The sequence below is a fragment of the Rhizobacter sp. P5_A1 genome, from assembly GCF_056400745.1.
In genome coordinates, this window is record NZ_JBFUKR010000030.1 from 1 (window position 1) to 55527 (window position 55527).

A 55527-nucleotide genomic window follows, 5' to 3' on the forward strand; every position below is an offset into this window, starting at 1 on the left:
GGGCCGGCGCCGCGGCAGCCGGCGCGGCGGCCGGCGCGCGGGCGGCGACCGGTGGCGACGACCGGCGGCGCGACCCGACGAACCAGCCGATGCCGTACGCGATGCCGATCAGCAGCGCGACGACGAGCCAGCCGTCCAGGCCGAACCGCGACAGCATCAGCGCCCGGCGCGCCCGGCGGCGCAGCGAAGAAGATCAACGTGCCTGCTCATTGCGCGGGCACGTTAGCACACGCCGGGCGCGGGTCGCCGGGCCGGATCAGTCGGCGAGCGTCAGCATCAGCGACAAGCCGGCCGTCGCGGCGGCCGGCGCAACCCAGCTGCCGGCCGCCTCGGCGGGCTGCGCGACGCTGATCGGCTCGTCCGCGCGGCCGACCCGCGGCTGGCGTGCATCGAGCAGGCGCAGGTGCGGCAGGCGCGCGAGCAGCCGGGTCGACACGTCGGCGAGGGGCCGCTTCGCGATCAGCGTCTCGATCACGCTGCCGGCTCCGGTGCGCAGGTCGGCCTCGAGCACGGCGAACAAGTTCGCGGCCCACTGCTCGCGCCATTGGCGGCGTGCGCTGTGCGAGACCCAGCGGCCGATGTGGCGCGTCAGCGTCGGCGGGCACGCGACGAGCACCCAATGCGTCGGCCCCGCGCCGTCGAGCATCGGCTGCAGGATGTGGCGCGCGTGGGGCACGTCGTTGACGAACACGGCGATCGTTTCCATGTGAGATTCTCCTGGGTTGACGGCGCGGTCAATGGGCGCTCGGCGCGCGCGCGCCGGTGCTGGCACGGTGCGTGGCCCACCAGCCGGCGGCGAGCACGCCGACGATCAGCAGCGCGTGCGTGACGACGCGCATCGCGATGCTCGGATCGAACACCGCATCGAGCAGCGGCTCGGCGACGATCATGTGGGCCGCGGTGTACGCGAGCACGCCAGCGCCGAGGTAGGTGATGACCGGCCAGCGCTCGACCAGTTTGAGCACCAGCCTGCTGCCCCAGACGACGATCGGCACGCTGATCAGCAGGCCGATCACGACCAGATCGATGCTGCCCTTCGCGGCGCCGGCGACGCCGAGCACGTTGTCGACGCCCATCAGGGCATCCGCGATCACGATGGTCCGCATCGCGCCCCAGAAGGTCGTCGCGTTCGGTGCGTGCGAAGGGTCGTGATCGTGATCGCCACCGGGCACGAGGAGCTTGTAGGCGATCCAGACCAGGCCCAGGCCGCCGACCAGCATCAGACCCGGAATTTTCAGCAGCCAGACGACGCCGACGGTCATCAGCGTGCGCACGACGATCGCACCGACCGTGCCCCAGACGATCGCGCGGGTCTGCAGGCGAGGAGGGAGTTTGCGCGCGGCGAGCGCGATCACGATCGCGTTGTCGCCGGCGAGCACCAGGTCGATCAGGACGATCGCCAGCAGCGCGGAAAGCCACGCGGCAGAGAAGAGTTCCATACGGTCTCCATGAACAGCAATGCACGACAAACGATGCAATGCCGCACAGACGCGCGACCGGAGAAGCGAACTCAGATGGACGGTGGGTGCTGCAGAAGGCAGCGCGCCGGCCTCGAGCCCGCCGCCCTGCTCACGCGGAAGCGGCTTGCATCGAAGGTCTTGCCCGGCATGGAGTGAATGTTCTGGCCCGGTAAACCGGAAGCGGTTCGCGGAACCCGCTTCGTATTGACGGCTTGCCGAAACGCCTGTCTGGTCAGCCGGCGATGCCGGCACACCAGGAAGGCATTGAGCTACTCCCCTTCAGCCTCGATTAGGACAGGCGCCGCCTGCCCATGTCAAGCCGGGGCCTTTTGCCGTGCGCGCCGCTGCAGCCACAGGCCGACGACGACGACGATCACCGCCCCGACCGCGCCGGCTGCATTGACGACGGCGTGCGAGAGCTCGCCGAAGCGCGCCACGACGGCCGGGTCGGTGAACAGCATCTCGCCGGCCAGGAACCCGAGCAGCGCCGCGCCAAGCGTGATGATGATCGGGAAGCGCTCCATCACCTTCAGCAGCAAGGTGCTGCCGAAGATGATCAGCGGGATGCTGACCGCCAGCCCGATGATCAGCAGCGGGGTGTTGCCCTTCGCGGCCGCGGCCACCGCGAGCACGTTGTCCAGGCTCATCACGAGGTCAGCGACGAGGATCGTGCGGATCGCGGCGGCCATGCCGCCGATCTCTTTATGGCCGTCTTCCTCGCCGTCGTCCTCGCTGAGCAACGAGATGCCGATGTACAGCAGCAGCAGCGCACCGACGATTTTCAGGTACGGCCACTTCAGCATCTCGACCGCGATCAGCGTCAGGATGATCCGCATCACGATCGCCGCGGCGCTGCCCCAGAAGATCGCCTTCTTCTGCTGGTGCGACGGCAGCGAGCGCGCCGCCATCGCGATCACGACGGCGTTGTCGCCCGACAGCACGATGTTGGCGAGGATGATCGAGCCGAGTGCCGCCCAGTAGGTGCCGCTGGTGAAATCCATCGTCGATGGCCTTGTCGCGAATTCGTCGGTCTGGGGAACGCGAGGATCAGATCAGGCCCTTGAGGAGCCGACCCATCTCGGACGGATTGCGCGTGACGGTGAAGCCGCAGGCTTCCATCACCTCGAGCTTCGCGTCGGCGGTGTCGGCACCGCCCGAAATCAGCGCACCGGCGTGGCCCATGCGCTTGCCGGCCGGCGCGGTCACGCCGGCGATGAAGCCGACGATCGGCTTCTTCATGTGCTGCTGGCACCAGCGCGCCGCATCGGCTTCGTCCGGGCCGCCGATCTCGCCGATCATGATCACCGCGTCGGTGTTCGGATCGTCGTTGAAGAGCTTCATGACGTCGATGTGCTTCAGGCCGTTGATCGGATCGCCGCCGATGCCCACGGCGCTGCTCTGGCCGATGCCGAGCTCGGTCAGCTGCGCGACTGCCTCGTACGTCAGCGTGCCAGAGCGCGAGACGACGCCGACACGACCGGCCTTGTGGATGTGGCCCGGCATGATGCCGATCTTGATTTCGTCCGGCGTGATCAGGCCCGGGCAGTTCGGCCCGAGCAGCAAGGTGTTCTTGCCGCCCTTCGCGACCTTCTCCTTCATGCGGTTGCGCACCAGCAGCATGTCCTTGACGGGAATGCCCTCGGTGATGCAGATCGCCAGATCGAGATCGGCCTCTACCGCCTCCCAGATCGCCGCGGCGGCGCCGGCCGGCGGCACGTAGATCACGCTGACGGTCGCGCCGGTGGCCTTCGCGGCTTCGCTGACGTTGGCATAGATGGGGATGCCTTCGAAGTCTTCGCCAGCCTTCTTCGGGTTCACGCCGGCGACGAAGGCGGCCTTGCCGTTCGCGTAGTCGCGGCACATGCGGGTGTGGAACTGGCCCGTCTTGCCGGTGATGCCCTGCGTGATGACCTTGGTGTCTTTGTTGATCAGGATGCTCATGTGATTTCCTTGTGCGTGCGGGGCGGCGCTCAGGCCTTCGGCGCGGCCAGCGCGGCCATCACGGCCTTCGCGGCTTCGGCCATCGATTCGGCGGTGATGATCGGCAGCCCGGACTCCTTCAGCATCTTCTTGCCGAGGTCCTCGTTGGTGCCTTTCATGCGCACGACCAGCGGCACGTTCAGGTTGACGGCCTTGCACGCGGCGATCACGCCTTCGGCGATCGTGTCGCAGCGCATGATGCCGCCGAAGATATTGACGAGGATCGCCTTGACCTTCGGGTTGCCGAGCATGATCTTGAAGGCCTCGGTGACCTTCTCGGCGGTCGCGCCGCCGCCCACGTCGAGAAAGTTCGCCGGCTCGCCGCCGAACAGCTTGATCGTGTCCATCGTCGCCATCGCCAGGCCGGCGCCGTTCACGAGGCAGCCGATGTTGCCGTCGAGCTGGATGTAGGCGAGGTCGAACTTGCTGGCCTCGATCTCGGCCGGGTCCTCTTCGTCCAGATCACGGTACGCGACGATCTCGGGGTGGCGGAACAGCGCGTTCGCGTCGAAGTTGAACTTCGCGTCGAGCGCCTTGATGTTGCCGTTGCCTTCCAGGATCAGCGGGTTGATCTCGGCCAGCGAGCAGTCGGTGTCCATGTAGCACTGGTAGAGCTTCTTGAAGACGTCGATCGCCTGCGCGGTCGAGCCGGCCGGCACACCGATGCCGTTCGCAAGCTCGGCGCCTTGCGCGTCGGTCAGACCGGTCGCCGGATCGACGAAGACCTTCAGGATCTTCTCGGGCGTCGCATGCGCGACCTCTTCGATGTCCATGCCGCCTTCGGAGCTGGCCATCAGCGCGACCTTCTGGGTCGCGCGGTCGGTGACGGCGGCGACGTAGTACTCCTTCTTGATGTCCGCGCCCTCTTCGATCAGCAGGCGCCGCACCTTCTGGCCCTCCGGCCCGGTCTGGTGCGTCTTCAGCTGCATGCCGAGGATCTCGGTCGAGAGGTTTTCGACATCCGCCATCGAGCGCGCGAGCTTCACGCCGCCGCCCTTGCCGCGGCCGCCGGCATGGATCTGCGCCTTCACGACCCACACCGGGCCGCCGAGCTTCTGCGCGGCCTCGGTGGCTTCGCGCACGCTGAACGCGGGGTAGCCGCGCGGCACCGGGACGCCGAACTGGCGCAGGATTTCCTTGCCTTGGTACTCGTGGATCTTCATGGTGGGTCTCTCGGGCTTTCAGTTTTCGGAGGTGACGGCGGCGGCGCTCTTCGGCGGTTCGTCTGCGATGGGATCGGAGGGGGGCGCGCGGTACCAGCGCGGGTAGTAGGTCTGAACCGCGCGGCCGTCGGCGCGCAGCGCATGGCAACGATCGATCTGGAACGGTTGCTGGCTGTCGGCGCCGTCGCCGCGCGTGTCGATCACCTCGCCGGCAAAAGCCTGCACGACGGCGGTCGGCAGCACCTGGGTCAGTTCGGTGATGTGGGTGCAGCCCTGCACGCCGCCGAGCCGCTCGCGCACGGCATGGCGAAAGCCCTTCATCAGGTTCAGGCCGACCAGGCGGCCGTAGATGTCGCCGTAGCTGTTGCACTCGCCCGGGTACGGCATCGCCGAGGTCTGCGCGCCGGCCTCGAGGATGTTGAAGCGCTCGTCGACGACGAGGCGCAGCAGCATGTCGTGGATCGGCTCGCCGGCGGGCAGCATGCCGGTGGCCATGCGGGTCTCGCGCGGGCGCACATCGGTGATGTGCGCGTCGACCTCCCAAAGGCCATTGCCGCGCGCATAGATCTGCACGGCGATGCTGCGGCGGTGCTTGAGCTGGCGGTCGCTGGCGGCGGTCGGCAGGGCCATCGGTGGGCGGGCGGAGTGACGGGATTCGAGATCGAGTCCGACGAGCGACGACGCCCGGCAGGCCTGCAAATCAACCGCAGAATGTAGCATGCTGCTCTGCACCATCGCTGACACGCCGAGCTCGGCGCCTGAGGGCGGCGCCTGCCGGCGCTTCAGCCGAGCGTCATGTGTCGCTCAAGCGGCGCGGCCGCCGGGCATCATCGTCGTCGGACGCCGGCGGCGCGCGCAGCGCGCGCCCGATCACCTCGGGCGAAAAACCGCGGCCGGCGAGAAAGCGCGCCTGCCTGGCGCGCTCGGCGGCGTTCGCCGGCCAGCCGTCGAACTTGCGTTCGCGCACCGCACGGGCGCGCTGCAGTTCGGTCTCGCGCAGCGCGCTGGCCGCCTCGGGCGCCAATTCGACCTGGTGCTGCTTGAGCTCCTGGCGGATGCGCAGGTTGCCGAAGCGCGCCGACCGTGCGTGCACGCGCGACTCGACGAAACGCGCCTGCGACAGGTACTGATGCGCTTCGAGCCAGTCGAGCACCGCCTCGACGCGCTCGGCGGGCGGCACCACGGTGCGCACCGAACCCATGTCAGCGTTCTCGTCGGCGACGACGGCCGCGTCTTCGGCCAGCGCGTAGGGCAACAGTTTGCGCCGCAACTCGACCCGGCTCTGCTCGCGCTGCGCCAGCCAGCGCAGCGCGCGCGCCTTCAGCGAGGGCGCCGGCCTGGCCATCTCGATGCGCTCGGTTGCGTTCGGCCGCGCCGGGTCAATTACTCCTTGACGACCTTCAGCTTTGCCGGCTTCTCGTCTGCCGGACCAGCGCCGGCCAGCAGCCGGATGCCGGCCGCGGCGCGCACCTTGTTCTCGATCTCGAATGCGAGCTCGGGGTTCTCGCGCAGGAACTCGCGCGCGTTGTCCTTGCCCTGGCCGATCTTCTCGCCGTTGTAGGCGTACCAGGAGCCGCTCTTCTCGAGCACCTTCTGCTCGACGCCCATGTCGATCACCTCGCCTTCGCGGCTGATGCCCTGGCCGTAGAGGATGTCGAACTCGGCGGTCTTGAACGGCGGCGAGACCTTGTTCTTGACGACCTTGACCTTGGTCTCGTTGCCGATGACCTCTTCGCCCTTCTTGATCGAGCCGATGCGGCGGATGTCGAGCCGCACCGAGGCGTAGAACTTCAGCGCGTTGCCGCCGGTGGTGGTTTCGGGCGAACCGAACATCACGCCGATCTTCATGCGGATCTGGTTGATGAAGATCACCATCGTGTTCGTGCGCTTGATGCTGCCGGTCAGCTTGCGCAGCGCCTGGCTCATCAGGCGCGCCTGCAGGCCGGGCAGCGAATCGCCCATTTCGCCTTCGATCTCGGCCTTCGGCGTCAGCGCGGCGACCGAGTCGACGACGACCAGGTCGACCGAGCCGGAGCGCACCAGCGCGTCGACGATCTCGAGCGCCTGCTCGCCGGTGTCGGGCTGGCTGATCAGCAGGTCTTGCAGGTTGACGCCGAGCTTCTGCGCATAGCCGATGTCGAGCGCGTGCTCGGCGTCGATGAAGGCGCAGGTGCCGCCGACGCGCTGCATCTGCGCGATGACCTGCAGGGTCAGCGTGGTCTTGCCGCTCGATTCAGGGCCGTAGATCTCGACGACGCGGCCACGCGGCAGGCCGCCGACGCCGAGCGCCATGTCGAGGCCGAGCGAGCCGGTCGAGACGACCTCGATGTCTTCGATCACCTCGCCTTCGCCGAGGCGCATGATCGTGCCCTTGCCGAACTGCTTTTCGATCTGCGACAGCGCAGCCTGCAGGGCCTTGGCCTTTTCGGTGTTGAGGGTCGTCGGGGCGGCGGGTGCCTTTGCGGTAGCGTCCAAGGGGGTTCTCCTGAAGTTGGGGGCATTATCCCAAAAGCTGGATGTTTGTACAGTGGTACCGGACGCTATTTCGAGCCCGTCCCTACAATGAAGCTCGCCGGCGACGCACCGGCCACCAGAACAGGAGACTGCGATGCGAATCCTGATCGCGGAAGACGACCAAGTGCTCGCCGATGGCCTGCTGCGCTCGCTGCGCAATGCCGGCTACTCGGTCGATCAGGTCGGCAGCGGCACCGAGGCGGATGCCGCGCTCGCGTCGCACGAGTTCGATCTGGTGATCCTCGACCTCGGCCTGCCGAAGCTGCATGGCCTGGAGGTGCTGCGCAAGCTGCGCGCACGCGGGGCGAGCGTTCCGGTGCTGATCCTGACCGCGGCCGACAGTGTCGAGCAGCGCGTCAAGGGGCTCGACCTCGGGGCCGACGACTACATGGCCAAGCCGTTTTCGCTGCAGGAACTCGAGGCGCGCGTGCGGGCGCTGACACGGCGCGGCCTGGGCACCGCCTCGACGATCATCAAGCACGGCCCGCTGAGCTTCGACGCGACCGGGCGCGTCGCCTACCTGAACGACCAGATGGTCGAGCTGTCGGCGCGCGAGCTGAGCCTGCTCGAGGTGCTGCTGCAGCGCGCCGGCCGGCTCGTCAGCAAGGACCAGCTGGTCGAACGCCTGTGCGAGTGGGGCGAAGAGGTCAGCAACAACGCGATCGAGGTCTACATCCACCGGCTGCGCAAGAAGATAGAGCAGGGCCCGGTGCGGATCGCGACGGTGCGCGGGCTCGGCTACTGCCTGGAGAAGATTCCCGCGTGAAGGTGACCTGGCGGCGGGCCGAGCGCCGGGCCGCTCCCAAGCCGGCCCGCATCCCCTCGGGGGATCGGCCGACGTACCCGTCGGCCGAGGGGCAGACATCCCGCGAGCAGCGCTCGTTGTTCGGCGAGATCCTCGACTGGATGCTCGCGCCGCTGCTGCTGCTGTGGCCGATGAGCGTGGTGCTGACCTGGCTGGTCGCGCAGGGCATCGCGAACAAGCCCTTCGATCGCGAGCTCGGCGAGATGGTGCGCGTGCTGGCGAAGGAGGTCTCGGTGCGTGCCGACGCGAGCCGCCCGCAGGCGGTGTTCAAGCTGCCGGCCGCGGCCGCGGAGATCCTGCGCACCGACGAGGCCGACGACATCTTCTACCAGGTGCTCGGCCTGCGCGGCGAGTACCTGAGCGGCGACAGTGCACTGCCGGTTCCCGGCGACGAAGACCGCGCGCCGCCCGGCGAATTGCGCTTTCGCGACGAGACGCTCGGTGGCGAGACGGTGCGCGTCGCGTACATGTGGGTGAGCGTGCAGCGCGTGCCCGGCACGACCAGCGGCACGAGCGACGCACCGCTGGTGCAAGTCGCCGAGACGCTGGGCAAGCGCTCGCGGCTGGCAACCGAGATCATCAAGGGCGTGATCCTGCCGCAGTTCGTGATCCTGCCGCTGGCGGTGCTGCTGGTGTGGCTCGCGCTGGCGCGCGGCATCGCGCCACTGAACGAACTGCAGCAGCGCATCCGCCGGCGCGACAGCAGCGACCTGAGCCCGATCGACGAGCGCCAGGCGCCCGAGGAGGTCTCGCCGCTGGTGCGCGCGATCAACGACCTGCTGGCGCGCCTCGACCAGTCGCTGCGCGCGCAGAAGCACTTTCTCGCCGATGCCGCGCACCAGCTGAAGACGCCGCTGGCGGGGCTGCGCACCCAGGCCGAACTCGCGCAGCGCCAGATCGATGCGGGCCAGCACGACCCGCAGGCGCTGAAGAAATCGCTGCAGCAGATCGCGCGCTCGAGCCAGAGCGCGGCGCACATGGTGAACCAGCTGCTGGCGATGGCGCGCGCCGAGAACCAGCAACAGGTCGCGCAGCGCCAGGTCGTGAACCTGGCGCGTCTCGCGACCGAGACGGTGCGCGATTTCGTCCCGCGGGCGCTCGAGAAGCGCATCGACCTCGGCTACGAAGGCCCCAGTGAAGCGGCCGCGGCGCGCCACCCGCAGGGCCCGCTGGTGCTGGGCCACGCGTTGCTGCTGCGCGAGCTGATCCGCAACCTGGTCGACAACGCGCTGCAGTACACGCCGGCCGGCGGGACCGTCACGGTGCGCGTGATCGACGACCCTTTCGGCCAGGTCGTGGTGCTGCAGGTCGAGGATTCCGGGCCGGGTATCGCGCTGGCCGAGCGCGAGCTCGTGTTCCAGCCCTTCTACCGCTCGCTCGGCACCGAGGTCGACGGCTCCGGGTTGGGCCTCGCGATCGTGCGCGAGATCGCCGTGCAGCACGGCGCCGAGATCGACATCGCCGACGCCTCGACGCGCAGCCCGCCCGGCACGCTGATCACGGTGCGCTTGCCGGCGAGCGCCGCGGCCGAGCCCGAGGCGCCGGCCGTCGTCAGCTCTGGATCAGGCGCCGGCTCTTCGAGATCGACATCAGGATCCCCAGCCCCAGACCCAGCGTGACCATCGCGGTGCCGCCGTAGCTGATGAACGGCAGCGGCACGCCGACGACGGGCAGGATGCCGCTGACCATCCCCATGTTGACGAACGCATAGGTGAACCAGCTCAGCGTGATCGCCCCGGCGAGCAGCCGCGTGAACACGGTCGGCGCCTCGGCCGCGATCATCAGGCCGCGAAAGATCAGGAACACGAAGCCGAGCACCAGCGCGCCGCAGCCGATCAGCCCGAACTCCTCGGAGTAGGCCGCGAAGATGAAGTCGGTCGTGCGCTCGGGGATGAACTCGAGGTGCGTCTGCGTGCCCTTCATGAAGCCCTTGCCGTCGACGCCGCCCGAACCGATCGCGATCATTCCCTGGATGATGTGGAAGCCCTTGCCGAGCGGGTCGGTGGTCGGGTCCAGCAGCGTGCAGACGCGGTTCTTCTGGTAGTCGCGCAGCAGCGGCCATTTGACCTCGGGCTGGCAGATGTGGTCTTCCGAGACGACGATCGCGGTGATCGCGACCGCGCCGACGACGAGGATCGGGATGATCAGCTTCCACGACAGCCCGGCGAAGAAGATCACGTACAGCCCGGCCGACAGCACCAGGATCGCGGTACCCAGGTCGGGCTGCTTGACGATCAGCCCGACCGGCATCAGCAGCAGCAGCAGCGCGATCACGAAATCGGGCACGCGCAGTTGGCCCTCGCGGCGCTGGAACCACCACGCGAGCATCAGCGGCATCGCGATCTTCAGGATCTCGCTCGGCTGGATCACGACGCCGACATTCAACCAGCGCGTCGCGCCCTTCTTCGTGACGCCCATCACCGCGACCGCGATCAGCAGCCCGACGCCGAGCGTGTACAGCGGCACCGCGAACTTCAGCAGCGTCTGCGGCGAAACCTGCGCGACGACAAAGATCACCCCGAGCGCAAGCAGCATGTTGCGGCCGTGGTCGGCGAAGCGCGTGCCGGCGTCGAAGCCAGCCGAATACATCGTCACCAGTCCCGCGCCGGCGAGCAGCAGCACCGCGAGCAGCAGCGGGCCATCGAAGCCGCTGAAGATCGGCTTGATGCGCTGCCACGGCGAGGGTCGGTCGAAAACGGCGCTCATGGCTTTCTCGCCGCGATCCGCTGGGTCATCGACGCTGCCGCCGCCGCCGCCACCGCCGACGCGGCCGATGCGGTCGGTGCTGCCGGGGCGACCGACGCGCCCGAACCGCCCGGTGCGCCCGGCAGCACCAGCGCGGCAGCCGCGCCGTCGACCGTGGTGCCCGGCAACGGCACCGACGCGGCCGGGCGCGGCGCACCGATCGGCGCGGTCGACTGGCCCAGCCGCGTCGCTGCGATGTCGGCCTCGCTCGGATACTGGCCGGTCAGCACATAGTCGATCGCGCGGCGCGCGATCGGCGCCGCGGCGCCGGCGCCGAAGCCTGCGTTCTCGACCACCAGCGCGATCGCGATCTGCGGCGCATCGACCGGCGCGAACGCGGTGTACAGCGCGTTGTCGCGGTGTCGCTCGTCGACGTTGCGCGCGTTGTACTTCTCGCCCTGCTTGATGCCGATCACCTGCGCGGTGCCTGTCTTGCCACCCGACTGGTACGGCGCACCGACGAACGAGCCGCGCGACGTGCCCTCTTGCGTCACGCCGTACATCGCATGGCGGATGAACGCCACGTGCTCGGGCTTCCAGGCGAGCGGCGGCAGCGCCTCGCCGACCTTGCGTGCCTGCGCGCGTGTCTCGAAGTTCTCGACCACCTTGACGAGGTGCGGCTTGAAGCGCTGGCCGGCTGCCGCGAGCGTCGCGGTGGCCTGCGCCATCTGCAGCATCGTGAAGGTGTTCTGGCCCTGGCCGATGCCGAGCGAGATCGTCTCGCCGGCATACCACTTCTGCAGCTCCTTCTTCTTGTAGGCGTTGCGCTTCCACTCGGTCGACGGCAGCACGCCGCGCAACTCGCCCTGCATGTCGATGCCGGTGAGCTGGCCCAGGCCGAGCGGCGCCATGAAGTCGTGGATCGCGTCGACGCCGAGGTCGGCCGCGAGCATGTAGTAGTAGGTGTCGCACGACTGCACGATCGACTTGTACATGTCGACCGAACCGTGCCCGCCTTCCTTGTCGTCGCGGAAGGTGTGGCCGCCGAAATTGAAGTAGCCGGGGTCGTAGATCGTCTGTTGCGGTGTGCGCTTGCCCAGCGTCAGCGCGGCCAGCGCCATGAACGGCTTGTAGGTCGAGCCAGGCGAGTAGGTGCCGCGCAGCGCGCGGTTCAGCAGCGGCTTGTCGGGCGACTCGTTCAGCGCCTTCCAGTTGTCCTGGTCGATGCCGTCGACGAACAGGTTCGGGTCGAAGTTGGGCTTGCTGACGAACGCGAGGATCTCGCCGCTGCGCGGGTCGATCGCGACGAGCGCGCCGCGCCGGTCGCCGAACAGGTCCTCGACCAGCGCCTGCAGCCGGATGTCGATCGACATCACGAGCGCGTTGCCGGGCGTCGCGGGCTTGCTGTCCAGCCGGCGCACCGGGTGGCCGCTGGCGCTGGTCTCCATCTCCTCGAAGCCGGTCGCGCCGTGCAGCTCGGCCTCGTAGCTCTGCTCGACGCCGAGCTTGCCGATGTATTGCGTGCCGCGGTAGTTGGCCTCGTCCTCGGAGTCGTCGATCTTCTCCTTCTCGGCCTCGTTGATGCGGCCGATGTAGCCGATCAGGTGGCTGCCGACCTGGCCGAGCGGGTAGTTGCGGAACAGCCGTGCCTTGATGTCGACGCCCGCGAACAGGAAGCGCTGAGCGGTGAAGCGCGCGACCTCTTCGTCGTTCAGCTTGGTGCGGATCGGCAGCGACTCGAAGCTCTTGTTCTCCTCCATCAGCCGCTTGAAGCGCTTGCGGTCGCGCGGCTCGATGTTGACGATCGTGGCGAGGCGGTCGATCGTCGCCTCGAGATTGTCGACCTTGCTCGGCGTGATCTCGAGCGTGTAGGCCGAGTAGTTGTTCGCCAGCACGATGCCGTTGCGATCCAGGATCAGCCCGCGGTTCGGCACGATCGGCACGACCGTGATGCGGTTGTTCTCGGCCTGCGTCGACAGCTCGTCGTGCTTGTAGACCTGCAGATAGACGAGCCGCGCGGTCAACAGACCGAATGCGAACAGCACGAACGCCGCGGCCGCGGCCAGGCGCATCCGAAAACGCCAGACCTCGCGCTCGACGTTCTTCAGTTCTGTCATCGCGATCGCCTCACAACGGGCGATTCTGATCCGGATCGGGCGCGCGGCGCTGCGGCGCGAGCAGCAGCCAGGTCGCGATCGGCCACAGCAGTGCCTCGAACACCGGCGCGAGCAGCACCTGCCAGCCCGGGAACATGCCGCCGGCGATCATCCGCACGATCAGCGAGACTGCGTGCGCGGCGAAGAACAGCGGCAGGATCTGCACCGCCTGCGACGGCACCGTGAACCACAGCAGGCGGCGGTGGATCGTGATCGCGAAGAAGCTCAGCAGCGTGTAGGCCAGCGCGTGCTGGCCGAGCACCGCGCCGTCGTGCACGTCCATCAGCAGGCCGAACGCGAAGGCCAGTCCGACGCCGACGCGACGCGACTGGTGCACGTTCCAGAACACCAGCACCAGCGCGACGAAATCCGGCAGCAGCGGCACGCGCCCGAGCGGCACGAGGTTCAGCGCAAGCGCGACCAGCAACGTCGACGCGACGAACAGCGGGTTGACCGGCAGCAGCAGCTGGCCTGATGCGCGCGGCATGATCATGACGCGTCGCCCGTGCTCATTGCGCGGCTCCCGGCCGGGACGCCGCGCGCGAGCCCTTCTTCGCGGGGCCCGGCTTCGCCTCGGGCGGCGGCGCGACGTCCGGCCGCGCCGGCATCTGCACGCCGAGCGGCTCGATCACCATCACATGGCGCACGCCATCGGTGTTCGCGTTCGGCGTCAGGAAGATGCGCGCGAAGCCCGAATCGAGCTTGCGATCGACGCTGGCGACCTTCGCGACCGGCAGGCCCGGCGGGTAGATGCCGTCGACGCCCGAGGTCGTCAACACGTCGCCGACCTGCACGTCGGCATTGCCGGCCATGAAGCGCATCTCCATGCCGCCGCCGACCGCGCCGGCGCTGCCGAACGCGGCGCTGCGCACCTGGGTGCGGGTGTTCAGCACCGGGATCGCGGCGTCCTTGTCGGTCAGCAACGTGACCTCGCTCGACAGCGGGTAGACGCGCGTGACTTGCCCGAGCACGCCGGTCTCGTTGATCACCGGCGACGCGACGATGATGCCGCTCGCCGCGCCGCGGTCGACGATGACCTTGCGCGAGTACGGGTCCGAGGCCTCGTACAGCACCTGCGCCGCCTGCGACTTCAGGTTCAGGCTCGGCCGCAGGTCGAGCAGGCCGCGCAGACGCGCGTTCTCGGCCAGCAGCTGCTCGACGCGCAGCGCGCGTTCGGATTGCTGCGCGAGCGCGCGCTTCGCGGCCTCCTCGTTCGCGAGCGCGTTCCTCAGCCCGAGAAGATAGCCGCCGCCGCCCTGGATCGCCTGGACCGGCACGAGCAGCACCTGCTGCGGGTAGTAGAGCACGGTCGCGACGACCGCGCGCAGCTGGCGCGTGACCGCGAAACGGTTGTCGGCGACCATCAGGAACAGCGCGAGCGCCGAACACAGAATCAGCTTCGTCAGCGCCGACGGGCCCTGTCGGAAGAAGGGCGGCGGCGTGCGGTCAATGGTGCCTATCGACATCGGGCCTTGCTCAGTCCACTACCGCTGCGCGGCGAGCGTCAGGACGCCGCCGGCATCGTCATCGATTCACTCCGACGTGAAGATGCTGCCCAGCCGTTCCATGCGCTCGAGCGCCATGCCGCAGCCGCGCACGACGCAGGTCAGCGGGTCTTCGGCGACCAGCACCGGCAGGCCGGTTTCTTCGGACAGCAGCCGGTCCAGGTCGCGCAGCAGCGCACCGCCGCCGGTCAGCATCATGCCGCGCTCGGCGATGTCGGCGCCGAGCTCGGGGGGAGTCTGCTCGAGCGCGTTCTTCACCGCCGAGACCATCTGGTTCAGCGGGTCGGTCAGCGCCTCGAGGATCTCGTTGCTGCTGATCGTGAAGCTGCGCGGCACGCCCTCGCTGAGGTTGCGGCCCTTGACTTCCATCTCTTTGACTTCGGAGCCGGGGAACGCGCTGCCGATGCTCTTCTTGATCGCTTCGGCGGTCGGCTCGCCGATCAGCATGCCGTAGTTGCGACGGATGTAGTTGATGATCGACTCATCGAACTTGTCGCCGCCGACGCGGATGCTGCCCTTGTAGACCATGCCGCCGAGGCTGATCACGCCGACCTCGGTCGTGCCGCCGCCGATGTCGACGACCATCGAGCCGCTCGCTTCGCTGACCGGCAGCCCGGCACCGATCGCGGCGGCCATCGGCTCCTCGATCAGGTACACGTCGGAGGCGCCGGCGCCGAGCGCCGATTCACGGATCGCGCGGCGCTCGACCTGGGTCGAGCCGCAGGGCACGCAGATGATGATGCGCGGGCTCGGCCGCAGCACCGAGCGCGGGTGAACCATCTTGATGAACTGCTTGAGCATCTGCTCGGTGACCGTGAAGTCGGCAATCACGCCGTCTTTCATCGGGCGGATCGCCTCGATGTTGCCGGGCACCTTGCCGAGCATCGCCTTGGCCTCGGCGCCGACGGCCTGGATGGTTTTCTTGCCGTTGGGGCCGCCTTCGTGGCGGATGGCGACGACCGAGGGCTCATCGAGCACGATGCCCTTGCCACGCACATAGATCAGCGTGTTGGCGGTGCCGAGGTCGATGGCCAGATCAGTCGAGAAGTAGCGACGAAAGGATCCGAACATGGTGTGTGGGCTGGGGGTTCGTCACGCAGCCTGCGGGCAATGAAGCAGGCGCAGCACTGGCGGGCGAACCGGATTCCGTGGTTGAACGTGGGTTGTCGGGGCGCCGACCGGCACGCTCTGGCGCGCTCGGGTGGCTCTTGGCTCCAGCGCTTCAACCCCGGGTCAAATCATCGACGAACGATGATTTGCACAGGCTCGAAAGGCTTGTGGATAACCGGGGATAATACCGCAAGCCCCGCGGCTTTCGACACGCTGCGCCCTGTTTTGGGCCGTAAAAAGAGCCCGACAAACCCCCTTGTTCCCATGCCACTGACCCCCGACGACGTGAGCCGAATTGCCCAGCTGGCGCGGCTCGAACTCCAGGCCCCCGAACGGGCCGCGATGCTGACGCAGCTCAACGGCTTCTTCCGCATTGTCGAGCAGATGAGCGCGGTCGACACCAGCGGCGTCGAGCCGCTGTACACGCCGCTGTCGGCGGTGCAGGAGGTCACGCTGCGGCTGCGCGACGACGCCGTCAGCGAGCCGAGCGATCAGCGCGACGCGAACCAGCGCAGCGCACCCGCGGTCGAGGATGGGCTGTTCCTCGTGCCGAAGGTGATCGGCACATGAGCGGCAGGCAGATCCACGAGATGGGCGTGGCCGAACTCGGCCGCGCGATGGCCGACAAGCACGTTTCCAGCGTCGAGGCGACGAAACATCTGCTCGCACGCCTTGCCGCGCACGAACACCTCGGCGCGATGCTGGCGATCGATGCCGAGCGCGCGCTCGAACAGGCCCGCGTCGCTGACACGCAGCGCGCCGGCGGCGCGAGCGGCGCGCTGCTCGGCGTGCCGCTCGCACACAAGGACATCTTCGTCACCCGCGAACTGCCAACGACCGCCGGCTCGAAGATGCTGGCCGGCTATCGCAGCCCGTTCGACGCGACCGTCGTCGCGCGCCTGGCCGCGGCGGGCGTCGTGACGCTCGGCAAGCTGAACTGCGACGAGTTCGCGATGGGCTCGAGCAACGAGAACTCGGCCTACGTGCCGGTCAAGAACCCGTGGGACACCACGCGCGTTCCGGGCGGCTCGTCCGGCGGTTCGGCGACGGCGGTCGCCGCGCGCCTGCTGCCGGCCGCGACCGGCACCGACACCGGCGGCTCGATCCGGCAGCCGGCGAGCTTCACCGGCATCACCGGCATCAAGCCGACCTACGGCGTGTGCTCGCGCTACGGGATGATCGCCTTCGCGTCGAGCCTCGACCAGGCCGGCCCGCTCGCGCGCAGCGCTGAAGATTGTGCGCTGCTGCTGTCGGCGATGAGCGGCTTCGACGAACGCGACTCGACCAGCGCGCCGCGCCCGCCGCAGGACTTCCATGCCGCAATGCTGGCGCCGCGCGCCGGCGCGAGCGCGACGCAGCCGTTGCAGGGCCTGCGCATCGGCCTGCCGCGGGAGTTCTTTCCCGCCGCGCTCGCGGCCGACGTGAACGGCGCGGTGCGCAGCGCGCTGGCCGAATTCGAGAAGCTCGGCGCGACGCTGGTCGATGTCAACCTGCCGCGCACCGAGCTGTCGATCCCGGTCTACTACATCATCGCGCCGGCCGAGGCGAGCTCGAACCTGAGCCGCTTCGACGGCGTGCGCTACGGGCACCGGGCCGCGAAATACGCCGACCTCGAGGAGCTGTACAAGAAGAGCCGCAGCGAAGGCTTCGGCGCCGAGGTCAAGCGCCGCATCATGATCGGCACCTACGTGCTCAGCCACGGCTATTACGACGCGTATTACCTGCAGGCGCAGAAGCTGCGCCGCATGATCGCCGACGACTTTCAGGCCTGCTTCGCGACGCAGTGCGACCTGATCGCCGGGCCGGTCGCGCCGACGGTCGCGTGGAAGCTCGGCGCCAAGAGCGACGACCCGGTCGCGAACTACCTCGCCGACATCTTCACGCTGCCCGCGAGCCTTGCCGGGCTGCCCGGCATGAGCCTGCCCGCCGGCTTCGGCGAGGGCGCGATGCCGGTCGGGCTGCAGCTGATCGGCAACTACTTCGACGAAGGCGCGCTGCTGCACGCGGCGCACGCATTCCAGCAGGCCACCGACTGGCATTCGCGCACACCCTCGGGCTACTGAACCTCATGAGCACGCCCCAACTCATTCGCGGCTACGAGGTCGTCATCGGCATCGAGACGCACGCGCAGCTTTCCACGCAGAGCAAGATCTTCAGCGGCTCGTCGACCGCGTTCGGCGCGGCGCCGAACACGCAGGCCTCGCCGGTCGACCTGGCACTGCCGGGCACCTTGCCGGTGATGAACCGCGGCGCGGTCGAGCGCGCGATCCGCTTCGGCCTGGCGGTCGGCGCGAAGGTCGCGCCGCTGTCGATCTTCGCGCGCAAGAACTACTTCTACCCCGATCTGCCGAAGGGCTACCAGATCAGCCAGTACGAGACGCCGGTGGTGCAGGGCGGCTCGGTGGAGTTCTTCGTCGATGGTCCGCAAGGAGAAAAGGCGAAGCACAAGGTCAACCTGACCCGCGCCCACCTCGAGGAGGACGCCGGCAAGTCGCTGCACGAGGACTACCAGGGCCAGAGCGGCATCGACCTGAACCGCGCCGGCACGCCGCTGCTCGAGATCGTCACCGAGCCCGACATGCGTTCGAGCCGCGAGGCGGTCGAGTACGCGCGCACGCTGCATCGGCTCGTGACCTGGATCGGCATCTGCGACGGCAACATGCAGGAAGGCTCGTTCCGCTGCGACGCGAACGTCTCGGTGCGGCGCCCCGGCGCGCCGTTCGGCACGCGCCGCGAGATCAAGAACCTGAACAGCTTCAAGTTCATGCAGCAGGCGATCGACTACGAAGTGCAGTGGCAGATCGACCTGCTCGAAGACGGCGGCGCCGTGCGCCAGGCGACCGTGCTGTTCGACCCCGACAGCGGCGAGACCCGCGCGATGCGCAGCAAGGAAGACGCGCACGACTACCGCTACTTCCCCGACCCCGACCTGCCGCCGCTCGTGATTCACGCCGACTGGATCGAGCGCGTGCGCGCCGAACTGCCCGAGCTGCCGCGCCCGATGGCGGCGCGCTTCGAGCGCGACTACGCACTGCCCGCCTACGACGCGACGCTGATGACGCAGACGCAGGAGTTCGCCGCGTACTTCGAGACCGCGGCGAAGGCGAGCGGCCAGCCGAAGCTGGTCGCGAACTGGCTGATGGGCGAGTTGTCGCGTCGCCTGAACGCCAGAGACCTCACGATCGCGGCGAGCCCGGTCGCCGCCACGGCGCTCGCCGCGATGGTTGCGCGCATCGCCGACGGCACGATCTCGAACAACGGCGCGAAGCAGGTGTTCGACGCGCTGTGGACCGGCGAGACGCAGGATGTCGACGCGCTGATCGAGACGCTGGGCCTGAAGCAGATGAGCGACGACGGCGAGCTCTCCGCGATCGTCGACACGGTGCTCGCGGCGAACCCGAAGTCGGTCGAGGAGTTCCGCGCCGGCAAGGACAAGGCGTTCAACGCGCTCGTCGGTCAGGCGATGAAGGCCACCAAAGGCAAGGGCAACCCGTCGCAGATCAGCGCGTTGCTGAAGCAGAAGCTCGGGTGACGAGGCACCGGCCGCGGCCGGGCTGATCCGCTACTTCTTGCGCGACGCCGAGGCGGCCGGCGCGACGCCGGCGAGGATGCCGAGCGAACCAGGCTGCGCGCCGCTCCACAGCTTCTTCAGGCGCTCGAGCTCGGCGTCGTAGAGCAGGTCGATGCGCAGCGCTTCGACCTGCTGGTTCTGCATCAGCGACTTCTGCGCTTCGACCGATGCGTCGTTCGCGTCGAGCGCGAGCCGCAGCTTCAGCGGCAGCGTCTTGCCGACGTAGAACTCGGCCTCGTCGGTCAGCGGCTTGCGCTCGGTCGCCAGCGCCGCCATCCGCGCTTCGGACAAGCGCAGTGCCTTGCGCAGGTCTTCGAGCGCGAGTTCGCGCGCCTTGCGGTGCGCCGCCTCGGTCGGGTAGCGTGCGAGCAGGTTGCGGTCACGTCGCACCGCCTCCTGCTGGCGCGCGCGCTCGGCCGCGGCGTCGCGTTCGCGCGCCTCGGCATCGCCACGCTCGGTGGCGGTCAGGGTCGGCGGGACGATGCTGCGCACCGAACCGTCGGCGTTCAGCACGCGCTGCTCGCGCGCACTGCATTCGGCGATCGGCCGATCGGAGGTCAGCCGCTTGCCCGTCGCATCGATGCAGGTGTAGATCGCCGCCTTGCCGACGCTCTGCGCGAACGCGGCGCTGCCGACGAAGAGGGCCAGCGCCGCGGCGGCGCGTGCGCATGCGATCGGCACAGCGGTCAGGGAGCGCATCTTCAGGTCAGACTCCGTAGCGTTCGCGGTAGGCGCCGACGCGTGCGAAGTGGGCCTTCAGCGCCGGGTCGGCATTCGATTGCAGATACTGCAGCAAGTCGGTGAGCGTCGCAATCGAGATCACCTGCAGGCCGTAGTCGCGTGTGAAGTCTTCAACGGCGGAGTGGGCCGACAGGTTGGCATCGGCGCCGCCGCGCTCCATGCGATCGAGCGCGATCAGCACCGCGGCCGGCGTGCCGCCGGCCGCGCGCAGCAGCTCGACCGATTCGCGCTTCGAGGCGCCATCGGTGATCACGTCGTCGACGATCACGACGCGACCCGCGATCTTCGCGCCGACCAGCGTGCCACCCTCGCCATGCGCCTTCGCTTCCTTGCGGTTGAACGCGAACGGCACGTTGCGGCCCAGGCCCGCGAGCGCGACGGCCGACGCCGCCGCCAGCGTGATGCCCTTGTACGCGGGGCCGAACAGCATGTCGAATTCGCACCCCGACGCGAGCAGGCGCCGCGCATAGAATTCCGCGAGTCGCGCCAGCTTGGCGCCATCGTCGAACAAGGCCGAGTTGAAGAAGTAGGGCGAAAGCCGGCCGGCCTTGGTCTTGAATTCACCGAAGCGCAGCACGCCGGCCTCGACCGCGAACTTCACGAAGTCCTGGGCGAGCGCATCGTGCGTTGCGCTGGTGTTCGTGCCATTGCTCATCCGAAGGTGCCTCGTGTTCCGTCTTGTCTCGCTGAATCTGAACGGCATCCGCTCGGCCGCCAACAAGGGCTTCGAGGCCTGGGCCGAGGGGGTGGCCGCCGATTGTATGGGGGTGCAGGAGGTGAAGGCCCAGGCCGACACGGTGGTCGGCCGGTTCGAGACGGTCGCGGGCATGAACGGCCACTTCCACTATGCCGACAAGAAGGGCTACTCGGGCGTCGGGCTGTACTCGCGCAACCAACCCGCCGAAGTGGTGCTCGGCATCGGCGACCCGGAGTTCGATGCCGAAGGCCGCTATGTCGAGGCGCGTTTCGACACGCCCGGGCTGTCGAGGTCGGGCAAGCTCAGCATCGTCAGCTGCTACTTCCCGAGCGGCTCCAGCGGCGAGCTGCGTCAGGCCGCGAAGTACCGCTTCCTGGCGCTGATGGCGCCGCACCTGAAGGCGTTGATCGCGCAGCGCGAGCTGATCCTCGTCGGCGACATCAACATCGCCCACAAGGAGATCGACCTGAAGAACTGGCGCGGCAATCAGAAGAACAGCGGCTTCCTGCCCGAAGAGCGCGCCTGGATGACGAGCCTGCTCGAGGAGATCGGCCTGGTCGACGTGTTCCGAACGCTGAACCCGCATCCCGAGCAATACACCTGGTGGAGCAACCGCGGCCAGGCCTGGGCGAAGAACGTCGGCTGGCGGCTCGACTACCACCTCGCGACCCCGGCGATCGCGCGCCGCGCGAAGGCCGAGCACATCTACCTCGAGCAGCGCTTCAGCGACCATGCGCCGCTCGTGATCGACTACGACTTCACGCTCTGAGCCGCGACCGTCGGCGCTTCGGCGTGCCGGCGCGCAGCGCCTCGAGTTGCTGTTCGAGCAGCGGTGCAAGCGTTTCGCGCAGCATCGCCTCGCGTCCGCCGGGCGGCGCGAAGCGGTCGAACTGGCCGGCCAGCGCGAGGTGCGCGAATCCGTGCACGACCGACCAGATCGAGAGCAGCGCGTTCCATTGCGCGGGCGCCAGCGGGGCCGGAGGCGGCGCGCGACACAGGTCGCGCACGCCGTGCTCGAGCGCCATGAAGGCGGCGTTCGCGCTGCGTTCGAGCGCTTCGTCCGTGTGCGGGCCGTAGCGGAACATCAGGCCGAAGCGGCCGGGGTAGCGCAACGCGAAACCGACATAGCCGACGCCTTGCTCGCGCAGCCGCGCCACCGGGTCGGCGCCGCCGCGTGAATTGCCGGCTTCGAGCGCCGCCGTGAGGCCGTCGAACGCCAGCGTCGCCACCGCCGCGAGCAACCCGGCGGCATCGCCGAAGTGATGCGCAGGCGCCGCCGGCGACACGCCGGAACGGCGCGCGACCTCGCGCAGCGAGAAGCCCTCGATGCCGCGCTCGGCCAGCACCGCTTCGGCGGCCTCGATCAGCGCCTCGCGCAGTGCGCCGTGGTGGTAGGTGCGACGCGGCGCGGCGACGACAGCGGTCGCAGAAGAACGTGTGGCGGGCTTGGGCTTCGGCATGGGGTCGGCGGCGGCAGGGCCCTGAACTTGACAGTGTCCAAATCATAGCTTATCGTGCATCTGAACGCCGTTTAGATTCGCCCCGCCCGGAGAGATGCGATGCCCTTGCTTGCTGCCCCCACGCCGGACCTGATCTTCTCGCTGTCCAACGGACTGGCCGCCGCCGCATGGCTCGCGTTGGCCGTGTCGCCGCACGGCACGCGCTGGGCGCCGCAGGTTCGCCGGCTGGCCGGGCGGGCCGTGCCGCTTCTCTTCGCGGCGGTCTACGTGGCGCTGTTCGCCGCCAGCGGCATGGGCGACGGCGGCTACGGCTCGATCGCCGCGGTGCAGCGCCTGATGGCCGTGCCGGCGCTGCTCACGGCCGGCTGGCTGCACTACCTCGCGTTCGATCTCTTTGTCGGCGCCTGGATCGCCGAGCGTGCCGGCGCGCTCGGCCTGCCGCACCTGCTGGTGCTGCCGCTGCTGGCACTGACCTTCATGTTCGGCCCGGCTGGCCTGTTGGGCTTCGCGGTGCTGCGCCAGCTGTGGCGGCTGCGCGATCCCAAGCCGGTACTCGCCTGAAGCGCGGTCGACCCTCGACGAAACGGAACCCGTCATGAACACCCTGACCTTCGCGCCGGGCCGTCCGGCCCGTGCCTCCAGCTTCGTGCCGCCGCGCGATTGGCCGGCCGAGTTGCTGGCCCGCGAACGCCGGCTCGCGCTCTACGGCGCCGTGCTGCTCGCGCTGCTGCTGCCGATGGCGCTCGCGTGGAGCCTGGACGGCCGCATGCTGCGCGACGCCAATGTCTGGATCAAGCCGATGAAGTTCGCGATGTCCATTGCGCTGCTGGCGCTGACGACGAGCTGGTTCATCGGTCACCTGCCGACCGAGCGGCGCGCGAGTCGCGCGATCGACCGGATCGTCTGGCTGGTGATCGGCGCCGGCAGCTTCGAGCTCGCCTACATCACGCTGCAAGCCGCGCTGGGCCAGGGCTCGCACTACAACGTCGGCGACGCGCCGCACGCGACGATGTACACGCTGATGGGCATCGGTGCGCTCGTGCTCCCCGCGACGCAGCCGATGCTCGCGTGGCAGTTGCTGCGGCATCCCGATCCGAGCCTGCCGGTGGCCTATCGGCAAGCTGTATCGATCGGCCTCGTGCTGACCTTCGTGTTCGGCGCCGGTGCCGGCGGGTTGCTGTCCGCGCTGCAGCCGCCGAGCGGCGGCCCGGAGCTGCCGCTGTTCGGCTGGTCGCTCGGCGGCGGCGATCTGCGCCCGGCGCACTTCGTCGGCGTGCATGCCGAGCAGTTGCTGCCGATCGCCGGCTTCGTCGCCGCGACGTTTCGCGCGGCGCGTGCGCAGGCGCTGGTGTGGGCCTCGGCGCTGTCCTATGCGCTGCTCTTCGCGGCACTGGTTGCATGGGGTCTGATCGGGCGCTACTGACGCGGGGCACTGCCCGCGGCAGCCGATGTGCTTCGAGCAGAATGCAGGTGATCCTGTCCCGCCCGGACCTGCAACGGAATCCACCATGCCCCTCGAAGTGATCGAACTCGAAACCGCGCCGAACCCGAGCGCCAGCATCATCGTTCTGCACGGCCTCGGCGCAGACGGCAACGACTTCGTGCCGATCGCGCAGGAGCTCGAACTGTCGAGCGTCGGCCCGGTGCGTTTCATCTTCCCGCACGGCCCGACGCGGCCCGTCACGATCAACGGCGGCTACGTGATGCGGGCCTGGTATGACATCCTCGGTGCCGAGCTCGGCCCGGGCGGCATGAAACGCGAAGACGAAGCCGGGCTGCGCGAGTCGCAGGCGCTGGTCGAGGCGTTGATCGCGAACGAGCGCGCGCGCGGCATCGCGGCGTCGCGCATCGTGCTGGCCGGGTTCTCGCAAGGCTGCGCGATGGCCCTGATGACCGGGCTGCGCCATCGCGAGCGGCTCGCCGGCGTACTGGGGATGTCGGGCTACCTGCCGCTGGCGGCGCTGGCCGCCGCCGAGCGCAGCGCCGCGAACGCCGACCTGCCGATCTTCCAGGCCCACGGCACGGCCGACCCGGTGATCCCGATCGCGCGCGCGATCCAGTCGCGCGACGCGCTGATCGCGCTCGGCCACCCGGTCGAGTGGCATGCGTACCCGATGCCGCACTCGGTGTGCCCGCAGGAGATCGTCGACATGAACCACTGGCTGCTCCAGGTGCTCGCCTGAGCGCCAGCGGTAAATAAGTCACAAGCGCGCACGGGCATATTCACGCCCCGCCGAGGCGCGCGTTACCTACGCTTGATTCAACCGCCGCTGCAGGCGGACGATCAAACGGAGGAAGTCCATGTTCGATGTTTCGCGTCTCACCGAAAGCGGAGCCGGCGTCTACCGCGGCCCCGAACGCCGCAGCGCGCCGACCCACGCACGGCACTGGCTCGCAGCCACGCTCGACGAGATCGACTACGGGATGCTGCTGCTCACCGACGAGGTGCACGCGATCCACGTGAACCATGCGGCGCGCGCCGAACTCGACGCGGCGCACCCGCTGCAGCTGCTCGGCCGCGAACTGCGCGCGCGCCGCCCGCAAGATGTGCTGCCGCTCGCCGATGCGCTGCACGGCGCGGCGCGGCGCGGCCTGCGCAAGCTGCTGACGCTCGGCGAAGGTGCGCAACGGGTCAGCGTCTCGATCGTGCCGCTCGCGCTGCCCGACGACGCGCGCGAACCGGTGACCTTGGTGATGCTCGGCAAGCGCCAGGTCTGCGAGGTGCTCTCGGTGCAGGGCTTCGCACACTGCCACGGCCTGACCGCGGCCGAAACGCGCGTGCTCGATGCGCTGTGCCGCGGCGTGCCGCCGACCGAGATCGCCGCCCGGGTCGGGGTCGCGATCTCGACGGTGCGCACGCAGATCGGCAACATCCGCATCAAGACCGGCGCCGAGAACATCCGTGCGCTGGTGCGGCAGGTGGCCGTGCTGCCGCCGCTGATGGGGGTGCTGCGCGGGGTGGCCGGCGCGGTGGCCGCGCCGAGCGAGCTGCGCGATCGTCTCGCCGCCTGACGACCGCCGCGCGCTGCGGCTAGCATCGGCAACGCGGCTGCGCCCATCTTCGGGCCGGCCGCGTTCCGAATGGCCTTGCCGAAGAACCCGCCGCTCGACCCGCTCGCCGTGCTGCCAGATCCGCTGCGCCGCCTCGCGCAACGCGGCGAACTGAAGCGCTTCCGCAAGGGACACCGCCTGATCGACGAAGGCGAGTACGGCGACACGATCTTCATCATCCTCGCCGGCCGCGTCCGCGTATTCGGCAGCGGCCGCAGCGACAGCAACAACCGCGATCGCGAGATCACCTACGGCACCTACGGTGTCGGCGAGTACATCGGAGAGATCAGCCTCGACGGCGGGCCGCGCTCGGCGAGCGTCGAGGCGCTCGAGCCCTGCGAGTGCGCGGTCGTGACCCGGCAGACGCTGCTGCAGCACATCGCCGAGCACCCCGAGTTCGCGTTCGACCTGCTCGCGAAGGTGATCCGCCGCGCGCGCGCCGCGACGCTCAGCGCGAAGCAGCTCGCGCTGAACGACGTGTACGGCCGCCTGACGCTGCTGCTGAACGAGCTCGCGACGGCGCAGCCCGACGGCACGCGCCTGATCGCCGAGCGCCTGACGCACCAGGAGATGGCGAACCGACTCGGCTGCTCGCGCGAGATGGTGAGCCGCCTCGTGAAGGACCTGGAAGGCAGCTACCTCAGCGTCGACGCCGGCCGCTATCGGCTGCTGCGGCCGTTGCCGTCGCGCTGGTAGCGCGCGCTCGGCCTGTCACGAGCCGCGCGGCGGGTCGAAGCGCTGCGGCGGCTTGATCGCCCGCGCATACAGCGGCTGCACCTTCGGCAGGTTCAGCTCGATGTCGCGGATGCGCGTCGGCCCGGACGGATGCGTCGAGAGCCACTGCGGCGGCGCGCCCTGGCTCGCGCGCGCCATCTTCTGCCACAGCGTCACGCCCGCATGCGGGTCGTAGCCGGCGCGCGCCGCGAGTTCCATGCCGACCAGGTCGGCCTCGGATTCATCGCCGCGGCCCCAGCTCAGCGACAGCAGCTGGCCGCCCAGCCCGGCGAAAAGGCGGCCGGTGTTGCCGAGGCCGAAGAGCGCCGCGCCGAGTTCGATCGCGCCGCGCGTCGCGGCGTCCTTGCCGATGCGCTCGCGCGCGTGCTCGCGCAACGCATGCGTCATCTCGTGGCCGAGCACCATCGCGACCTCGTCGTCGGTCAGCCTGAGCTTGTCGAGGATGCCGGTGAAGAACGCGATCTTGCCGCCCGGCATGCAGAAGGCGTTGACCTGCGGGCTGTCGATCAGGTTCACTTCCCAGCGCCACTGGCGCGCGCGCTCGTTCCATTCGTGGCTGAACGGGATCAGCCGCTGCGCGATCGCACGCAGCCGCGTCAGCTGCGCGCTGCCCGGCCCGGCGAGCGCGCCCTTGGCCGCCGCCTGCTGCAGCAGCTGGCGATAGTTCTGCTGCGCAGCCTGCTCGATCTGCCCCGCCGGCACCAGACCGGTCGCGAACGATTTCGGCCCGACCTCGACGCCCTCGCGCGCCCAGCCCGGCAGCGCGAGCAGCGTGCCGCCGGCGAGCAGCGCGCCGCCGAACAGCCGGCGCGCGTGCAGCGCGCAGGCGCAGCCGGTGTGATGCCGCAGCGGGATGGCGTCGTCGTTCATCGCGTCGTGTGGATCGTGCGTGAGTGGCGGAGTTCAGCCATCGATCGCGCTCGCCGGCGCATCCGGATCGTGCTCGAGCGCGCGCACGGTCGCGCGCATCCACCACAGCATCAGCAGCGCCGGCACCGCCATCAAGGTCGAGACGATGAAGAACGCGGGCCAGCCGATCGACTCGGCCAGCACGCCCGCGAGCGGGCCGACCCAGACGCGCCCGACCGACGCGAACGCGCTGAGCAGCGCGAACTGCGTTGCGGTGAAGCGCTGGTTGCACAGGCTCATCAGGAACGCGAGGAACGCGGCCGTGCCCATGCCGCCCGAGAGGTTCTCGCCGGCGACCGCGAACAGCAGCCCGCCGTCGACGTCGGTCGCCTGCGCGAGCTTGACGAAGCCCCAGTCGAAGGCCGGAATCGTCAGCCCCGGCAACGCGCCGCGGCCGTTCACCGCGAGCCACCAGAAGCACAGGATGCCGAGCATCTGGAAGATGCCGAAGTACATCAGCGCGCGCCACAGGCCGATGCGCAGCATCAGCGCGCCGCCGAGCAGCGCACCGCCGATCGTCAGCCACAGGCCGATGACCTTGTTGACGACGCCGACCTCGGCGATGCTGAAGTGCATCGCCTGCAGCAGGAACGGCGTGACCAGCGACAGCGAGAACGCATCGCCGAGCTTGTAGAGCACGACGAAGGCGAGGAACGCGGCCGCGCCGGGCTGCGCGAAGTAGCTCGAGAGACCGCCGAGCAGCGTCTCGAAGCGCGCCGCACGCGCGGCCCACGCGGCCAGCGGCAGCGTCAGCGCGATGCCGAGCAGCAGCGCGAGCAGGTCCACCCACTTGCCCTGCAGCGCAGGCGCCAGGCTGCCGCCGGCGAGCAGCGGGCCCAGCAATGCCTGCGCGATCGGCCGCGCGAAGTGGTTGCTGGCGACGACGCCGAGCGCGACCGCGACAAGCACCGCGACGAAGCCGATCAGGTCGCGCCGCGCGACGCTCGTCGGCAGCTCGACGACCTTGAGCTTCGGCAACGCGAACGCCGACAGCAGCGCCGCGCCAACCATCAGCCCGGCCATGAAGCGATAGACCTCGGGCCAGGTCCACGCGCCGCCGCCCTGCGCCGGATCGACCCAGATGAACGCGACGCCGCCCGACAGGATCATCGCCAGCCGGTAGCCCAGCACCAGCGACGACGAGCCGAGCCCGCGCTCGCTGGCCGGCAGCAGGTTCGTCCGGTAGGCATCGATCACGATGTCCTGCGACGCCGAGATGAACGCGACCAGCACCGCGATCAGCGCGAACGCGCGCGTCGCGCCCGTTGGCGAGGTCGCGGCCATCCACCACAGCGCACCGGCCAGCAGCAGCTGCGTCAGCACCAGCCAGCCGCGGCGCCGGCCGAGCCAGGGCAGCTCGAAGCGATCCATCAGCGGCGCCCACAGGAACTTGAAGGTGTAGGGCAGGCCGACCAGGCTCAGGAAGCCGATCGTCGCGATGTCGACGCCCGAGACGCTGAGCCAGGCCTGCATCGCCTGCCCGGTCAGCGCAAGCGGCAGGCCGGAGGCGAAGCCGAGCACGGTGACCACGACGAGCCGATACAGGGCGGCGGCGCTGAAGCGCGAAGACGTGGCGAGGGTGGGAATGGCGTTCAAGACGGAGCCGGTGGCGAAGACCGGGTAGCTTATGCGACGCCGGCGCCCCGAAGGGCACCGGCGCTTCGCGTCGCGTTACGGCCCGTTGGAGATGATCGGGTCGAGAATCAGCGGCGCGCCACCACCAACCGGCAACACGGTCGCGGTGTACTTGAAGGTGCCGGCCTTGCTGTTGTGATTGAAGAGCATGGCCGTCGTGTTGTTCGGCGGCAGTGTTCTCGACGGGGTCGGGAACTCGGTGCCGGGGTTGGCCACGACGATCGCGGTGCCGTCGGTCGGGAACACGTAGCCGTCGGTCTGCAACACGAAGGTCAGCTCGACGTTGCGACCGTTGGCCGGCAGCGGGTCCGGCGTACAGGCGATCTTCTTGTGGGTGTCGACCGTGACGATCACCTGATTGGGTTGGCTGGTTTGTGGCATTGGGCTTTCTCTGGGCTCATGGATGGACCGGCACCGCCCCCGTTGCAGTGGCCAGTCGTTGGCGGAGATCGGCGTATGCGGGGTGCCGATAGGGGGAAGCTTCGATGAGTGCGGCCAGCGCGCGCGCGGGTTCGATCGCGCCGAGCCGCAGCTGCGCCTGCGCAAGCAGCGTCATCGCCGGCAGTTCGCCGCTGGCCGCGGGCGCTTGCAGGCGCTGCGCCGCAGCCTGCCAGAGCTCGCGCGCTGCGGCGGGTCGCGCGTCGCGCGCGCGCAGGTCGCCGAGCGCCAATTCGGCGGCCGCAGCGATGCGGATCTGATCGGCGTCCAGCGGCTTGCCGCTCGCCACCGCGCTGCGCACCGTCGCCAGCAAGGCCTCGAACTCGGGCTCCAGCGGCGCCTGCGGCTCGGCCGCCGCGAGCCGCTGCAGCAGCACGCTTCCAGCGAGCGCGATGCTCCACTTGTTGCGTGTCGCGTCGGCCGCGAGCAGCCGCGCGGTGTCGGCTGCGGCGCGGTCCAGCGTGGCCGCGGCGGCGGCGCGCTCACGCAGCGCGAGCTGGATCTCGGCCAGGCTCACGCGCGCGAAGGCCATGTGCGAGAGCACCTCGGCGCTGGCGGCGTCGACCGCGACGAGTGCCTCGGTTTGCGCGAGCGCGTCTTGCGCCGCTTGCGCTGCCAACGTGTAGTGGCCGAGCGCCAGCTGCAGCCGCCCGAGCTCGTAGGCCGCGTTCGCGATCAGGCGCTGGGCGTGGCTGTTCCTGTCGAAATCCGGCAACGCGCGCAGCACGTCGACCTTGGTTCGCTGTGCGTCTGCCGCGGCGTCGAACTGATTCAGTGCTTCGTACGCCTTCGCGATCCAGCCCCAGGTGATGGCGAGTTCCAGACCATGTTCCGGCCGCGCCGCGACGATTCCGACCCAGGCGTCGCGCGCCTCGATGAAGACCTTCAAGGCCTGCGCCGAGCGCGAGCGTTCGAGGTAGACGACGCCGAGGTTCACGCCCGACTGCGCCTGCTCGACGCGCCATTCGAGGTTGTTCGGGTCCAGCCGGACGAGCTGCTGCGCGAGCCCCTGGTACTGGCGGAACGAGGCCTCGGCCTGCGGCAGCTGCCCGCGCTGGCGCGCGACATAGCCGACCCAGTAGACGCTTTGCGCGTGGTCGAAGATGCGCTGCGCGTCGCGCGGTTCGCGCGCCATCAGCTCGGCGGTGCTGTCGGCGGCGCGCTGGAACATGCCGAGCGCCTCGTCGAGGCTGCCGCGCCGTTCGGCGATCTCGCCGATCAGGTGCAGCGCGCGCGCGCGGCGGCCCAGCGAGTCGGCGTCGAGGCGGCCGGCGTCCTGCGCGGCGTAGTAGGCCAGCGCCTGCGTGCCGACCGCGTCGAGCACGTCGAGCCGGCCGACCGGCTGCAGCTTCTTGCGCAAGTCGCCGAGCATGAACTCGATCAGGCCCTCGGCCTGCACGCGCTGGCGCTTCGCCTCCTTCGCCTCCCACAGCGCGACGCCGACGCCGACGGCCAGCGCCGAGACGACGACCACGCCCGCGGCCACGCCGAGGCGGTGGCGTCGGATGAACTTCGCGAGCACATACGGCACCGCGTCGGGGCGCGCGGCGACCGGCTCGTCGTTCAGGTAGCGCCGCAGGTCGTCGGCGAGCTGCGCGGCGTTGGCGTAGCGCTCGGTCGGCGCCTTCTTCAGCGCCCGGGCGACGATGTTGTCGAGGTCGCCGCGCAGCGCGCGCGCGAGCCTGAGCTTGGCCGCCGCCGAGCCGACCGCGGCGTTGCGCAACACCGCGTCGGACAGCCGCTTCGGCTCGACCTCGATCACCGCGCGCATCTGGTCGAGGGTCGTGATGCCCGGCGTCGGATGCGTGCCGCCGAGCAGGACATACAGCAGCACGCCGAGCGCGTAGACATCGGTCGCGGTCGTGACGTCGGCGCCCTGCAGCTGTTCGGGCGCGGCGTACTGCAGCGTGAACGCGCGGCCGACCGCCTGCGTCAGCTCGGTCGCGGCGGCCGGCACGCCGGCATCGTCGAGCAGCTTCGCGATGCCGAAGTCGAGCAGCTTGACCTCGCCGCCGGCGGTGACGAGGATGTTCGTCGGCTTCAGGTCGCGGTGCAGGATCAGCCGGTTGTGCGCATGCGCCACCGCGGCCAGCACATCGAGGAACAGGCGCACGCGGGCCGGCAGGCCGAGCGCGTTCTGATCGCAGTAGCGGTCGATCGTCAGCCCGTCGATGTACTCGAGCACGAGGTAGGGCTGCGCGCCGCCGGCCGCCACGCCCGCATCGAGCAGGCGCGCGATGTTCGGGTGCGCGAGCCGCGCCAGGATGCTGCCCTCGCGCGCGAAGCGCTCGGGGCCGCCGCGCGTCACCAGCCCGGCGTTCAGGAACTTGATCGCGACGAAGCCTTCGAAGCGGCCGTCGGTGCGGCGCGCGAGCCACACGCTGCCCATGCCGCCCTGGCCGAGCTCGCGCTCGACCGTGTAGGCGCCGACGATCTGGCCGGCCATGCTCGCTTCGCGCAGCAGCAGCGCCGGGCGTTCGAGAAAGGTGTCGCGGTCCGGGCCGCCGAGTTGGCCGAGCAGCGCATCGAGGTCGTCGGCGAGCGGCGCGTCTTCGGCGCGCAGCGCGGCGAGGCGCTGCGCGCGCGCAGCGCCCTCGAGATCGAGGATCTCGTCGAGCAGCGGGCTCAGCCGCAGCCATCGGGCCTTGTCGATCGAGCGCATCAGCGCAGCGCCATCGACAGGAACATGCGCGCCTTCTGCCAGTCGCGCTGCACGGTGCGCTCGGTCACGCCGAGGCACTCGGCGATCTCGCCTTCGGTCAGGCCGCCGAAATAGCGCATCTCGACGAGCCGGCCGAGCCGCTCGTCGACCGCGGCGAGTTCGTCCAGCGCTTCGTGGACGCGCAGGATCTCGTCTTCCTCCACCGCGAGCGAGTCGCCGATCGCGGTGTTCAGCGTCACCTGCAGCCCGCCGCCGCGCCGGTCGGCCTGGGCGGCGCGCGCGATGTCGATCACGATCGTGCGCATGGCCTTCGCCGCGTAGGCGAGAAAGTGCTTGCGGTCGGCGAAGTCGGGCTTGCCCGCCTGCTGGATGCGCAGATACGACTCGTGCACGAGCGACGTGGTGTCGAGCAGCGTCATGTCGCCGGAACGCCGCAGCCGGCTGCGCGCCAGCCGGTGCAGCTCGGCATACAGCAGCGAGACGACCCGGCCGGCGGCCTGGTCGTCGCCGGACTTGGCAGCCTGCAGAAGCGTCGTGATCTCGGTCATGTTGGCTCAGGGGTTGGGCCGGCGGCGCGGCTGACGCGCGATTGTCGGGTTTCGCGGGCGCATTCCGTATTCCTCAATGAAGGGACGAGACGCAGGGCCGCCAGGCGCGCCCGCGTTCCGCCCATCGGCCCACGACACGCACCGATTGGACGACCCGCCATGCCCGACCCAGCGTTCCAGCCCCTCGCCGTTCTCGCGCTGCCCAAGCCCGCCGCCAAAGCGAGGGCAGTGCCGGCGACCAGCCTGCCCGAGCATGCCCCGTTCGGGCCGATCGTCGACCGGCAGCTGGCCGCGTGCCGGCGCAACGGGACCACGCTGGTCGTGCTGTCGATCGGTCTGGCCGGGCTCGAGGCCGTCCGGGAATGCCACGGCCACGCGGTCGAGAGCCAGCTGCTGCAAGCGATCTGGAACCGGCTCGTGACCCGGCTGCGCGGCTCGGACATCGCCGTGCGTGCCGGCGGCGCCGAGTTCGGCGCAATCCTGCTGAACGCCGGCGCGGCGATCGCGGCGCTCGTCGATGCGCGGCTCTCCGAAGAGCTCTGCGAGCCCTACGGGATCGGCGCGCGGGAGATCGTGATCTCGGTCCGCACCGGGGTCGCGGTCTATCCGCAAGCCGGCAACACCGGCGAGGCGCTGGTGCAGGCCGCCATCCGGGCGAGGATGGGCGAGACGAAGCTCGGCTGAGCGGCGGCGCGCGGCGCGATCCGGATGCGGCCGCGCCGGCAGCGGGATCGCGATCGTCGTCATCCGATGATTGTCGGCGAAGCGTCGGGCAGCCAGCCCGCTCAGCGTGCCGGCGTCTCGCCCTGCCGGTAGATCGCCTCGGCCAGCGCCAGCAAGCGCTCGCGCGGCAGCGCGCCGACCAGCGCGTAGCCGCACGGTCCGCCGTGCGGGCTCGCGCCTTCGACCCAGTAGAACAGGCCGAGCTCGCCCTGCTGCTCGTAGCGAAACGCGGCCGGCGTGTCGCGCTCGGGCTTGCGCAGGTAGACCGTCACGCGCACCGGCTTCGCGTCGGCGCCCGAGGCGCCGGGCAGCGCGACCGCCTGGTACATCAGCTGCGCGCTGGGCCCGGCCGCATCGGGAAGCAGCCGACCGCCGACGAGCTCGAAGCCCTGCGCGCGCAGGTCGAACAGCTTCACCGGCACGTCGAGCCGTTTCGTCAGCCAGCGGCTCAGGTGCTCTTCCTGCGCCTTCACCTCGACCGGGTGCCGCACCTCGGGCACGTAGACCGCATGCGCGACCGCCGCACGCTGGACCCACGCCGGCTCGGCCGCCGCGGCGACGAGTGCAGGCGGCGCCTGGGTGCGCCACACGAGCCCGGCGCCGAGCACGCCGCCGAGCGCGAACACCGCGAGCGCCGCAGCCCAGCGCTGCCAGCCCGCATCGCGCCACGCGGCGTGCGTCGGCCGCTTGCGCCACAGCACCTGTTCGAGTACCGCCGGCACCGGCTCGTCGAGCACGCCGGCGAGCTGCGTGCGCATCAGCTCGCGATCGGCGGCCCACAGGCGAACGCGCGCCGCGAGCTCGGGGTTCGCCTGCAGCCAGGACTCGACCTCGGCCTGCTGCGGCGGCGTCAGTTCGCCGTCGAGCCAGGCGTGCAGCGTGAGGTCGTCGATCCCGGGATTCATCGCGGTTCCCCTGTCTCGTTCAGACGACCCGGCGCAGCGTCTGCGTCGCCGCCGGCGCGCGCCCGTCGAGCAGCGCGCGCAACGCGACGCGCGCGCGCGAAATGCGCGACATCACGGTGCCGATCGGGATGCGCAGCAGTTCGGCGCACTCGGCATACGACAGCTGCTCGAGCGTGACCAGCAGCAGCGGCTCGCGCTGCTCGAGCGGCAGCCGCTGCAGCGCGCCGACGAGGTCCAGGCGCAGCCCGATGTCGGGCGTCTCGGCGGCGTGGCGTTCGTCGATCGACGCGCCGCGTGCATCGTCACCATGCGGCTCGGCCAGCGGCATGCGCGCGTGGCGGCGGCGGTCGTCCATGTACGCGTTGTGCGCGATGCTGAGGGTCCAGACCAGGATGTCGCGGCGCTGGTCGAACTGGTGCCAATGGGCCAGCGCGCGCTCCAGCGCGGTCTGCACCAGGTCGTCGGCGGCGCTCGCATCGAACACCAGCGAGCGTGCGTAGCGCCGCAGGCGCGGGATCGCGCCGAGCAGCTGCTGACGAAAGGCGGCGGGTGCGTCCACGTCGGGTGTACGTGGCGCGCAGCGGTTCTATTCCGCCGGCCAGATCGCGGCTTCGCTGAAGCCGAGGGCGCGGAAATCGTCGACGCGCAGCGGCGCATCGTTGGCGCAGAAGAAGTCGTCGAGCTGCGGCGGCGCGACCGGCGTGCCCGACAGCATCGCGTGCGCCTGCCCGCGGTGGTGCACCTGGTGCTGGAACAGGTGCGCGAGCAACCGCGGCAGCGGTTCGCGCACCGGGCCGCCGGCGCGTTGCACGACGACCTCGCCGCGCAGCGCGGCCGCGTCGAGCGCCTCGCACTGCGCGAGCAGCCGGCGGTCGCTCGCACGCTGCGCGGCCTGCAACTCGGCGGCGCTCGCACAGGGCTCGACCGGGTCGAAGAACGCGCGCGCCGCGGGGTTCGGCGGCAGGCCGGCAAGGCTGCGCTCGATCGCGTCGATGTAGAACCAGTCGACCGTCAGGTTGTGGTTCAACGTCGCCTTGATCGACGGGAAGAAGCTGGTGCGCGGCGCCTCGAAGTCGGCCTGGCTCAGCCGCGCGCAGGCACCGAGCAGCCGGTGATTGGCCCAGGCGTTGTTGAAGGCCTGGGTCAGCAGATGGCGGGCAAGCGGGTCCACGCGCAAAGTGTAGGCGCGGCGCCGGCCGCGGGCCAGGCGACGAATCCCGGACAATGCGGCCCATGAATCCCCCGCTTCGCGCCGTGGCGCCCAGCTTCTCGGCGCGCGACTTTCGCGCCGCACTCGGCATGTTCGCGACCGGCGTGACGATCGTCACCGCGCGCAACGCCGAAGGCCTGCCGGTCGGGCTGACGGCGAACTCGTTCAACTCGGTCTCGCTGAGCCCGCCGCTGGTGCTGTGGAGCCTGGCGCGCAGCGCCGGCTCGATGCCGGACTTCGAGCGCGGCTCGCACTACGCGATCAACATCCTCGCGGCCGATCAGCGCGCGCTGGCCGAGCGCTTCGCGAGCAAGACGGTCGTCGATCGCTTCAGCGGCGTCGCGTTCCGCGAAGGCGCGGGCGGCGCGCCGATCCTCGAAGGCTCGGCCGCGGTGTTCGAGTGCTTCAACCGCAGCCGCTACGAAGAAGGCGACCACGTGATCTTCGTCGGCGAGGTCGAGCGCTGCGGCCGCCGCACCGGCGCGCAGCCGCTGATCTTTCACGGCGGGCGCTACTTCACGGAGTTGCCGCTGTAGCCGGCAGCCGACACCCTCGCGCCGAGCAAGGCGACGGCGCGCGACCCTCTTCACGATCCGCTGCCGATCGCACGAGCCGGCCCCGCGCGCTTGCGCGTCGCGCCTCTAGACTGGCCCGATGTCTGAATCAACACAGCAGCGCAGTTCGCCGCGGCGTCGCGCCTTGACGGCGGCGATGCTGGCGACATTGCTCGCCGGCCCCGCGGCCTGCACGACCGCCGCGTCGTCGAAGCTGGCCGCGCGGGTCGAGCCAGTGCGCCGCGTGTGGGTCGTCGTCTCGCTGGGTTCGTTCGCCACGCTCGGCCCGGTAGAGAACGCGGCCCGGCGTCCGGGCGGGGACGTCAGCGCGGCGATGCGCGCGAACCTTCCCGACACCTTCAACCGGAACGGCGTGCCCGTCTCCGGGTACCTCGAGCTGGCACACCCGTTGGCCAACACGGCCGCGCTCGGCGCGCTGTGGGCGGCGAACCGGGCGGCCCTTCCGGCCACCTCGCACGTCCTGGTACTCACCGCGCAGCGCCTCCACAACGTGGGAGCGGGCCGCATCGAGTACGAGGCGGTCCTCTGGGACACCGCCAGCGAAACCCTGGCATGGAAAGCGGCGCCGTCGTATCAGACCAGCCGGTCGCGCCCTCGCGCCGCGGAGGCCGACGTACTCGCCGGCGATCTGCTGAGAGCCCTTCAACGGGACGAACTCGCCACCTTGCCCCAGGGCCATCCCGTCGATGCCAACGGCGTGGAAATTCCTCGCGAGTGGGTCGCGATGCGCCTGTATTGAAACTTGACCCGCACATCTCCGTCCGGACAGCCGATGCAACCAAAGCCCCTTCCTTGCCCGACCCGCCGCGCCGTCACGCTGGCCGCCTTGACCGGCCTGCTCGCGACACCCTGGAGTTGCCTCGCGGCAGACGCACCGCCCGTCGCGCAGAGCGCGACAGCCGTTGCGGGCAAGCCCAGGACGATCCATCTGGTCCTGATCAACGAGGAGCTTCGAACACCCGGCCTCACGACGCCGGAGCGCGATGAAACCCTGGTCGAGTACAAGTACCACGACATCGCGCGCTACTTCAAGGAGCGCGCCCCGCTGGTCTTCGAGGCCAACGGGGTCGCCGGCGATGCGACGGTCGTGGAGTCCCCGGCGCCGGACGCGCCGCTGGTTCTCGACTTCCCCGTCGACGACCCGGTCATCACGCTGGCGCCCATGCGCTTCACCAAGCAGAGGAAGCTCCTGCAAGTCTGGGCGGTGGTCAATTTCGTCGTCGCGCCGTTCGAGCGACAGCCAGCCAGCCCACCGACGGGCAAGGTCGTCAAGCATGAGCTCGTGATCCGCCTGGGGCCCGACCCGATGCTCGGCATCCTGCGCATCAACCGCATGGACGCGTCGCTCGTCGACTGGATGCTGACCCAGACGCTGGACATCGCGGCGTCCCAGGGCTTGCTGACCTTGCCGCAGGCGAAGGCCGTCAAGCCGAAGGCTTAGCTCGGCAGATCGGCCCGCGTTCAAGCCGAGGCGCGCTTCGCCGCGAACGCCACGAACCACGCGACGCAACCCGCATTCGCCATCGCGTCGAGCTTGAACACCTGATCGGCGGGCGTGCCCATCAGCAGCTTCTTGACCGGCAGCTCCATCTTCTTGCCCGACAGCGTGCGCGGCACCGCGTCGACCTGGAAGATGTCGTTCGGCACGTGGCGCGCCGACAGTGCGGTCTTGATGCTGTCCTTGAGCCGCTTCGTCAGCGCGGCATCGAGCGTCAGCCCTTCGCGCAGCACGACGAACAGCGGCATGTAGCTCTCGCGGCCGAGGTATTCGAGGTCGACGACCAGGCTGTCGAGCACTTCGGGCAGCGCCTCGACCGCGCGGTACAGCTCGGCGGTGCCCATGCGGATGCCGTGCCGGTTGATCGTCGCGTCGCTGCGGCCGTAGATGATCGCGCCGCCGCGCGGCGTGATCTTGATCCAGTCGCCGTGGCGCCAGACGCCCGGGTACATGTCGAAGTAGCTGCTCAAGTAGCGCGCGTTGCCGGGGTCGTTCCAGAAGTACAGCGGCATCGACGGCATCGGTTTGACGCAGACGAGTTCGCCGACCTCGTCGACCAGGGGCTGGCCCGCTTCGTTCCAGGCCTCGACCGCGGCGCCCAGGCAGCGGCACTGCATCTCGCCGGCGACCACCGGCAAGGTCGGCAGCCCGGCGACGAAGGCGCCGGCGAAATCGGTGCCGCCGGAGATCGGCGTGAGCCAGATCTCGCGGCCGTCGACCTTCGCCATCTGCGCCCAGATCCATTCGTAGGCGTCGATCGCCAGCGGCGAGCCGGTCGAGCCGATCGCGCGCAAGCGGCTCAGGTCGGCGACCTTCGCGGGCTCGATGCCGGCCTTCAGGCAGTTCGCGTAGAAGGCCGCGCCGGCGCCGAAGAAGGTCGCGCCGGCATCGGCGGCGAAGCGCCACAAAGTCGTCAGATCGGGCGCCTTGATCGAACCGCCCGGGTTGCCGTCGAAGATGCAGATCGTCGTGCCGCCGAGCAGCGCGCCGAGCTGCGAGTTCCACATGATCCAGCCGGTCGTGCTGTACCAGTGATAGCGGTCGCCGGTCAACGCGCTCGGGCCGACATCGTTGTGCAGCGCGCCGGCCTTCAGCGCCTCGACGATCACGCCGCCGTGGCCATGCACGATGGCCTTCGGCAGCCCGGTCGTGCCACTCGAATAGACGACCCACAGCGGGTGGTCGAACGGCAGCCATGCCGGCTCGAAGCGCGCGTCGGCGCTCGAGGTCAGCGCGGCGAAATCGTGCAGCGCGCGCTGCGGCGACGCGAGGCTCGCGGCATCGGCAGCCTCGTTCTGGTACTTCAGCAGCACCACGTCGCGCACGCCGGGCAACTCGTCGAGCAGGCCGCGCAACACCGGCATGCGGTCGTGCGCGACGCCGCCGTAGGTGTAGCCGTCGCACGCGATCAGCAGCTTCGGCTCGATCTGGCGGAAGCGATCGAGCACCGCGACCGGGCCCATGTCGGGCGAGCACACCGACCAGACCGCGCCGAGGCTCGCGCAGGCGAGGAACGCGACCGCGGTCTGCGGGATGTTCGGCAGGAACGCGACGACCCGATCGCCGCGCTGCACGCCGAGCGAGCGCAGCGCGGCCGCGAGCGAGGCGACCTGGCGGCGCAGCTCGGGCCACGCGATCTGCTGCATCTCGCCGCGCGTTCGCATCGTCTCGTTCTGGAACAGAAGCGCCGGATGCCCCGCCGCATGCGCCGCTTCGGCGTGCGAGAACAGGTGCTGCGCGTAGTTGACCTGTGCGCCGGGGAACCAGCGCGCGCCGGGCATGGTCTCGTCGGCGAGCACGGTCTCGTACGGCGTCGGCGACTGCACGCCGAAGTAGTCCCAGATCGAGCCCCAGAACGCGCGCAGGTCGGTGACCGACCAGCGCCACAGCGCGTCGTAGCCTTCGACACTGCCGGCGTCGAAGCGCAGCCCGCGTTCGCGCGCGAGCCAGTCGGTGTAACGGGTGATCTGGTGAGTCATGCGCCCATTGTGCGAGGCCGCGTCCGCCCGTCAACGCAGGAACTACCGATGCGGATCAGCGGCTCGGGCGCTCGCGCATCGCGGCGTCGACCTCGACGTACTGCCACGACTCGTCGCGGAACGGCGCCTGGCGCCAGCCGGTGACCCACGGATGGTTCAGGTCGGTGTAGACGCGGTGCACGTGGATGCGGTACGGCATGTAGGCCAGCACGAGCTTGCTCGCGTCGATGAACAGCGCGGCGCGCTCGGGGCCGTCGGGCAGCTGCAGCATGCGCTCGTAGATCGCGTCGAAGGCCGGCAGGCGGAAGCGCGCGAAGTTCGAGCGGCCGATCGCGCGGCCGTACATGTACGAGAACGCGCGTTGCGCATCGGGCGTCGGCGCGGTCGAGGCCAGGCTCCACATCTGCAGCGTGCCGGCGCGCGCGGCCTTCAGGTTCTCGGGCCACTGCGCGACGCGAAAGCGCATGCGCAGGCCGACCGCCGCGAGGCTCTTCTGCCAGTTCTCGTCGAACTGGCGCTCGATCTGCGAGCCTTGTGTGGCCATCTGCAGCAGCAGCGGTTGGCCGTCGGGCTGCTCGCGCCAGCCGTCGCCGTCGCGGTCGAGATAGCCGTAGGTGTCGAGCAGCGCCTTCGCGCGCGCCGGGTCGAAGCCGCTGTTGTCGCTGCGGTAGGCGGGATCGTGGCCGTAGGTGCCGGGCGCCATCGCCGCCTGCGCGACGACGGCGCCGCCGCGGCGCACGATCCGCACTTCGTGTTCGATGTCGTAGGCGAGCTCGATCGCACGGCGCAGCGCGACGCGCTCGGCCGTGTAGCCGCCGACGACCGGGTCGTCCATGTTGAACCAGCTCATCGTGAAGTCGGGATTCACGTAGCGCCGCGCGACGAAGCCGCGCTTCGCGAGGTTCGGCGCGAGCACGCCGTTCGGCATCGCGTGCTGCGTGAACGAGCCCGGCACACGCGCGCAGTCGACCTGGCCGCTGAGCAGCGCGAGCCAGCGCGACTGCTCTTCTTCGAGCACGGCGATCTCGACGCCGTCGTTCAGCGGCAGGCGCCGGCCCTTGAAGCGCGCGAGCCAGGCCTGGCCCTGCGCGTCGTCGGCATTCGGCTCGGCCTCGTAGCGCATCTCGCGAAAGCCCGGGTTGCGTTCGAGCTCGATGCGCGAGCCGCGCCGCCACGACTTCAACCGGTACGGGCCGGTGCCGACCGGGTGCGCCATGATCGCGTCGCCATGGAACTCGACGACCTCGCGCGCGACCGCGCCGAAGTTGCTCGAATTGCACAGGATCGTGAGCAGCCGCGGCCGCGGCGCCTGCAGGCGGATCTGCAGCGTGTGGCGGTCGAGCGCACGCAGGCCCTCGACCGGCGCGTCGTAGTCGAACGCGCTGCGCGCTGCGAGCGCGGCCGCCCGCAGCTCGCTCAGGCCGACGATGCCTTCATCCTCGATCGTCGACAGGCCCGGGCTCTTCGTCGCTGGATCGAAATAGCGCTTGAACGCGTAGACGTAGTCCTGCGCGACCAGCTCGCGCCGCACACCGCGGAACGCCGGGTCGTCGGCGAAGAAGATGCCGGGCCGCAGCCGGATCGTCCAGACGCGAAAGTCGGCCGAGACCTCGGGCAGCGCCGCCGCGGTGAGCGGCCGCGGCTTCACCGGCAGCGCGAGCGGGTCGTAGTGGTAGGGCGCTTCGAAGATGTGCGCAGCGACGCGCAGCGAATAGATGTCGCTGACCTGCGCCGGGTCGAAGCCGGTCTCCGGGCTCTCGAACGCCACGCGCAGAATGTTGCCGCCTGCCGCATCGGCCGCGCGCGACGCCGTCGGCAGCGCCAGCGCGCCGACCACCGACCCCAGCGCGGCGGCAGACCAGCGGCGGCGGTCGATCATCGGGGCGACGTGCGTCAGCGCTTGACGGCGCGCGCGTCATCGATGTCGACGTACTGCCACCAGTCCTGCCAGAACACCGGGCGACGGTAGCCGACGAGCTGCGGCTGGGTCATGTCGATCGAAACCCGGTTCAGCGTGAACTTGTAGGGCATGTAGGCCACGGCGATGCGCTCGGCTTCGCGGAAGGTCGCGATGCGCTCGGGGCCGTCGGGCAGCGTCTGCAGCCGCTCGTACAAGGTGTCGAGCGCCGGCAGGCGCACCCGCGACATGTTCTGACCGCCGATCTGGTGGCTGTCGAAACGCGCAAACGAACCCGAGGCATCCGGCGCCGCGGCCGAGCCGCCGAGCGACCACACCTGGTACTTGCCGGCACGCGCCGCCTTCAGGTTCTCGGGCCATTGCGCGATCACCGACTGCACGCGGATGCCCAGCGTCTTCATGTTCTTCGTCAGCACCTCGGCGATCTTGCGATCACGCTGCTGCGACTGGGTCGACACGCGCAGCAGCAGCGGCGAGCCGTCGGGCATCTCGCGAAAGCCGTCGCCATCGCGGTCGACGAACTTGTACAGGTCGAGCAAGGCACGGGCACGCGCCGGGTCGTAGTCGCTGAATTCGGTCTTCAGCTTCGGGTCGAAGGCACTGGTGTGCGGCAGCGTCGGCCCCTGGGCGGGCGTGCCCAGGCCGTTGTAGGCGTAGGCGATCAGCTTGTTCACGTCGAGGCCCAGACCGATCGCGCGTCGCAGCGCGACACGCTCCGGTGCGTAGCCGCCGATGGTCGGGTCTTCCATGTTGAACAGGAAGTAGTTGCCGGCGGCCTCGACGACCGGATAGCCTTGAATCCCGCGCTTCGCGAGGTTCGGCGCGACCTTGCCGTTCGGCATCGCCTGGGGCGCGAACTGGTAGCCGACGCGGTACGCGACGTCGGACTCGCCGTTCACGAACGAGAGCCAGCGCGGCTGCTCCTCTTCGATGATCGAGATCTCGACCCGGTCGACCATCGGCAGGCGCCGGCCCTTGAAGCGCGCGAGCAATGCCTGGCCCTCGGCGTCGTCGGCGGCGGGTTCGGCGTCGTAGAAGCGCTCCCGGTAGTCGGGGTTGCGTTCAAAGGCGATGCGGGAGCTGCGCCGCCACTCGACGAGCTTGAACGGCCCGGTGCCCACCGGATGCCCATCGATCTTGTCGCCGTAGTGCTCGACGACCTCGCGCGCGACCGCACCGAACAGGTCACCGGTCGCGAGAGACTCGATGAAGCGCGGCCGCGGGTCGCGCACCTTGAAGCGCAGCGTGTAGCGATCGAGCGCGCGAATGCCTTCGATCTCCTGGTCGTAGTCGAACGGCTTCTTCTGGTCGAGCGCGGCCTTGCGCAGTTCGTTGAGGCCCTCGAAGTGCTCCTGTTCGAGCCCGCCCCAGGGCGGGCTCTTGTTGGCCGGATCGGCAAAGCGCTTGAACGCGTAAACGTAATCCTGCGCAACGAGTTCGCGCTTCTTGCCCTTGAACGCGGGATCGTCGGCGAAGTAGATGCCGGGCCGGACCTTGACGGTCCAGACGCGGAAGTCGGTCGACGACTGCGGCATGCCATCGGCCGTCAGCGGCTTGATCCGGATCGGCCGCGCGAGATGGTCGTAGGTGTACAGACCCTCGAAGATGTGCGGCGTCAGCGTGCGCGAGTACAGGTCGTTGATCTTCGCCGGGTCGAGGCTGGTCTCGGCGACCTCGAATGCATAGCGCAGCACCTTTTGCGCAGCGGCGGACGGCGCGGTCTGCGCGCCGGCGAGCCCGGCGGCGAGGCCGGCGGCGAGCAGCAGGAATTTCAGGGTCTTCATGGGATGGCGCACTACCGCGTCGGAATGAGGGTGACATGGCTGACGACGATCTTCCATGTGCCGCCAGTCCGGATCAAAGTGTCGGTGAAGCGCACGTCGAGCGCGAACGGCTTGCCGCCCGACAGCCCCTTCAGCGACGTGATGCCCTGCACGACCGCCGCGTCGCCATACACGCGCGCCGTCATGTCGTGGTTGCGGAAGACCTCGTACGTCGGCTCGCCGGCGCGCACCTCGGCGAATGCCTGCGCGCGGGGCTGGATCTGCGCATCGGTGCCGACGAGCGTGAAGTCCGGCGCGAGCAAGCGCTCGAGCGCGGGCAAATCCTGCAACCGGAACGCGTCGCATGCGGCCTGCGTGACCGCCATGACCTCGGCTTCCGGCGTTGCTGCCGCGCGTGCCGCGGCGGCCAGAACGAGCGAGCCCGCGGCGGCGGCGGTCGCGACGCGGGTCAGGAACTTGGCTTTCATGCGTGCTCTCTCGAGTCCTTGGGTCAGCGCGCCGGGCGCAGCGTGTCGTCGATGTCGACGTACTGCCACCAGTCGTTCCAGAACACCGGGTGGCGGTAGCCGATCAGCTGCGGGTAGCTCATGTCGGTCGACAGGCGGTTGAGCTTGAACTTGTAGGGCATGTAGGCGACCGCGAGGTTCTCGGCCTCCCGGAACAGGGCCTCGCGCTCGGGACCGTCGGGCAGCTGCTGCAGGCGATCGTAGAGCGCATCGAACGCCGGCATCCTGAAGCGCGCCATGTTCTGCCCGCCGATCTGGCGGCTGTCGTAGCGGGCGAGCGCGCCGATCGCGTCGGGGGCGTCGGCCGACGAGCCGACCGACCACATCGGCAGCTTGCCGGCACGTGCGGCCTTCAGGTTCTCGGGCCACTGCGCGACGGTAGAGACGCTGCGGATGCCCAGCGCGGTCATGTTGCGGTCCATCACCTCGGCGATCTTGCGCGAGCGCTGGTCGGACTGGGTCGAGATCCGCAGCACCAGCGGCGAGCCGTCGGGCATGTCGCGCCAGCCGTCGCCGTCGCGATCGAGGTAGCCGTACAGGTCGAGCAAGGCCTTCGCGCGGGCCGGGTCGTAGGTGCCGAACTCGCTCCGGTACTTCGGGTCGTAGCCGGTCGTGAACGGCAGCAGCGGCGTCTGCGAGATCACGCCCTGGCCGCTGTAGGCGTAGACGATCTCGGTGGCGGTGTCCATGCCGAGGCCGATCGCACGGCGCAACGCCACCTTGTCGGCGCTGTAGCCGCCGACCGTCGGGTCTTCCATGTTGAAAAGCAGCGAGTTGCTCGCCGGCTCGATGACCTGGTAGCCGCGGATGCCCCGCTTGGCCAGGTTGGGCGCGACCTTGCCGTTTGGCATCGCCTGCGAGACGAACTGGAAGCCGAGCCGGTACTCGAGATCCGCCTCGCCGTTGACGAACGACAGCCAGCGCGGCTGGTCTTCCTCGATGATCGAGATCTCGACCCGGTCGACCATCGGCAGGCGCCGGCCCTTGAAGCGCGCGAGCAGCGCCTGGCCCTCGGCGTCGTCGGGCGCGGGCTCGGCGTCGTAGCGCATCTCGCGGAAGTCGGGGTTGCGCTCGAACGCCAGGAACGAGCTGCGCCGCCACTGCACGAGCTTGAACGGCCCGGTGCCCACCGGATGCGCCTCCGCCTGATCGCCATAGAACTCGACCACCTCGCGCGCGACAGCGCCGAAGAGCTCGCCCGACGCGAGGCCCTCGTGAAAGCGCGGGCGCGGCTCGGTGAGCGTGAAGCGCAGCGTATAGCGATCGAGCGCGCGCACGCCTTCGATCTCGCGGTCGTAGTCGAAGGGATGCTTCCTGTCGAGCGCGGCCTGGCGCAATTCGGCCAGGCCCACCAGGCCTTCGGCTTCGAGCTCGGACCAGACCGGGCTCTTGTTCGCCGGGTCGGCGAAGCGCTTGAACGAGTAGGCGTAATCCTGCGCGACGAGCTCGCGCTTCCTGCCCTTGAAGGCCGGGTCGTCGGCGAAGTAGATGCCCGGCTTGAGCTTGATGGTCCAGACGCGGAAGTCGGCCGAGACCTGCGGCATGGCGTCGGCGGTCAGCGGCTTGATCTTGATCGGCCGCGCGAGGTGGTCGTAGTGGTAGAGCCCTTCGAAGATGTGTGGCGTCAGCGTGCGCGAGTACAGGTCGTTGATCTTGACCGGATCGATGCTGGTCTCGGCGACCTCGAAGGCATAGCGAAGCGTCTTCTTCGGTTCTTCGGCCTGCGCGCCAGCGGCCAGCAGCGCAGCGAGCAGCACCGCGCCGAGGCACGCCAGCGAATGACGAACGGCGCTCTTCACTTCGAGCGCCGCGCCTTCTCGGCGGGGTCGATGTCGAGATAGCGCCAGAAGTCGGAGACGAACAGGTTGCGGTGGTAGCCGACGATCCAGGGCTGGGCCAGGTCGGTCCAGATGCGGTGCACGTGCGCCTTGTACGGCATGTAGGCGACCAGGATCTCCTTCATCCGGGTGATCGCCTGCATGCGCTCGGGCCCGTCGGGCAGGCTGCGCTGGAGCTGGAACAGCCGGTTGTATTCGGGCAGGTCGAAGCGCGCGTGGTTCGCCTGGCCCTTCTCGGCGCCGTCGCCGAGCACCAGGAACTCCTCGCCGTCGGGTCCGCCGGTCCAGGCGACGCCCCACATCATCAGCTTGCCGGCGCGCGAGGCCTTCAGGTTCTCGGGCCATTGCGCGGTCTTGAAGACCATGCGGACGCCGATCGCGTCCATGTTCTTCTGCCACTGCGTCGTCAGCTGGCGGTCCAGGTCGTTCGGCTGGGTCGCGTACTCGATCACCAGCGGCGTGCCATCGGGCTGGTCGCGCCAGCCGTCGCCGTTCTTGTCGACGTAGCCGTACAGGTCGAGCAGCGCCTTCGCCCGGGCGCGGTCGAACTCGCCCATCTCGCTCTTGAACGCCGGGTCGTAGCCCCACAAACCCGGCGGGACGATCGACTGCGCAACGATCGCCTGGCCCCGACGCGCCTCGAAGATCTCGCGCTTCACGTCGACCGCGAGCGCAATCGCGCGGCGCAATGCGACCTTCTCCGGCGTGTAGCCGCCGACGACCGGGTTCTCCATCGCGAAGTACGACATCGATGCGTCGTTGCGCTGGTAGCGCAGCTGGTAGACGCCCTGCTTCGCGAGGTTCGGCGCGACCTGGCTGTTCGGGATCGCGATGTCGGTGAAGTCCTCCGGCACCTGCCAGATGATGTCCATCTCGCGATTCACGAACGAGAGCCAGCGCGGCTGCGGCTGCTCGATGATGCTGATCTCGACCCGGTCGATCATCGGCAGCTTGCGGCCCTTCAGCTTCGCGGCAGCGGCCTGTGCGAGCGGGTCGGCGGCAGGCGCGTCCTCGTTGTAGAACTCGTCGCGGTAGTTCGGGTTCCTCTCGAAGGCGATCAGCGAACTGCGCCGCCAGTCGGCGAGCCGGTACGGCCCGGTGCCGACCGGGTGCTCCATGATCTTGTCGCCGTACGCCTCGACGACCTCGCGCGCGACCGCGCCGACGCGGGCCGGATCGCTGAGCGCGTCGGTGAAGCGCGGGTTCGGCCGCGCGAGCTTGAACCGGAGCGTGTAGCGGTCGAGCGCGCGCAGGCCCTCGATCGGCGCGTCGTAGTCGAACGGCTTCTTGTCCCGGATCGCGACCTGGCGCAGCTCGTCCAGGCCGAGGATCTTGTTGTTCTCCATCGTCTGGTAGGTCGGGCTCTTCCAGCGCGGGTCGAACAGGCGCTTGATCGAGTAGACATAGTCGGCGGCGACGAGCTCGCGCTTCTTGCCGCCGAACGCCGGGTCGTCGCTGAAGTAGATGCCGGGGCGCACCCGAATCGTGAAGGTCTTGAAGTCGGCCGACGCCTCGGGCAGCGCAGTGGCGGTGCTCGGCCGCAGGCGCACCGGGCGGGCGAGGAATTCGTATTCGTACAGCGCATCGAACATGTTCGACGCCATCACGCTCGAATACAGGTCGGTGAGTTGCGCCGGGTCGAAGCCGGTCTCGGCGGCGCGCATCGCATAGTGCAGCACCTTGATCGGCTCAGCGCCGTGCGAGGCGACGGCGGCGACCGACAGCGCAGCGCCGCAGACGGCCGCGCGAAAGACAGACAACATGAACAGCGTTCCTTGTGGGATCACGACGAATCGGCTCGCCGCCGACCGATCGACCGACGCGAAGGCGCGAGTCTAGAGGCTGCGGGCAGCGTTCGACCCCGGTGCAAGCACTATGGTTCGCCGCCGTTCCGGCGAGCCGCCAAGGGCACGCGAATTGCGTGCCCGTTGCACGGCGCAAGGGCAAATGCGGGGCAGAGCCGCTCCCGCGAGGCCCTAGACTCGCGCTCGTTTGCACCACGGTGCCGCGGCCCGCCACGAGCGCGCTGCGGCCCGGGCGGTGCCCCGATTTGACTGGAAGAGGAGTGTGTGCAGCCATGGCGGCCTACCTGATTCGACGCCTGTGGCAGATGATCCCGACCTTGTTCGGCGTCGTGCTGCTGGTGTTCCTGTTGTTCAAGGCCTTCGGCGGCGACCCCGCCGAGATCCTCGGTGGCCTGAATGCCACCCAGGCGCAGGTCGACGCGATCCGCACGCAGCTCGGCCTGAACGAACCGCTGTGGACGCAGTTCGGCATCTTCCTGAAGCAGATCGTGACCTTCGACTGGGGCAAGAGCTGGGCGACCAACGAGGCCGTCAGCCACCTGTTCGCGACCCGCCTGCCGGCGACGCTGACGGTGATGGTGCCGATCCTGATCCTCGACACCTTGCTCGCGATCCCGTTCGCGATGGGCGTGGCCTATGTGCGCGGCTCGCTGACCGACCGCGCGATCATGGTGCTGACGACCGTCGCGCTGTCGATCTCGTTCCTGGTCTACGTGATCGTCGGCCAGTACGTGTTCGCGTTCCAGCTCGGGCTGTTCCCGGTGCAGGGCTGGAGCGACAGCGTCTGGACCAACCTGCGCGTCTACGCGCCGCTGCCGGTGATGCTCGCGGTCGCGGTGTCCCTCGCGCCGACGACGCGGCTGTACCGCACCTTCTTCCTCGACGAGATCGGCCACGACTACGTGCGCACCGCGCGCGCGAAGGGCCTGACCGAGCCGGTGATCCTGCTCAGGCACGTGCTGCGCAACGCGCTGATCCCGATCCTGACGAACGTCGCGGTCGCGCTGCCGGGCATCTTCGTCGGCTCGTTCCTGATCGAGGTGTTCTTCTCGATCCCCGGCCTGGGCCGCGAGATCCTGCTCGCGGTGAACCGCAGCGACTATCCGGTGATCCAGGCCTTCGCGATCTACATCGCGGTGATCACGATGGTCGTCAACCTCGCGACCGACATCCTCTACAAGCTGGTCGATCCGCGGGTGGTGCTGAAATGACGGCCGTGCTGGTGAGCCCGCAACTCACGCCGAGCGCGGCCCGCGCGCGCGGCGTCTGGAACGCGGCGGCGCTGCGCTTTCGCACCGACCACGTCGGCATGACCTCGCTGGTGATCGTCGTGCTGTTCCTGCTGCTCGTGCTCGCGTCAGGTGTCGGGCTGGTCGCATCCGACTGGCAGATCGAGCGCGGCGTGCCCGACGCGCCGCCGACCTTCGCCGGGCCCGCGGCCAAGACCGAGAGCGTCGCGGTGGCGACGCCGACCGGTCCGAACGTCGACATCTCGGCGGTCGACCCGCTCGCGCCGCGCTACAAGGAATGGGCCGAGGCGGCGAAGAAGTACCAGACCACCGAGTCGATCAAGGCGCAGACGCTGCCGTTCGGCGGCGACCGCCTCGGCCGCGACGTGCTCGCGAAGGCGATCAAGGGCGCACAGGTCTCGATCCTGGTCGGCGTCTCGGCCGCGGTGCTCGCGACGCTGATCGGCACATTCCTCGGCGCCGTCGCCGGCTTCTTCGGCGGCAGGCTCGGCGACCTGCTCGAGTGGGTCTACAACGTCTTCACCGCGGTGCCGGGCATCCTGCTGATCTTCGCGTTCGCGGCGGTGTTCGGGCGCGGCATCGGCTCGGTCGTGCTGATCCTCGGCCTCGCGGGCTGGACCGGGATCTACCGGCTGGTGCGCGCCGAGTTCATCAAGCACGCGGTGCGAGACTACGTGCGCTCGGCCGAGGCGATCGGCGCGAGCACGAGCTCGCGCATGTTCCGCCACATCCTGCCGAACGTCAGCCACGTCGTGCTGGTGCAGCTGTCGATCCACGTCGTCGGCTTCATCAAGTCGGAGGTGATCCTGTCGTACCTGGGCCTGGGCGTCGGCGTCGACCAGGTCTCGTGGGGCACGATGCTGTCGGAGGCGCAGAGCGAGCTGATCCTCGGCCACTGGTGGCAGCTCGCCGCCGCGACGATCTTCATGGCGGTGTTCGTCACCGCGTTCTCGTTGATGACCGACGCGCTGCGCGATGCGCTCGATCCCAAGCTGCGGGGCCTCGAATGATGAAGCCCCCACGTTCACTTCGTTCACTGCCCCCCGAGGGGGCACAGGCCTCCCTTGGGGCGGCCCGGCGGAAGGCCTAATGAGCACGCTTCTCTCCATCCAGGACCTGCGGGTCGCGTTCCGCCTCGGCAAGGTCGACGGCGTGATGCAGCGCTTCGAGGCGGTAGGCCGTGGCAACAGCGGCGTCAGCTTCGACGTGCCCGAGAACACCACGATCGCGCTGGTCGGCGAGTCGGGCTCGGGCAAGAGCGTCACCGCGATGTCGATCCTGAACCTGCTGCCCGACAACGCCGAGCGCAGCGGCGCGATCACGTTCCAGGGCCGCGACATGCTCGCCACGCCGATGAGCGAGTTGCAGAAGCTGCGCGGCCGCGAGATCGCCTGCGTGTTCCAGGATCCGATGACCTCGCTGAACCCGGTGTTCACGGTCGGCCAGCAGATCTGCGAGCCGCTGATGAAGCACCTCGGCCTGACCGCGCGCGATGCGATGAAGCGCGCCGAGGCGCTGCTCGTCGAGGTCGGCATGCCCGAGCCGAAACGGCGCCTGTCGGCCTACCCGCACCAGCTCTCGGGTGGCCAGCAGCAGCGCGTGATGATCGCGATGGCGCTCGCCTGCGAGCCCAAGCTGCTGATCGCCGACGAGCCGACGACCGCCCTCGACGTGACGATCCAGCGCCAGATCATGGAGCTGCTCGCCGGGCTCAAGGCGCGGCGCCAGATGAGCATGCTGTTCATCAGCCATGACCTCGGCGTCGTCGGCGAGATCGCCGACCACGTCGTCGTGATGCGCCACGGCGCGGTGCGCGAGCAAGGCGCGGTCGCCGGCATCTTCGCCAACCCGAAAGATGCCTACACCAAGGCACTGCTCGCGTGCCGGCCGACGCTGGAGCAGCGCGCGCCGCGCCTGATGGTGATCGACGCGCACATCGCGGCGCAGGGCAACGGCGGGGTCGCCGCGCACGCCGCGGCCGGCGTCGCGAAGCCGAAGGACCCGAACGCGCGCGTGATCATCGAGGCGAGCCGCCTGACGAAGAGCTTCTGGCTCCAAAGCGGCGTGTTCGGCCGCAAGGAGTTCCGCGCCGTGAAGGGCGCGACCTTCAAGCTGCGCCAGGGCCACACGCTCGGCGTGGTCGGCGAATCCGGCTCGGGCAAGACGACGATGGGGCTGGCGCTGCTGCGCCTGCACGAGCCCAGCGGCGGGCCGGTCGGCGGCCGCGTCACGTTCGACGGCACCGACCTGCTGGCGCTGAGCAAGGCGGCGATGCTGCCGATGCGCAAGCGCATCCAGGTCGTGTTCCAGAACCCGTACGCGTCGCTGAACCCGCGTTTCACGGTCGGCCAGACGCTGGTCGAGCCGATGACGATCCACGCCATCGGCAAGGACAACGACGCGCGCGAAGCGCGCGCCCGCGCGCTGCTGGTCAAGGTCGGCCTCGACGAGGCGGCGATGGACAAGTACCCGCACGAGTTCTCCGGCGGCCAGCGCCAGCGCGTCGCGATCGCGCGCTGCCTGACGCTCGACCCCGAGGTGCTGGTGCTCGACGAGGCCGTCAGCGCGCTCGATGTCTCGGTCCAGGCGCAGGTGCTGAACCTGCTGAAAGACCTGCAGGACGAGCTCGGCCTCGCCTACATCTTCATCAGCCACGACCTCGCGGTCGTGCGCTTCATGGCCGACGAGGTGCTGGTGATGAAGGACGGCGAGGTCGTCGAGCAGGCCAGCGTCGAGCAGATCCTCGATGCGCCGCAGCAGGACTACACGCGGCGGCTGCTGGGCGCGATTCCGCGCGGGTACCGCGCGGCCGCCTGATGCTCGCGTGGGTACGGGGCCGCAGCATGACTTTGGCGCCCGACGAATCCGGTCGAACCTGTAACGCATCTCTTACGAGTGCGTCACATTTCGTAGGCAGTTGTTCGATTCGGCGTCAAATTTCGGTCGGCCCACCGCCACTGCGGCATCGAACGGGCATGGCACAGACGTTGCGCTGGTGTTGGCTCACAGCACCCGAGATGCCGCCTCGACGCGGCGCCGGGCCGAGCACCCACAAGGACGTCGTTGCCATGCCGCTGAATCGCACTGTGAAGTCTGTTGCCCCGCGCCGCTCGCGGCCCGCCAACCCGCGCTGCCGCGGTGGCGCCTCGTCGGTGCTGCGCCTGGCGCAACCGGTCGCGCAGCGGCTGCCGACGACGCTGGAGCTCTCCGACTGGATGAGCCACGCCGCCAGCGTGCTGATGCCGGTGACCGGCCCGCACTTCGATCTGGGCGCACGCAACAGCAGCCATCCGGGGGTTTGATGAGCACGTCACCGATGATGAAGAACACCAGCGCAAGCGGGCGCGCCGCCGCCACCTCGGTGCTGCCGCAGCGCAAGGCGCCGGTCCTGCAGGCCACGCCACAACGCCTGCCGTTCCGGGTTCTGCAGACCGCGCATGCGCCGGCGCAGCTGTCGCTGTTCCTGCGGCCGGCGTCGCGCTGAGCGCGCGACACACAGTTTTGCGGACGAAACTAACGTCCTGAGGGGAGCGGGCAGGCCGGGGCGGTGTCGAGAGCGAGCCACGGCAACTTACTGTCCCGCTTCCCTTCTTTTCTTCCGGGCGGCCGGCCTCGGCCCGTCGCCCAATGCCTTCGGGCAAGCCCTCTGAACGCTGTGCGGTGCGCCGCGCGACACTCTCGCGCAACCCATGCAGTTCAGAAGGATCCCTCCATGCATTCGATCGATCGCCGCCGCCTGCTCGCCGGCGCCGGCTCGCTGCTCGTGCCCGCGGCGCTCTGGCCAGCGATTGCCCGCGCCGACGCGAACTGGCCGACCAAGCCGGTGCGCATCGTCGTGCCGTTCGCGCCGGCCGGAACCACCGACATCCTCGCGCGCGCACTCGCGCCCGAGCTCGGCAAGGCCTTCGGCCAGACCTTCATCATCGACAACCGACCCGGCGCCGGCGGCAACCTCGGCGCCGACGCGATCGCGAAGTCGCCGCCCGACGGCTACAACCTGCTGATGGGCACCGTCGGCACGCAGGCGATCAACGCCTCGCTCTACCCGAAGATGAGCTTCGATCCGGTGCGCGACTTCGTGCCGATCGTGCTCGTCGCCGGCGTGCCGAACGTGCTGGTGATGAACCCGGCGAAGGCCGAAGCCGCCGGCATCGGCAACGTCGCCGACCTGATCCGCTATGCGAAGGCGCATCCCGGCAAGCTGAACATGGCCTCGAGCGGCAACGGCACCTCGATCCACCTGAGCGGCGAGCTGTTCAAGAGCATGACCGGGACCTACATGGTCCATTTCCCGTACCGCGGCTCGGGCCCCGCGCTGCTCGACCTGATCGGCGGCACGATGGACCTGATGTTCGACAACCTGCCGTCGGCGCTGCCGCACATCAAGTCCGGCAAGCTGAAGGCGCTGGCGGTGACGAGCGCGCAGCGCAGCACGGCGCTGCCCGACGTGCCGACGATCGCCGAGGCCGGGCCGGTGAAAGGCTTCGACGCGAGCTCGTGGTTCGGGCTGCTCGCGCCGGCCGGCACGCCGACGGACATCGTCAACCGGGTCCAGCAGGAGACCGCGAAGGCGCTGCAGACGCCGCTGCTGAAGGAGCGGCTGCAGGCGCAGGGCGCGATCCCCGGCGGCCAGCCGCCGGCCGAGTTCGCGAAGTTCATCGCCGCGGAGACGAAGAAGTGGGCACAGGTCGTGAAGGTGTCGGGCGCGAAGGTGGACTGAAGCACCCCCAGGAAATGTCTTCGACATTCCCGCCCCCAAGGGTCAAGCAAAGTGGCAGAGCCACATTTGCTCGAGAGCGGCGCGCGAGTCAGGCCGGTGGCGCGATCACCTGCAGGCTCGGAAAGTAGCTCCGGTAGCGCGCCGCGTCGCGCGTCAACAAGGGCCAGCCCGCGACCGCCGCATGCGCGCCGATGATGAAATCGGGCAAGACCTGCGCCTTGCTGCCGCCGCGCCGCCGGTACAGCGCGAAGGCCTTGCCGGCGAGAAACAGCGCCGGACGGGGCACCTGCTCGAACGCCAGTTCCATGCGCTTGACGACGGCGTCGAGCGCCTCCACGGTCGAGAACGACAAGGACAACTCCGCATAGACGATCGGGTTGATCGCCAGCGCATGGATTTGCGCCTGCGCCCGCAACTGGCGGATCGACCAGTCGGCCCACTCCGGGTCGTCCTGCAGCACGTCGACCAGGACGTTGGTGTCGACCAGCAGCAAGCTCAGTCGTCCGTGCGCAGCAGCTTCATCAGATCACGCGTCCGCCACTTGACATCGGCCTGCCCGCGCACCGCATCGAAGCGATCGCCCGGTGCCCGGCGTTTGCCGGAGGGCGGCGCGGCCGGCATCAGGACCACCTGACCCGCAGCGTCGACCGCGAAATCGACGGCCGCGCCGGGCGCCAGCCGCAGCGCATCGCGAATCCGCTTGGGGATCGTGACCTGGCCCTTGCTGGTCAGCGTGGTGGACATGGCGGCGCTCCCCCGAAGTGTTACCCGAAGGCCCTATGGTAATACATCGGCGCCGCGCCGCGATGGCTGGGCCCCGATGGTCTAATGGCGCGCCGACCGAGCACCCCGCCGACCCCCGATGTCCGATTCTCCGAACGACCGACGCGACCCCCTCGTCGCCGCGCCTCAGCAGGGGTCGCCGCAGGTGTCGAGGCTGCAGTCGGGGCCCGCCCTGCTCGCGCTGCTCGCCCTGTGGCTGCTCGCGACGCTCGGCCTGCGCGCCTTGCTGCTGCCCGACGAGGGCCGCTACGCCGAGGTCGCGCGCGCGATGTGGCATGGCGACGGGCTCGTGCCGACCTTGAACGGCCTGCCGTTCTTCCACAAGCCGCCGCTGTTCTACTGGCTCGACATCGCGGCCATGCAGCTGTTCGGCGCGCACGAGTTCGCGGGTCGCTTCGGCTCGGCAGTCGGCGCGTGGCTGATGGGCGCGGCGCTGTTCCTCGCGATGCGGCGCTGGCACGGGCCACGCACCGCGGCGATCGCGCTCGGCGTGCTCGCGACGACGCCGTTCTTCTTCATCGGCGGCCAGTACGCGAACCACGACATGCTGGTCGGCGGCCTGATCACCTGCGCGGTGCTGGCGCTGGCGCGTGCGCTCGAATCGACGACCCGCATCGAACTGCGCTGGCTCGTCGCCGGCTGGCTGCTGTGCGCGCTGGCGGTGCTCGCGAAGGGCCTGATCGGCCTCGTGCTGCCGGCGCTGGTGATCGGCCCGTGGCTGCTCGCGCAGCGGCGCTGGCGCCAGCTGCCGGGGCTGCTGCACCCGCTGGCGCTGCTCGCGTTCGCGCTGGTCGCACTGCCGTGGTTCGTCGCGATGCAGCTGCGCTACCCGGGCTTTTTCGACTACTTCGTGATGGAGCAGCATTTCCGCCGCTACGCGCAGTCGAACTTCAACAACGTGCACGGCGCGTGGTTCTTCATCGTCGTGCTGCCGCTGCTGACCTTGCCGTGGAGCGTCTGGCTGCCGGCCGCGCTGCGCCGCGCGGGGGCCGTGCCGACGCCGACGCTCGCGCTGTACGCGTGGTGGACGATCGCGATCGTCGGCTTCTTCTCGATCCCGAGCTCCAAGCTCGTCGGCTACGCGCTGCCGGCGCTCGCGCCGTGGTGCGCGCTGCTCGCGCTCGCGATCGCGGCCGGCCGCAGCGGCGCGTGGCGCTGGCTGATGGGCGCCGCGGCGCTGGCCTGCGTCGCGATCGTCGCGGTCGCGGTCTGGAAGGGCACGCCCTCGAACCGCGCGCTGGCGCTGGCGCTGGCCCATGGCATCGGCGCGACCGACACCGTCGTGATGGTCGACGAGTACGACTACGACGTGCCGTTCTACGCCCGGCTTTCGCGCCCGGTGGTCATCACCGGCGACTGGGCCGACCCGGAGATCCCGCGGCGCGACAACTGGCGCAAGGAGATCTTCGACGCCGCGCGCTTCGACCCCGCGCTGGCGCGCACGCTGCTGCGGCCCGCGAGCGATGTCGGCACGCTCGCCTGCGGCGCGAGCGCGGTGTGGTTCATCGTGCCGGTCGGCCATGGCGCGGCCGTCTCGAGCCAGCCGGGCGCGGCGCGTGCGTTCGCCGACAAGCGCAGCGAGCTCTGGCGCGTGCCGGGCCGGGCCTGCGCACGGCCATGAGCGCGATCGTGCGGCGCCACTTCGTCCGCTACGGCAGCGTTGGCGCGGTCGCCACGGCGGCGCACTACCTGACGCTGGTGCTGTGCGTCGAGCTGGCCGGCTGGCCGGCGTACCTGGCCTCGGGCTTCGGTGCGGTCGTCGGCGCGCAACTCGCGTATGCCGGCAATCGCTGGTTCACGTTCGGCCACCGCGGCGCGATGCGCGCGTCGTGGCCGCGCTTCATGCTGACGGCGCTGCTCGGCGCGTTGCTCGGGATGGCGATCGTCGGCCTCGGCGTGCGTCTGAGCATCCACTACCTGATCGCGCAGGCGGTCGCGACACTCGCGAGCCTCGTGCTGACGTTCGCGATCAACCGGGCCTGGACCTTCCGCTAGGGCCTGTTAACGCTATGGGAGGGCTCGCGTGACTCAGCAAACAGGCGCCCGCAAGGCGCAAAGCGCAGCCGTACCGCGGCTACGGCGAGCATTTGCAACGCGGCGGGCGCCTGTTTGCTGAGATCACCCGAAGGGCCGGGGTGCCGCAGGCCGCAGGGCCGCGTTGTGCGCTCGTTGTGTGCCAGAGGCACACGGCCTCGCGCACCCTTGCCC

At 69.6% G+C, this 55527-nt stretch carries 55 protein-coding genes; 23 read left to right on the forward strand and 32 right to left on the reverse strand.

Annotation, left to right across the window (positions count from 1 at the left end):
• Positions 1-256: 256 nt before the first annotated feature.
• The 8 genes from AC1DTW_RS23615 to recA form a co-directional block, all read right to left on the reverse strand.
• A complete protein-coding gene (locus tag AC1DTW_RS23615; RefSeq protein ID WP_477983843.1) occupies positions 257-706 on the reverse strand; it encodes a hypothetical protein in 450 nt (149 codons plus the stop codon).
• A gap of 28 nt (positions 707-734) precedes the next feature.
• On the reverse strand, positions 735-1439 hold the full coding sequence (locus AC1DTW_RS23620; RefSeq protein WP_477983844.1) for a TerC family protein: 705 nt from the start codon (positions 1437-1439) through the stop codon (positions 735-737).
• Between the two features lie 335 nt (positions 1440-1774).
• The gene (locus tag AC1DTW_RS23625; protein WP_477983845.1) at positions 1775-2461 is read right to left on the reverse strand and encodes a TerC family protein; all 687 of its coding nucleotides are present in this window, start codon (positions 2459-2461) and stop codon (positions 1775-1777) included.
• Positions 2462-2507: 46 nt separating this feature from the next.
• Positions 2508-3401 carry a succinate--CoA ligase subunit alpha gene (gene sucD, locus AC1DTW_RS23630; protein WP_477983846.1) on the reverse strand — a complete coding sequence of 298 codons (894 nt, stop codon included), beginning with the start codon at positions 3399-3401 and terminating at the stop codon, positions 2508-2510.
• 29 nt (positions 3402-3430) lie between these two features.
• Positions 3431-4603, reverse strand: a complete 1173-nt coding sequence (gene sucC / locus AC1DTW_RS23635; protein ID WP_477983847.1) for an ADP-forming succinate--CoA ligase subunit beta — start codon at positions 4601-4603, stop codon at positions 3431-3433.
• 18 nt (positions 4604-4621) lie between these two features.
• Positions 4622-5233 carry a DUF2889 domain-containing protein gene (locus AC1DTW_RS23640; protein ID WP_477983848.1) on the reverse strand — a complete coding sequence of 204 codons (612 nt, stop codon included), beginning with the start codon at positions 5231-5233 and terminating at the stop codon, positions 4622-4624.
• Between the two features lie 163 nt (positions 5234-5396).
• On the reverse strand, positions 5397-5948 hold the full coding sequence (locus AC1DTW_RS23645) for a RecX family transcriptional regulator (protein ID WP_477983849.1): 552 nt from the start codon (positions 5946-5948) through the stop codon (positions 5397-5399).
• Positions 5949-5986: 38 nt separating this feature from the next.
• The gene (gene recA, locus AC1DTW_RS23650) at positions 5987-7078 is read right to left on the reverse strand and encodes a recombinase RecA (protein ID WP_477983850.1); all 1092 of its coding nucleotides are present in this window, start codon (positions 7076-7078) and stop codon (positions 5987-5989) included.
• 133 nt (positions 7079-7211) lie between these two features.
• Between recA and AC1DTW_RS23655 the strand changes: the two genes are divergently transcribed.
• Together AC1DTW_RS23655 and AC1DTW_RS23660 are read left to right on the forward strand one after the other, a co-directional pair.
• Positions 7212-7883 (forward strand): response regulator, encoded by a 672-nt coding sequence (locus AC1DTW_RS23655; RefSeq protein ID WP_477983851.1) that lies wholly within the window; start codon positions 7212-7214, stop codon positions 7881-7883.
• Positions 7884-8023: 140 nt separating this feature from the next.
• Positions 8024-9541 carry a sensor histidine kinase gene (locus AC1DTW_RS23660; RefSeq protein ID WP_477983896.1) on the forward strand — a complete coding sequence of 506 codons (1518 nt, stop codon included), beginning with the start codon at positions 8024-8026 and terminating at the stop codon, positions 9539-9541.
• Here the strand turns inward: AC1DTW_RS23660 and rodA are convergent.
• The 5 genes from rodA to AC1DTW_RS23685 all read right to left on the reverse strand — a co-directional run bounded on the left by rodA (position 9474) and on the right by AC1DTW_RS23685 (position 15339).
• Positions 9474-10628: a rod shape-determining protein RodA gene (gene rodA / locus AC1DTW_RS23665; protein WP_477983852.1), complete on the reverse strand. Its 1155-nt coding sequence runs from the start codon at positions 10626-10628 to the stop codon at positions 9474-9476. The genes AC1DTW_RS23660 and rodA overlap by 68 nt on opposite strands.
• Positions 10625-12724, reverse strand: coding sequence for a penicillin-binding protein 2 (mrdA, locus tag AC1DTW_RS23670; RefSeq protein WP_477983853.1), 2100 nt, complete (start codon positions 12722-12724; stop codon positions 10625-10627). The genes rodA and mrdA overlap by 4 nt, the downstream gene beginning before the upstream one ends.
• 10 nt (positions 12725-12734) lie before the next feature.
• Positions 12735-13256, reverse strand: coding sequence for a rod shape-determining protein MreD (mreD, locus tag AC1DTW_RS23675; protein WP_477983854.1), 522 nt, complete (start codon positions 13254-13256; stop codon positions 12735-12737).
• Between the two features lie 16 nt (positions 13257-13272).
• Positions 13273-14229, reverse strand: coding sequence for a rod shape-determining protein MreC (mreC, locus tag AC1DTW_RS23680; RefSeq protein WP_477983855.1), 957 nt, complete (start codon positions 14227-14229; stop codon positions 13273-13275).
• A gap of 66 nt (positions 14230-14295) precedes the next feature.
• Positions 14296-15339 (reverse strand): rod shape-determining protein, encoded by a 1044-nt coding sequence (locus AC1DTW_RS23685; protein WP_056471982.1) that lies wholly within the window; start codon positions 15337-15339, stop codon positions 14296-14298.
• A gap of 303 nt (positions 15340-15642) precedes the next feature.
• Between AC1DTW_RS23685 and gatC the strand changes: the two genes are divergently transcribed.
• From gatC to gatB, 3 genes are read left to right on the forward strand one after another with little or no spacing between them, the layout of a single operon-like run.
• Positions 15643-15948 (forward strand): Asp-tRNA(Asn)/Glu-tRNA(Gln) amidotransferase subunit GatC, encoded by a 306-nt coding sequence (gatC, locus tag AC1DTW_RS23690; RefSeq protein ID WP_477983856.1) that lies wholly within the window; start codon positions 15643-15645, stop codon positions 15946-15948.
• The gene (gene gatA, locus AC1DTW_RS23695) at positions 15945-17441 is read left to right on the forward strand and encodes an Asp-tRNA(Asn)/Glu-tRNA(Gln) amidotransferase subunit GatA (protein ID WP_477983857.1); all 1497 of its coding nucleotides are present in this window, start codon (positions 15945-15947) and stop codon (positions 17439-17441) included. The genes gatC and gatA overlap by 4 nt, the downstream gene beginning before the upstream one ends.
• A gap of 5 nt (positions 17442-17446) precedes the next feature.
• On the forward strand, positions 17447-18910 hold the full coding sequence (gene gatB / locus AC1DTW_RS23700; RefSeq protein ID WP_477983858.1) for an Asp-tRNA(Asn)/Glu-tRNA(Gln) amidotransferase subunit GatB: 1464 nt from the start codon (positions 17447-17449) through the stop codon (positions 18908-18910).
• A 30-nt stretch (positions 18911-18940) separates the two neighbouring features.
• Here gatB and AC1DTW_RS23705 read toward each other — a convergent pair whose 3' ends face one another.
• Both AC1DTW_RS23705 and pyrE read right to left on the reverse strand, forming a co-directional pair.
• Positions 18941-19648 carry a DUF4124 domain-containing protein gene (locus AC1DTW_RS23705; protein ID WP_477983859.1) on the reverse strand — a complete coding sequence of 236 codons (708 nt, stop codon included), beginning with the start codon at positions 19646-19648 and terminating at the stop codon, positions 18941-18943.
• A 7-nt stretch (positions 19649-19655) separates the two neighbouring features.
• A complete protein-coding gene (gene pyrE / locus AC1DTW_RS23710; protein WP_477983860.1) occupies positions 19656-20345 on the reverse strand; it encodes an orotate phosphoribosyltransferase in 690 nt (229 codons plus the stop codon).
• A 13-nt stretch (positions 20346-20358) separates the two neighbouring features.
• Here pyrE and AC1DTW_RS23715 point away from each other — a divergent pair, with 13 nt between their 5' ends.
• Complete coding sequence (locus AC1DTW_RS23715; RefSeq protein WP_477983861.1) at positions 20359-21156, forward strand: exodeoxyribonuclease III; 798 nt, start codon at positions 20359-20361, stop codon at positions 21154-21156.
• Here AC1DTW_RS23715 and AC1DTW_RS23720 read toward each other — a convergent pair.
• On the reverse strand, positions 21146-21847 hold the full coding sequence (locus tag AC1DTW_RS23720; RefSeq protein ID WP_477983862.1) for a TetR/AcrR family transcriptional regulator: 702 nt from the start codon (positions 21845-21847) through the stop codon (positions 21146-21148). The two genes, AC1DTW_RS23715 and AC1DTW_RS23720, sit on opposite strands and share 11 nt — an antisense overlap.
• 99 nt (positions 21848-21946) lie before the next feature.
• Between AC1DTW_RS23720 and AC1DTW_RS23725 the strand changes: the two genes are divergently transcribed.
• The 5 genes from AC1DTW_RS23725 (at position 21947) to AC1DTW_RS23745 (ending at position 25594) form a co-directional block, all read left to right on the forward strand.
• Positions 21947-22408, forward strand: a complete 462-nt coding sequence (locus tag AC1DTW_RS23725; RefSeq protein ID WP_477983863.1) for an abscisic acid-deficient protein Aba4 family protein — start codon at positions 21947-21949, stop codon at positions 22406-22408.
• A gap of 34 nt (positions 22409-22442) precedes the next feature.
• Positions 22443-23270: a hypothetical protein gene (locus AC1DTW_RS23730; RefSeq protein WP_477983864.1), complete on the forward strand. Its 828-nt coding sequence runs from the start codon at positions 22443-22445 to the stop codon at positions 23268-23270.
• Between the two features lie 85 nt (positions 23271-23355).
• On the forward strand, positions 23356-24030 hold the full coding sequence (locus AC1DTW_RS23735; protein WP_477983865.1) for an alpha/beta hydrolase: 675 nt from the start codon (positions 23356-23358) through the stop codon (positions 24028-24030).
• A gap of 118 nt (positions 24031-24148) precedes the next feature.
• A complete protein-coding gene (locus AC1DTW_RS23740; RefSeq protein ID WP_477983866.1) occupies positions 24149-24859 on the forward strand; it encodes a helix-turn-helix transcriptional regulator in 711 nt (236 codons plus the stop codon).
• A gap of 69 nt (positions 24860-24928) precedes the next feature.
• Positions 24929-25594, forward strand: a complete 666-nt coding sequence (locus tag AC1DTW_RS23745) for a Crp/Fnr family transcriptional regulator (RefSeq protein WP_477983867.1) — start codon at positions 24929-24931, stop codon at positions 25592-25594.
• 15 nt (positions 25595-25609) lie between these two features.
• On the opposite strand, the gene AC1DTW_RS23750 is transcribed toward AC1DTW_RS23745, so the two are convergent.
• The 5 genes from AC1DTW_RS23750 to AC1DTW_RS23770 form a co-directional block, all read right to left on the reverse strand.
• Entirely contained in the window at positions 25610-26503 is an 894-nt protein-coding gene (locus tag AC1DTW_RS23750) for a M48 family metallopeptidase (RefSeq protein ID WP_477983868.1), read from the reverse strand.
• A 33-nt stretch (positions 26504-26536) separates the two neighbouring features.
• On the reverse strand, positions 26537-28138 hold the full coding sequence (locus AC1DTW_RS23755; RefSeq protein WP_477983869.1) for an AmpG family muropeptide MFS transporter: 1602 nt from the start codon (positions 28136-28138) through the stop codon (positions 26537-26539).
• Positions 28139-28213: 75 nt separating this feature from the next.
• The gene (locus AC1DTW_RS23760) at positions 28214-28558 is read right to left on the reverse strand and encodes a hypothetical protein (RefSeq protein ID WP_477983870.1); all 345 of its coding nucleotides are present in this window, start codon (positions 28556-28558) and stop codon (positions 28214-28216) included.
• Positions 28559-28574: 16 nt separating this feature from the next.
• A complete protein-coding gene (locus tag AC1DTW_RS23765) occupies positions 28575-31277 on the reverse strand; it encodes a protein kinase domain-containing protein (RefSeq protein WP_477983871.1) in 2703 nt (900 codons plus the stop codon).
• Positions 31277-31825, reverse strand: a complete 549-nt coding sequence (locus AC1DTW_RS23770) for an ECF-type sigma factor (protein ID WP_477983872.1) — start codon at positions 31823-31825, stop codon at positions 31277-31279. Before AC1DTW_RS23770 ends, AC1DTW_RS23765 begins: the two co-directional genes overlap by 1 nt.
• Positions 31826-31984: 159 nt before the next feature.
• Here AC1DTW_RS23770 and AC1DTW_RS23775 point away from each other — a divergent pair, with 159 nt between their 5' ends.
• Complete coding sequence (locus tag AC1DTW_RS23775) at positions 31985-32509, forward strand: GGDEF domain-containing protein (RefSeq protein ID WP_477983873.1); 525 nt, start codon at positions 31985-31987, stop codon at positions 32507-32509.
• A gap of 101 nt (positions 32510-32610) precedes the next feature.
• Here AC1DTW_RS23775 and AC1DTW_RS23780 read toward each other — a convergent pair whose 3' ends face one another.
• The 3 genes from AC1DTW_RS23780 to AC1DTW_RS23790 are packed head-to-tail and all read right to left on the reverse strand — an operon-like array spanning position 32611 to position 34624.
• Positions 32611-33453, reverse strand: coding sequence for an anti-sigma factor family protein (locus AC1DTW_RS23780; protein WP_477983874.1), 843 nt, complete (start codon positions 33451-33453; stop codon positions 32611-32613).
• A gap of 19 nt (positions 33454-33472) precedes the next feature.
• The gene (locus tag AC1DTW_RS23785) at positions 33473-34012 is read right to left on the reverse strand and encodes a sigma-70 family RNA polymerase sigma factor (RefSeq protein WP_477983875.1); all 540 of its coding nucleotides are present in this window, start codon (positions 34010-34012) and stop codon (positions 33473-33475) included.
• A gap of 27 nt (positions 34013-34039) precedes the next feature.
• Complete coding sequence (locus AC1DTW_RS23790) at positions 34040-34624, reverse strand: DinB family protein (protein WP_477983876.1); 585 nt, start codon at positions 34622-34624, stop codon at positions 34040-34042.
• A gap of 62 nt (positions 34625-34686) precedes the next feature.
• On the opposite strand from AC1DTW_RS23790, the gene AC1DTW_RS23795 reads away from it, so the two are divergent.
• From AC1DTW_RS23795 to AC1DTW_RS23805, 3 genes are all read left to right on the forward strand, one after another.
• Positions 34687-35199 (forward strand): flavin reductase family protein, encoded by a 513-nt coding sequence (locus AC1DTW_RS23795; protein ID WP_477983877.1) that lies wholly within the window; start codon positions 34687-34689, stop codon positions 35197-35199.
• A gap of 118 nt (positions 35200-35317) precedes the next feature.
• Positions 35318-35977 (forward strand): hypothetical protein, encoded by a 660-nt coding sequence (locus tag AC1DTW_RS23800; RefSeq protein ID WP_477983878.1) that lies wholly within the window; start codon positions 35318-35320, stop codon positions 35975-35977.
• 87 nt (positions 35978-36064) lie between these two features.
• Positions 36065-36679: a hypothetical protein gene (locus AC1DTW_RS23805; protein WP_477983879.1), complete on the forward strand. Its 615-nt coding sequence runs from the start codon at positions 36065-36067 to the stop codon at positions 36677-36679.
• A 20-nt stretch (positions 36680-36699) separates the two neighbouring features.
• Here AC1DTW_RS23805 and AC1DTW_RS23810 read toward each other — a convergent pair whose 3' ends face one another.
• Genes AC1DTW_RS23810 through AC1DTW_RS23835 form a run of 6 tightly spaced genes read right to left on the reverse strand, consistent with a single transcriptional unit; the run spans position 36700 to position 46524 of the window.
• The gene (locus AC1DTW_RS23810; RefSeq protein WP_477983880.1) at positions 36700-38715 is read right to left on the reverse strand and encodes an acetoacetate--CoA ligase; all 2016 of its coding nucleotides are present in this window, start codon (positions 38713-38715) and stop codon (positions 36700-36702) included.
• Between the two features lie 55 nt (positions 38716-38770).
• The gene (locus AC1DTW_RS23815) at positions 38771-40594 is read right to left on the reverse strand and encodes an ABC transporter substrate-binding protein (protein WP_477983881.1); all 1824 of its coding nucleotides are present in this window, start codon (positions 40592-40594) and stop codon (positions 38771-38773) included.
• Between the two features lie 14 nt (positions 40595-40608).
• Entirely contained in the window at positions 40609-42417 is a 1809-nt protein-coding gene (locus AC1DTW_RS23820) for an ABC transporter substrate-binding protein (protein ID WP_477983882.1), read from the reverse strand.
• 11 nt (positions 42418-42428) lie between these two features.
• Positions 42429-42884, reverse strand: a complete 456-nt coding sequence (locus tag AC1DTW_RS23825) for a nuclear transport factor 2 family protein (RefSeq protein ID WP_477983883.1) — start codon at positions 42882-42884, stop codon at positions 42429-42431.
• A gap of 23 nt (positions 42885-42907) precedes the next feature.
• Positions 42908-44722: an ABC transporter substrate-binding protein gene (locus AC1DTW_RS23830; protein ID WP_477983884.1), complete on the reverse strand. Its 1815-nt coding sequence runs from the start codon at positions 44720-44722 to the stop codon at positions 42908-42910.
• The gene (locus AC1DTW_RS23835) at positions 44719-46524 is read right to left on the reverse strand and encodes an ABC transporter substrate-binding protein (RefSeq protein WP_477983885.1); all 1806 of its coding nucleotides are present in this window, start codon (positions 46522-46524) and stop codon (positions 44719-44721) included. The genes AC1DTW_RS23830 and AC1DTW_RS23835 overlap by 4 nt, the downstream gene beginning before the upstream one ends.
• A gap of 314 nt (positions 46525-46838) precedes the next feature.
• On the opposite strand from AC1DTW_RS23835, the gene AC1DTW_RS23840 reads away from it, so the two are divergent.
• From AC1DTW_RS23840 to AC1DTW_RS23865, 6 genes are all read left to right on the forward strand, one after another.
• Complete coding sequence (locus AC1DTW_RS23840; protein WP_477983886.1) at positions 46839-47777, forward strand: ABC transporter permease; 939 nt, start codon at positions 46839-46841, stop codon at positions 47775-47777.
• Positions 47774-48826: an ABC transporter permease gene (locus tag AC1DTW_RS23845; RefSeq protein ID WP_477983887.1), complete on the forward strand. Its 1053-nt coding sequence runs from the start codon at positions 47774-47776 to the stop codon at positions 48824-48826. Before AC1DTW_RS23840 ends, AC1DTW_RS23845 begins: the two co-directional genes overlap by 4 nt.
• Positions 48827-48905: 79 nt before the next feature.
• On the forward strand, positions 48906-50633 hold the full coding sequence (locus AC1DTW_RS23850; RefSeq protein ID WP_477983888.1) for an ABC transporter ATP-binding protein: 1728 nt from the start codon (positions 48906-48908) through the stop codon (positions 50631-50633).
• Between the two features lie 269 nt (positions 50634-50902).
• Entirely contained in the window at positions 50903-51118 is a 216-nt protein-coding gene (locus AC1DTW_RS23855; RefSeq protein WP_477983889.1) for a hypothetical protein, read from the forward strand.
• Positions 51118-51300: a hypothetical protein gene (locus AC1DTW_RS23860; RefSeq protein ID WP_477983890.1), complete on the forward strand. Its 183-nt coding sequence runs from the start codon at positions 51118-51120 to the stop codon at positions 51298-51300. The genes AC1DTW_RS23855 and AC1DTW_RS23860 overlap by 1 nt, the downstream gene beginning before the upstream one ends.
• Positions 51301-51528: 228 nt before the next feature.
• Positions 51529-52536 (forward strand): Bug family tripartite tricarboxylate transporter substrate binding protein, encoded by a 1008-nt coding sequence (locus tag AC1DTW_RS23865; protein WP_477983891.1) that lies wholly within the window; start codon positions 51529-51531, stop codon positions 52534-52536.
• A gap of 88 nt (positions 52537-52624) precedes the next feature.
• Here the strand turns inward: AC1DTW_RS23865 and AC1DTW_RS23870 are convergent, their stop codons facing one another.
• A complete protein-coding gene (locus AC1DTW_RS23870) occupies positions 52625-53029 on the reverse strand; it encodes a type II toxin-antitoxin system VapC family toxin (protein ID WP_477983892.1) in 405 nt (134 codons plus the stop codon).
• 2 nt (positions 53030-53031) lie between these two features.
• Entirely contained in the window at positions 53032-53280 is a 249-nt protein-coding gene (locus tag AC1DTW_RS23875; protein WP_477983893.1) for an AbrB/MazE/SpoVT family DNA-binding domain-containing protein, read from the reverse strand.
• A gap of 118 nt (positions 53281-53398) precedes the next feature.
• Between AC1DTW_RS23875 and AC1DTW_RS23880 the strand changes: the two genes are divergently transcribed.
• Together AC1DTW_RS23880 and AC1DTW_RS23885 are read left to right on the forward strand one after the other, a co-directional pair.
• Positions 53399-54940, forward strand: a complete 1542-nt coding sequence (locus AC1DTW_RS23880) for a glycosyltransferase family 39 protein (protein WP_477983894.1) — start codon at positions 53399-53401, stop codon at positions 54938-54940.
• Positions 54937-55314 (forward strand): GtrA family protein, encoded by a 378-nt coding sequence (locus AC1DTW_RS23885; protein ID WP_477983895.1) that lies wholly within the window; start codon positions 54937-54939, stop codon positions 55312-55314. Before AC1DTW_RS23880 ends, AC1DTW_RS23885 begins: the two co-directional genes overlap by 4 nt.
• Positions 55315-55527 lie beyond the last annotated feature (213 nt).

Coding starts and splice junctions, on each gene's coding strand:
- AC1DTW_RS23720 (WP_477983862.1), bottom strand. CDS start 21,847: ATGCCGAAGCCCAAGCCCGCCACACGTTCTTCTGCGACCGCTGTCGTC.
- sucC (WP_477983847.1), bottom strand. CDS start 4,603: ATGAAGATCCACGAGTACCAAGGCAAGGAAATCCTGCGCCAGTTCGGC.
- AC1DTW_RS23885 (WP_477983895.1), top strand. CDS start 54,937: ATGAGCGCGATCGTGCGGCGCCACTTCGTCCGCTACGGCAGCGTTGGC.
- AC1DTW_RS23735 (WP_477983865.1), top strand. CDS start 23,356: ATGCCCCTCGAAGTGATCGAACTCGAAACCGCGCCGAACCCGAGCGCC.
- AC1DTW_RS23775 (WP_477983873.1), top strand. CDS start 31,985: ATGCCCGACCCAGCGTTCCAGCCCCTCGCCGTTCTCGCGCTGCCCAAG.
- AC1DTW_RS23800 (WP_477983878.1), top strand. CDS start 35,318: ATGTCTGAATCAACACAGCAGCGCAGTTCGCCGCGGCGTCGCGCCTTG.
- AC1DTW_RS23865 (WP_477983891.1), top strand. CDS start 51,529: ATGCATTCGATCGATCGCCGCCGCCTGCTCGCCGGCGCCGGCTCGCTG.
- AC1DTW_RS23880 (WP_477983894.1), top strand. CDS start 53,399: ATGTCCGATTCTCCGAACGACCGACGCGACCCCCTCGTCGCCGCGCCT.
- AC1DTW_RS23810 (WP_477983880.1), bottom strand. CDS start 38,715: ATGACTCACCAGATCACCCGTTACACCGACTGGCTCGCGCGCGAACGC.
- AC1DTW_RS23850 (WP_477983888.1), top strand. CDS start 48,906: ATGAGCACGCTTCTCTCCATCCAGGACCTGCGGGTCGCGTTCCGCCTC.
- AC1DTW_RS23825 (WP_477983883.1), bottom strand. CDS start 42,884: ATGAAAGCCAAGTTCCTGACCCGCGTCGCGACCGCCGCCGCCGCGGGC.
- AC1DTW_RS23835 (WP_477983885.1), bottom strand. CDS start 46,524: ATGTTGTCTGTCTTTCGCGCGGCCGTCTGCGGCGCTGCGCTGTCGGTC.
- AC1DTW_RS23745 (WP_477983867.1), top strand. CDS start 24,929: ATGGCCTTGCCGAAGAACCCGCCGCTCGACCCGCTCGCCGTGCTGCCA.
- AC1DTW_RS23740 (WP_477983866.1), top strand. CDS start 24,149: ATGTTCGATGTTTCGCGTCTCACCGAAAGCGGAGCCGGCGTCTACCGC.
- AC1DTW_RS23845 (WP_477983887.1), top strand. CDS start 47,774: ATGACGGCCGTGCTGGTGAGCCCGCAACTCACGCCGAGCGCGGCCCGC.
- AC1DTW_RS23705 (WP_477983859.1), bottom strand. CDS start 19,648: ATGCGCTCCCTGACCGCTGTGCCGATCGCATGCGCACGCGCCGCCGCG.
- AC1DTW_RS23815 (WP_477983881.1), bottom strand. CDS start 40,594: ATGATCGACCGCCGCCGCTGGTCTGCCGCCGCGCTGGGGTCGGTGGTC.
- AC1DTW_RS23730 (WP_477983864.1), top strand. CDS start 22,443: ATGAACACCCTGACCTTCGCGCCGGGCCGTCCGGCCCGTGCCTCCAGC.
- AC1DTW_RS23765 (WP_477983871.1), bottom strand. CDS start 31,277: ATGCGCTCGATCGACAAGGCCCGATGGCTGCGGCTGAGCCCGCTGCTC.
- AC1DTW_RS23780 (WP_477983874.1), bottom strand. CDS start 33,453: ATGAATCCCGGGATCGACGACCTCACGCTGCACGCCTGGCTCGACGGC.
- gatA (WP_477983857.1), top strand. CDS start 15,945: ATGAGCGGCAGGCAGATCCACGAGATGGGCGTGGCCGAACTCGGCCGC.
- AC1DTW_RS23860 (WP_477983890.1), top strand. CDS start 51,118: ATGAGCACGTCACCGATGATGAAGAACACCAGCGCAAGCGGGCGCGCC.
- AC1DTW_RS23625 (WP_477983845.1), bottom strand. CDS start 2,461: ATGGATTTCACCAGCGGCACCTACTGGGCGGCACTCGGCTCGATCATC.
- AC1DTW_RS23660 (WP_477983896.1), top strand. CDS start 8,024: ATGCTCGCGCCGCTGCTGCTGCTGTGGCCGATGAGCGTGGTGCTGACC.
- sucD (WP_477983846.1), bottom strand. CDS start 3,401: ATGAGCATCCTGATCAACAAAGACACCAAGGTCATCACGCAGGGCATC.
- AC1DTW_RS23840 (WP_477983886.1), top strand. CDS start 46,839: ATGGCGGCCTACCTGATTCGACGCCTGTGGCAGATGATCCCGACCTTG.
- gatC (WP_477983856.1), top strand. CDS start 15,643: ATGCCACTGACCCCCGACGACGTGAGCCGAATTGCCCAGCTGGCGCGG.
- AC1DTW_RS23820 (WP_477983882.1), bottom strand. CDS start 42,417: ATGAAGACCCTGAAATTCCTGCTGCTCGCCGCCGGCCTCGCCGCCGGG.
- mreD (WP_477983854.1), bottom strand. CDS start 13,256: ATGATCATGCCGCGCGCATCAGGCCAGCTGCTGCTGCCGGTCAACCCG.
- AC1DTW_RS23875 (WP_477983893.1), bottom strand. CDS start 53,280: ATGTCCACCACGCTGACCAGCAAGGGCCAGGTCACGATCCCCAAGCGG.
- rodA (WP_477983852.1), bottom strand. CDS start 10,628: ATGAGCGCCGTTTTCGACCGACCCTCGCCGTGGCAGCGCATCAAGCCG.
- AC1DTW_RS23615 (WP_477983843.1), bottom strand. CDS start 706: ATGGAAACGATCGCCGTGTTCGTCAACGACGTGCCCCACGCGCGCCAC.
- AC1DTW_RS23640 (WP_477983848.1), bottom strand. CDS start 5,233: ATGGCCCTGCCGACCGCCGCCAGCGACCGCCAGCTCAAGCACCGCCGC.
- gatB (WP_477983858.1), top strand. CDS start 17,447: ATGAGCACGCCCCAACTCATTCGCGGCTACGAGGTCGTCATCGGCATC.
- AC1DTW_RS23655 (WP_477983851.1), top strand. CDS start 7,212: ATGCGAATCCTGATCGCGGAAGACGACCAAGTGCTCGCCGATGGCCTG.
- mreC (WP_477983855.1), bottom strand. CDS start 14,229: ATGTCGATAGGCACCATTGACCGCACGCCGCCGCCCTTCTTCCGACAG.
- AC1DTW_RS23685 (WP_056471982.1), bottom strand. CDS start 15,339: ATGTTCGGATCCTTTCGTCGCTACTTCTCGACTGATCTGGCCATCGAC.
- AC1DTW_RS23770 (WP_477983872.1), bottom strand. CDS start 31,825: ATGACCGAGATCACGACGCTTCTGCAGGCTGCCAAGTCCGGCGACGAC.
- pyrE (WP_477983860.1), bottom strand. CDS start 20,345: ATGAGCAATGGCACGAACACCAGCGCAACGCACGATGCGCTCGCCCAG.
- AC1DTW_RS23725 (WP_477983863.1), top strand. CDS start 21,947: ATGCCCTTGCTTGCTGCCCCCACGCCGGACCTGATCTTCTCGCTGTCC.
- AC1DTW_RS23795 (WP_477983877.1), top strand. CDS start 34,687: ATGAATCCCCCGCTTCGCGCCGTGGCGCCCAGCTTCTCGGCGCGCGAC.
- AC1DTW_RS23645 (WP_477983849.1), bottom strand. CDS start 5,948: ATGGCCAGGCCGGCGCCCTCGCTGAAGGCGCGCGCGCTGCGCTGGCTG.
- AC1DTW_RS23750 (WP_477983868.1), bottom strand. CDS start 26,503: ATGAACGACGACGCCATCCCGCTGCGGCATCACACCGGCTGCGCCTGC.
- AC1DTW_RS23620 (WP_477983844.1), bottom strand. CDS start 1,439: ATGGAACTCTTCTCTGCCGCGTGGCTTTCCGCGCTGCTGGCGATCGTC.
- AC1DTW_RS23760 (WP_477983870.1), bottom strand. CDS start 28,558: ATGCCACAAACCAGCCAACCCAATCAGGTGATCGTCACGGTCGACACC.
- mrdA (WP_477983853.1), bottom strand. CDS start 12,724: ATGACAGAACTGAAGAACGTCGAGCGCGAGGTCTGGCGTTTTCGGATG.